This is a genomic window from Leisingera sp. M658 (genome assembly GCF_025144145.1).
Taxonomy (GTDB): Bacteria; Pseudomonadota; Alphaproteobacteria; order Rhodobacterales; family Rhodobacteraceae; genus Leisingera.
Map to the genome: position 1 here is coordinate 1 of NZ_CP083548.1, position 57671 is coordinate 57671.

Annotated in this window: 44 protein-coding genes and 7 pseudogenes (1 of these 51 running past the window's edge); 35 read left to right on the forward strand and 16 right to left on the reverse strand. The window is 59.0% G+C overall.

Going from position 1 to position 57671, the window contains the following annotated elements; genetic code table 11:
- Positions 1–408: 408 nt before the first annotated feature.
- Both K3724_RS21880 and K3724_RS21885 read left to right on the forward strand, forming a co-directional pair.
- Positions 409–1305: pseudogene (locus tag K3724_RS21880) on the forward strand (PhnD/SsuA/transferrin family substrate-binding protein).
- 17 nt (positions 1306–1322) lie between these two features.
- On the forward strand, positions 1323–3605 hold the full coding sequence (locus K3724_RS21885) for a response regulator (protein WP_259992993.1): 2283 nt from the start codon (positions 1323–1325) through the stop codon (positions 3603–3605).
- 124 nt (positions 3606–3729) lie between these two features.
- On the opposite strand, the pseudogene K3724_RS21890 reads toward K3724_RS21885, so the two are convergent.
- From K3724_RS21890 to K3724_RS21900, 3 genes and pseudogenes are all read right to left on the reverse strand, one after another.
- Positions 3730–4537: pseudogene (locus K3724_RS21890) on the reverse strand (metal ABC transporter permease).
- Positions 4534–5287, reverse strand: a pseudogene (locus K3724_RS21895) (ATP-binding cassette domain-containing protein). The pseudogenes K3724_RS21890 and K3724_RS21895 overlap by 4 nt, the downstream one beginning before the upstream one ends.
- A complete protein-coding gene (locus K3724_RS21900) occupies positions 5284–5766 on the reverse strand; it encodes a Fur family transcriptional regulator (protein WP_129373152.1) in 483 nt (160 codons plus the stop codon). The pseudogene K3724_RS21895 and the gene K3724_RS21900 overlap by 4 nt, the downstream one beginning before the upstream one ends.
- 112 nt (positions 5767–5878) lie before the next feature.
- On the opposite strand from K3724_RS21900, the gene K3724_RS21905 reads away from it, so the two are divergent.
- Positions 5879–6946, forward strand: a complete 1068-nt coding sequence (locus K3724_RS21905) for a zinc ABC transporter substrate-binding protein (protein WP_259992994.1) — start codon at positions 5879–5881, stop codon at positions 6944–6946.
- Positions 6947–6976: 30 nt separating this feature from the next.
- Here the strand turns inward: K3724_RS21905 and K3724_RS21910 are convergent, their stop codons facing one another.
- Both K3724_RS21910 and K3724_RS21915 read right to left on the reverse strand, forming a co-directional pair.
- Positions 6977–8248, reverse strand: coding sequence for an FAD-binding oxidoreductase (locus K3724_RS21910; protein ID WP_259992995.1), 1272 nt, complete (start codon positions 8246–8248; stop codon positions 6977–6979).
- Positions 8238–9740, reverse strand: a complete 1503-nt coding sequence (locus K3724_RS21915; protein WP_259992996.1) for an aldehyde dehydrogenase family protein — start codon at positions 9738–9740, stop codon at positions 8238–8240. The genes K3724_RS21910 and K3724_RS21915 overlap by 11 nt, the downstream gene beginning before the upstream one ends.
- 137 nt (positions 9741–9877) lie before the next feature.
- Here K3724_RS21915 and K3724_RS21920 point away from each other — a divergent pair, with 137 nt between their 5' ends.
- From K3724_RS21920 to K3724_RS21930, 3 genes are all read left to right on the forward strand, one after another.
- Positions 9878–10783: a LysR substrate-binding domain-containing protein gene (locus K3724_RS21920; protein ID WP_259992997.1), complete on the forward strand. Its 906-nt coding sequence runs from the start codon at positions 9878–9880 to the stop codon at positions 10781–10783.
- Position 10784: 1 nt separating this feature from the next.
- Complete coding sequence (locus tag K3724_RS21925; protein ID WP_259992998.1) at positions 10785–11672, forward strand: LysR substrate-binding domain-containing protein; 888 nt, start codon at positions 10785–10787, stop codon at positions 11670–11672.
- Positions 11673–11803: 131 nt separating this feature from the next.
- Positions 11804–13012 carry a pyridoxal phosphate-dependent aminotransferase gene (locus K3724_RS21930; RefSeq protein WP_259992999.1) on the forward strand — a complete coding sequence of 403 codons (1209 nt, stop codon included), beginning with the start codon at positions 11804–11806 and terminating at the stop codon, positions 13010–13012.
- Here K3724_RS21930 and K3724_RS21935 read toward each other — a convergent pair.
- Entirely contained in the window at positions 13009–15549 is a 2541-nt protein-coding gene (locus K3724_RS21935) for an AMP-binding protein (protein ID WP_259993001.1), read from the reverse strand. The genes K3724_RS21930 and K3724_RS21935 overlap by 4 nt on opposite strands.
- 486 nt (positions 15550–16035) lie before the next feature.
- Here K3724_RS21935 and K3724_RS21940 point away from each other — a divergent pair, with 486 nt between their 5' ends.
- Positions 16036–20478, forward strand: a complete 4443-nt coding sequence (locus tag K3724_RS21940; protein WP_311200231.1) for a LamG-like jellyroll fold domain-containing protein — start codon at positions 16036–16038, stop codon at positions 20476–20478.
- Between the two features lie 286 nt (positions 20479–20764).
- Here K3724_RS21940 and K3724_RS21945 read toward each other — a convergent pair whose 3' ends face one another.
- Together K3724_RS21945 and K3724_RS21950 are read right to left on the reverse strand one after the other, a co-directional pair.
- The gene (locus tag K3724_RS21945) at positions 20765–21040 is read right to left on the reverse strand and encodes a hypothetical protein (protein ID WP_259993003.1); all 276 of its coding nucleotides are present in this window, start codon (positions 21038–21040) and stop codon (positions 20765–20767) included.
- Between the two features lie 64 nt (positions 21041–21104).
- Positions 21105–22181 (reverse strand): annotated as a pseudogene (locus tag K3724_RS21950) (IS481 family transposase).
- 108 nt (positions 22182–22289) lie between these two features.
- Between K3724_RS21950 and K3724_RS21955 the strand changes: the two are divergent.
- The 4 genes and pseudogenes from K3724_RS21955 to K3724_RS21970 form a co-directional block, all read left to right on the forward strand.
- A complete protein-coding gene (locus K3724_RS21955) occupies positions 22290–22631 on the forward strand; it encodes a recombinase family protein (RefSeq protein WP_259993004.1) in 342 nt (113 codons plus the stop codon).
- A gap of 523 nt (positions 22632–23154) precedes the next feature.
- Positions 23155–23865 (forward strand): hypothetical protein, encoded by a 711-nt coding sequence (locus K3724_RS21960; RefSeq protein WP_259993005.1) that lies wholly within the window; start codon positions 23155–23157, stop codon positions 23863–23865.
- 441 nt (positions 23866–24306) lie between these two features.
- The gene (locus K3724_RS21965; RefSeq protein ID WP_259993006.1) at positions 24307–25200 is read left to right on the forward strand and encodes a serine hydrolase; all 894 of its coding nucleotides are present in this window, start codon (positions 24307–24309) and stop codon (positions 25198–25200) included.
- A 729-nt stretch (positions 25201–25929) separates the two neighbouring features.
- Positions 25930–26112: pseudogene (locus tag K3724_RS21970) on the forward strand (GntR family transcriptional regulator); the annotation flags it as partial.
- A 13-nt stretch (positions 26113–26125) separates the two neighbouring features.
- Here K3724_RS21970 and K3724_RS21975 read toward each other — a convergent pair.
- Entirely contained in the window at positions 26126–27031 is a 906-nt protein-coding gene (locus K3724_RS21975) for a LysR family transcriptional regulator (protein WP_259993007.1), read from the reverse strand.
- Between the two features lie 143 nt (positions 27032–27174).
- Here K3724_RS21975 and K3724_RS21980 point away from each other — a divergent pair, with 143 nt between their 5' ends.
- The gene (locus K3724_RS21980; RefSeq protein ID WP_259993008.1) at positions 27175–27495 is read left to right on the forward strand and encodes a monooxygenase; all 321 of its coding nucleotides are present in this window, start codon (positions 27175–27177) and stop codon (positions 27493–27495) included.
- A gap of 47 nt (positions 27496–27542) precedes the next feature.
- On the opposite strand, the gene K3724_RS21985 is transcribed toward K3724_RS21980, so the two are convergent.
- Complete coding sequence (locus tag K3724_RS21985) at positions 27543–28466, reverse strand: LysR family transcriptional regulator (RefSeq protein WP_259993009.1); 924 nt, start codon at positions 28464–28466, stop codon at positions 27543–27545.
- Positions 28467–28574: 108 nt separating this feature from the next.
- Between K3724_RS21985 and K3724_RS21990 the strand changes: the two genes are divergently transcribed.
- From K3724_RS21990 to K3724_RS22025, 8 genes and pseudogenes are all read left to right on the forward strand, one after another.
- Positions 28575–29573: a TRAP transporter substrate-binding protein gene (locus K3724_RS21990; RefSeq protein ID WP_259993010.1), complete on the forward strand. Its 999-nt coding sequence runs from the start codon at positions 28575–28577 to the stop codon at positions 29571–29573.
- An 81-nt stretch (positions 29574–29654) separates the two neighbouring features.
- Positions 29655–30137 carry a TRAP transporter small permease gene (locus K3724_RS21995; RefSeq protein ID WP_259993011.1) on the forward strand — a complete coding sequence of 161 codons (483 nt, stop codon included), beginning with the start codon at positions 29655–29657 and terminating at the stop codon, positions 30135–30137.
- Positions 30134–31534 (forward strand): TRAP transporter large permease, encoded by a 1401-nt coding sequence (locus tag K3724_RS22000; protein ID WP_259993013.1) that lies wholly within the window; start codon positions 30134–30136, stop codon positions 31532–31534. The genes K3724_RS21995 and K3724_RS22000 overlap by 4 nt, the downstream gene beginning before the upstream one ends.
- 3 nt (positions 31535–31537) lie before the next feature.
- A complete protein-coding gene (locus K3724_RS22005) occupies positions 31538–33655 on the forward strand; it encodes a N,N-dimethylformamidase beta subunit family domain-containing protein (RefSeq protein WP_259993014.1) in 2118 nt (705 codons plus the stop codon).
- Between the two features lie 400 nt (positions 33656–34055).
- Positions 34056–34991: a recombinase family protein gene (locus K3724_RS23875; RefSeq protein ID WP_311200233.1), complete on the forward strand. Its 936-nt coding sequence runs from the start codon at positions 34056–34058 to the stop codon at positions 34989–34991.
- The gene (locus K3724_RS22015; protein ID WP_259993015.1) at positions 34988–35857 is read left to right on the forward strand and encodes a TniB family NTP-binding protein; all 870 of its coding nucleotides are present in this window, start codon (positions 34988–34990) and stop codon (positions 35855–35857) included. Before K3724_RS23875 ends, K3724_RS22015 begins: the two co-directional genes overlap by 4 nt.
- Complete coding sequence (locus K3724_RS22020) at positions 35854–36900, forward strand: TniQ family protein (protein ID WP_259993016.1); 1047 nt, start codon at positions 35854–35856, stop codon at positions 36898–36900. The genes K3724_RS22015 and K3724_RS22020 overlap by 4 nt, the downstream gene beginning before the upstream one ends.
- Before the next feature lie 89 nt (positions 36901–36989).
- Positions 36990–37861 (forward strand): annotated as a pseudogene (locus K3724_RS22025) (transposase); the annotation flags it as partial.
- Positions 37862–38093: 232 nt separating this feature from the next.
- Here K3724_RS22025 and K3724_RS22030 read toward each other — a convergent pair.
- Positions 38094–38723, reverse strand: a complete 630-nt coding sequence (locus K3724_RS22030) for a LysE family translocator (RefSeq protein ID WP_259993017.1) — start codon at positions 38721–38723, stop codon at positions 38094–38096.
- Positions 38724–39277: 554 nt separating this feature from the next.
- Here K3724_RS22030 and K3724_RS22035 point away from each other — a divergent pair.
- Both K3724_RS22035 and K3724_RS22040 read left to right on the forward strand, forming a co-directional pair.
- Positions 39278–39646 (forward strand): annotated as a pseudogene (locus K3724_RS22035) (transposase); the annotation flags it as partial.
- Between the two features lie 114 nt (positions 39647–39760).
- Entirely contained in the window at positions 39761–40060 is a 300-nt protein-coding gene (locus K3724_RS22040; RefSeq protein ID WP_259993064.1) for a pirin-like C-terminal cupin domain-containing protein, read from the forward strand.
- Between the two features lie 45 nt (positions 40061–40105).
- Here the strand turns inward: K3724_RS22040 and K3724_RS22045 are convergent, their stop codons facing one another.
- Complete coding sequence (locus K3724_RS22045) at positions 40106–41626, reverse strand: VOC family protein (protein ID WP_259993018.1); 1521 nt, start codon at positions 41624–41626, stop codon at positions 40106–40108.
- 162 nt (positions 41627–41788) lie between these two features.
- Here K3724_RS22045 and K3724_RS22050 point away from each other — a divergent pair, with 162 nt between their 5' ends.
- Positions 41789–42727: a pirin family protein gene (locus tag K3724_RS22050; RefSeq protein ID WP_259993019.1), complete on the forward strand. Its 939-nt coding sequence runs from the start codon at positions 41789–41791 to the stop codon at positions 42725–42727.
- 111 nt (positions 42728–42838) lie between these two features.
- Here K3724_RS22050 and ycaC read toward each other — a convergent pair whose 3' ends face one another.
- Complete coding sequence (gene ycaC / locus K3724_RS22055) at positions 42839–43465, reverse strand: isochorismate family cysteine hydrolase YcaC (RefSeq protein ID WP_259993020.1); 627 nt, start codon at positions 43463–43465, stop codon at positions 42839–42841.
- A 910-nt stretch (positions 43466–44375) separates the two neighbouring features.
- On the reverse strand, positions 44376–45272 hold the full coding sequence (locus tag K3724_RS22060; RefSeq protein WP_259993021.1) for a LysR family transcriptional regulator: 897 nt from the start codon (positions 45270–45272) through the stop codon (positions 44376–44378).
- Between the two features lie 97 nt (positions 45273–45369).
- On the opposite strand from K3724_RS22060, the gene K3724_RS22065 reads away from it, so the two are divergent.
- The 6 genes from K3724_RS22065 (at position 45370) to K3724_RS22090 (ending at position 49588) form a co-directional block, all read left to right on the forward strand.
- Complete coding sequence (locus tag K3724_RS22065) at positions 45370–46062, forward strand: pirin family protein (RefSeq protein ID WP_259993022.1); 693 nt, start codon at positions 45370–45372, stop codon at positions 46060–46062.
- Positions 46063–46092: 30 nt separating this feature from the next.
- Positions 46093–46731 carry an isochorismatase family protein gene (locus K3724_RS22070; protein WP_259993023.1) on the forward strand — a complete coding sequence of 213 codons (639 nt, stop codon included), beginning with the start codon at positions 46093–46095 and terminating at the stop codon, positions 46729–46731.
- A gap of 56 nt (positions 46732–46787) precedes the next feature.
- A complete protein-coding gene (locus tag K3724_RS22075; protein ID WP_259993065.1) occupies positions 46788–47723 on the forward strand; it encodes a glutathione S-transferase family protein in 936 nt (311 codons plus the stop codon).
- On the forward strand, positions 47720–48262 hold the full coding sequence (locus K3724_RS22080; RefSeq protein ID WP_259993025.1) for an antibiotic biosynthesis monooxygenase: 543 nt from the start codon (positions 47720–47722) through the stop codon (positions 48260–48262). Before K3724_RS22075 ends, K3724_RS22080 begins: the two co-directional genes overlap by 4 nt.
- A gap of 17 nt (positions 48263–48279) precedes the next feature.
- Positions 48280–48849: a hemerythrin domain-containing protein gene (locus tag K3724_RS22085; RefSeq protein ID WP_259993026.1), complete on the forward strand. Its 570-nt coding sequence runs from the start codon at positions 48280–48282 to the stop codon at positions 48847–48849.
- A gap of 193 nt (positions 48850–49042) precedes the next feature.
- Positions 49043–49588 carry a recombinase family protein gene (locus tag K3724_RS22090; protein ID WP_259993027.1) on the forward strand — a complete coding sequence of 182 codons (546 nt, stop codon included), beginning with the start codon at positions 49043–49045 and terminating at the stop codon, positions 49586–49588.
- A 530-nt stretch (positions 49589–50118) separates the two neighbouring features.
- Here the strand turns inward: K3724_RS22090 and K3724_RS22095 are convergent.
- Complete coding sequence (locus K3724_RS22095; protein WP_259993066.1) at positions 50119–50595, reverse strand: MarR family winged helix-turn-helix transcriptional regulator; 477 nt, start codon at positions 50593–50595, stop codon at positions 50119–50121.
- 197 nt (positions 50596–50792) lie between these two features.
- On the opposite strand from K3724_RS22095, the gene ectA reads away from it, so the two are divergent.
- The 5 genes from ectA (at position 50793) to K3724_RS22120 (ending at position 55999) form a co-directional block, all read left to right on the forward strand.
- The gene (gene ectA / locus K3724_RS22100; RefSeq protein ID WP_259993028.1) at positions 50793–51341 is read left to right on the forward strand and encodes a diaminobutyrate acetyltransferase; all 549 of its coding nucleotides are present in this window, start codon (positions 50793–50795) and stop codon (positions 51339–51341) included.
- A gap of 62 nt (positions 51342–51403) precedes the next feature.
- The gene (gene ectB / locus K3724_RS22105) at positions 51404–52693 is read left to right on the forward strand and encodes a diaminobutyrate--2-oxoglutarate transaminase (RefSeq protein WP_259993030.1); all 1290 of its coding nucleotides are present in this window, start codon (positions 51404–51406) and stop codon (positions 52691–52693) included.
- A gap of 3 nt (positions 52694–52696) precedes the next feature.
- Complete coding sequence (locus tag K3724_RS22110) at positions 52697–53089, forward strand: ectoine synthase (RefSeq protein WP_259993032.1); 393 nt, start codon at positions 52697–52699, stop codon at positions 53087–53089.
- A 76-nt stretch (positions 53090–53165) separates the two neighbouring features.
- Complete coding sequence (locus K3724_RS22115) at positions 53166–54557, forward strand: aspartate kinase (RefSeq protein WP_409201430.1); 1392 nt, start codon at positions 53166–53168, stop codon at positions 54555–54557.
- A 62-nt stretch (positions 54558–54619) separates the two neighbouring features.
- Positions 54620–55999, forward strand: coding sequence for a PLP-dependent aminotransferase family protein (locus K3724_RS22120; RefSeq protein WP_259993036.1), 1380 nt, complete (start codon positions 54620–54622; stop codon positions 55997–55999).
- A gap of 65 nt (positions 56000–56064) precedes the next feature.
- Here the strand turns inward: K3724_RS22120 and K3724_RS22125 are convergent, their stop codons facing one another.
- Positions 56065–56523, reverse strand: a complete 459-nt coding sequence (locus K3724_RS22125; RefSeq protein WP_259993038.1) for an Lrp/AsnC family transcriptional regulator — start codon at positions 56521–56523, stop codon at positions 56065–56067.
- A gap of 113 nt (positions 56524–56636) precedes the next feature.
- Between K3724_RS22125 and K3724_RS22130 the strand changes: the two genes are divergently transcribed.
- A protein-coding gene (locus tag K3724_RS22130) for a methionine gamma-lyase (RefSeq protein WP_259993039.1) crosses the window boundary here: on the forward strand, positions 56637–57671 show its 5' portion. It continues 168 nt past the right edge of the window; the window shows 1035 of its 1203 coding nt (coding positions 1–1035); the start codon lies at positions 56637–56639; the stop codon falls past the right edge of the window.

A 57671-nucleotide genomic window follows, 5' to 3' on the forward strand; every position in this document is an offset into this window, starting at 1 on the left:
CAATTCCTACGGCCAGAACCTGCGATAGCGAAGACACCGAGCCGATCACCAGTTCCGGCGATGGAATGGCCAGGGCCGCGACAGGAAGCGCCGAAAAAAGTGAAGTAAGCACAGTTATTTGCGCTGAACGACGGAGAGACCGGGTGGTCTTGGAGGGCAAAGGTGTGTTCTTCACGGTGGTTCCTGTTGAGCCAGCTGAGATTGATATTCTGATTTTATGGCGAATTCGCCTAAAAGATTACGAAAACCTTACTGAAGGGTTAATATAGAAGGCGTAGAATAAAAGAACCGCAAAATTTTTTAAAGAATTGCAAGTGCGTTAACATTGTATTCTTAACCATGTGCCATGTAACGAAGTATGGCGGCCCGCCTGCCGTGCCAGCCGATCGCAGTCAGGAGGCTAGAACCGTGACACTTTTTGAGTGGACCGTTGGTATCATTAAGCTTTTCAGGATACGCCTGCGGGGGGCAGCCCCCGGGGCTGCCTTGGCAGCTGCGCTTGCAGCCTTGCTGCCAAGCGGCGGACAGGCCGGGACCGAATTGGTGTTTGGCACTTATGCAGCGGATAAACCTACCGCAACGGTCAAAAGTACCAAGCCTTTCCTGTCTTTTCTGTCCGGCCGGATGAGCGAGGAACTGGGAGAGCCGGTTTCCATCAGGTTGAAGATCGCCAAGGAGTATGGCGAAGGCATCCGCCAATTGGCCGGCGGCGAGGTGGATTTTGCCCGTTTCGGCCCGGCGTCTTATGTGCATGTGATGAAGGAGAATCCGGAAATCCGGATTGTCGCGATGGAATCCAAAAACGGCGGAAAGCGGTTCAAGGGGTCATCGTGGTGCATAAGGACAGCAGTGTGCAGTCGGTCGAAGATCTGGCCGGTCTCAGCTTTGCTTTCGGCGATGAATTGTCGACGATTGGCCGTTACCTGGCGCAGGAATACCTGCTGGAGGCCGGAATCAGCGGTTGCCGACCTGCATGAATACGCATATCTCGGCCGTCACGATCTGGTCGGTGAAGCAGTGGGCGCCGGAAAATTCTCTGCGGGCGCGCTCAAGGAAAGCACGTTCAAAAAACTGGTCGCCAAAGGCGTGCCGATCCGGGTGCTGGCTTCCTTTGACAATGTGACCAAACCCTGGCTGGCCTCGGAAGCGATGCCGCAGACGGTGCTGGAAGCGATGCGCAAGGTCATGCTGTCCTCGGACAACGAAGAAATTGTGCGCCGGATTTCAAAGAACGGCTTCTTGCTGGGGGTTGATGACGACTATGACATCATCCGCCGGGCGATGGAGCGAAGCCTGGCATTCTGAGGCGCCGCAGTGAAGATATGAAACGTACAGGCATCCTTTTTCAGATCGTGTTGTCGCTGCTGCTAGCCGCTTCGGCGGTTGGCTTTGCAGTCGGCAATCTGGCGCAGCGCCAGGAGGTGCAGCGGCTTGAAGAGCAGCTTGCCGGCCAGGCCGATCTGACGGTTTCCCTGCTCAGCGGGCTGATGCTGGAATCGATTATAGTCGAGGATGTCCCGGTCCTGGAGACCGGGTTGATCGAGGCCGTCACCCGCAACCCCCAGATTGTATCGATCCAAATCCGCAGCCCGGCGGGCAAGCTGCTGGCTGCGGCCAATGCGCCGGGCGCGCCGCAGCCGGATCATCACGTGATCTATGAACGGCCGATCGAACTGGAAGGCGCTTCCTTCGGCACCATGGTGGTGGACTGGTCGACCCAGGACGGAAAAGCGCTGGTGGCGGCCAAAGTGCGCCAGATCATCATTTGGACAGTTGTGCCGGTGCTGGCGCTGTCGCTTCTGGTGCTGTTGCTGGTGCATATTCTGGCGCTGCGGCCATTGCATATGATCCATAACCGGATGTCTGACGCGATTGCAGGGCTGCGCAGCCCGCAGCGGCCGCTGCCCTGGTTTGCCTCCCGGGAATTCCGGGCGTTGGATTTTTCGGTCGGCGTGCTGGAAGACACTTTTTCCGAACGAGACGAGCGGGAATTTGCAATGGAGCAGGCGCGTGAGGCCGCAGATATTGCAAATCGCGCCAAGTCGGAATTCCTCGCCAATATGAGCCATGAGATCCGCACCCCGATGAACGGGGTGATTGGCATGGCAGAGCTGCTGCAGGACACCGGGCTGGACGAGGACCAGCGGATGTATGCAGAGACCATTGCAAAATCCGGCACGGCGCTGCTGACGATTATCAACGACATTCTGAACTTCTCCAAAATTGAGGCCGGCAAGGTCGAACTTAACCTTGCGCCGTTCAATTTGCAGACGGCACTGGAGGATGTGGTCACCCTGCTGTCGCCCAAGGCGGCGGAAAAGGGGGTCGAGATCACTATGCGGTACGACCCCGCGCTGCCGGAAATCTTTGAAGGTGATGCCGGGCGGATCCGCCAGGTGATCACCAATATTGCCGGCAACGCGGTCAAATTCACCCGCGAAGGCTATGTCTTCATCGACTTGACCGGCCGCAAACAGGGTGGCCGCCATTTGCTGACGCTGCAAGTCACCGATACCGGCATAGGCATTGAGCCCGAGCGGACAGGGCAGATCTTCCGCGCCTTTGAGCAGGCTGACAATGCCGCCACCCGCAATTTTGAGGGCACCGGCCTGGGGCTGGCAATCTCGGCACAGCTGCTGGAGCTGATGGGCGGTTCGGTGCAGGTGCAGTCGGAACTGGGCAAGGGCTCTGTATTCACCATCGAGATGCCGCTGCAGGCCGGCGGCCATGTCGCCTCGGCACGGGAGGGCAGCCCGCTCAGCTTTGCCGGACTCAACGGTTTGCTGGTGGATGACTTGGAGCTGAACCGGGTGATCCTGTCTGAACGGCTGAGTGCCTGGGGCGTGACCTGCACGCTGGCAGCCTCGGCGCATGAGGGGCTGGAGATCTTGTCGGATGCGCAGCTGGACGGGCGCCGGTTCGATTTCATCATTCTGGACTACCAGATGCCGGCGATGGACGGGCGGGAATTGGCAGCCCGGATCCGCGCCATGCCGGGTTTTGAAGCGGTGCCGCTGATTGTGCTGTCTTCGGTGGAACACGCGCTAAGCCGTTCGGATTGCGAGGCTATCGGAGTTTGCGAGTTTGCGCTGAAACCTGTGCGGGCGGTGCAGCTGCGGCAGGTGATCACCCGGGTGCTGAGCGTTCAGGACCAAAAACCGGCGATTGCTGACAGCGGCGGCGGCAGCGAGGCGCCGCAGGGGCGGCTGCTGAAAGTTCTGCTGGCCGAGGACAACCGCACCAACCAGCTGGTTGTTACCAAGATGCTGAAAGATGCGCCGCTGAAAATCAGCGTTGCCAAAAACGGTGTGGAGGCTGTTGCGCAGTTCCAGGCAGAGAGGCCCGACCTTGTCCTGATGGATATGATGATGCCGGAGATGGACGGAATTGAGGCCACGGCCGAGATGCGCCGGATCGAGGCAGAGACCGGCGGCAGAAAATGTCCGATCGTGGCGCTGACCGCCAATGCGCTGCAGAGCCACCGGGAAAAATGCCTGGAGGCGGGGATGGATGATTTCCTCAGCAAGCCGATCAACAAGAAGGCGCTGACCGAGGCCGTCAGCAAATGGACCTGCGGGGACAGCCTGCAACGCACTGGCAGCTGAGGCCGCCTGGGCGCTGGCCGGTGAACGGATTTGCAGCCGGCAGCCAGGCCCGGATTACGGTCTGCAGCCCAAACCAGGGCTTGTTGCTTTTAATCGCGGCAAGGATGGATGCAGGCGGCGGCGGTCAGCCACGATGCCGTTGCAGCACCAGGCCGGCAAGGCCGGACGCGGCAAAGAGAGCTGCCGCCAGGCAAACGATGCTGGGACCGGCGGGGGTGTCGAACACAAACGCCAGCTGCAGCCCGCCAGAGGCCGCCAGCATCCCCAAGAGCGCGGCAATCACCGCCATCCGCTCCGGTGTTGCGGCAAAGGGGCGGGCGGCCGCAGCCGGAATCAGCAGCAATGGCGGCAATCAGCAATACTCCGACCACCTTGATGGCAACTGCCACGACCAGGGCCAGGGCAAGTGTCAGCACCATTTGCTCGCGCCGGGGATCAATGCCCGCTGCATGGGCCAGATCCGGGTTCAGCGTGGCGGTCAGCAGCGCGGACCAGCGCCACCAGAGCAGTGCCAGCACCAGGGCTGCGCCGCACCAGATCACCGCCAGATCGCCGCGCCCCACCGCCAGGATATCGCCAAACAGATACGCCATCAGATCGATCCGCACACCTTGCAGGAAAGACACTGCGACCAGGCCGAAAGCCAGCGAAGAATGCGCCAGCACGCCCAAAAGCGTGTCCATCGCATAGCCGCGTCCGGCAAGTGCGGACACGGTGGTGGCCATGGCCAGCGCGGTGGCCAGCACGCCGGCAAAGACCGACACATCAAAGCTCAGCGCCAGCGCCACGCCCAGGATCGACGCGTGCGCAGTGGCATCGCCGAAATAGGCCATCCGCCGCCAGACCACGAAACAGCCCAAAGGTGCCGCGGCCAGCGCCACGCCGATGCCGGCAAGGGCTGCGCGGATCAGGAAATCGTCAAGCAGGGTCATTCCGCAGCCTTGTGATGATGGTGGTCATGATTGCAATCCTGATCATGGCTGTGATTGTGCTCGTGCCGGTAGAGCGCCAGCGCGCCTTGGGTTCCGGTGCCGAACAGGGCGCGGTACTCCGGTGCCGAGGCGACATGTTCCGGCGCGCCCTCGCAACAGACATGGCCGTTGAGGCAGACCACCCGGTCCGAGGCCGCCATCACCACATGCAGTTCGTGACTGACCATCAGCACCGCACAGCCCAAATCCTGCCGGACCTTCTCGATGCGCTGGTAAAAGGCGGCGGAGCCGGGCTGGTCCAGGCCTTGGGTGGCTTCATCCAGAATCAGCAGCTGCGGATCGGTCAGCAGGGCACGCGCCAGCAGAACCCGCTGGAACTGTCCGCCCGACAGGCCGGACATCTGCCGGGCCGCCAGATCGCCGGCGCCGGCTTGCTCCAGCGCCTCGGACGCGCGGGCGTCAGACACCCGCGCGGGCAGGCTGAGGAACCGGCGCACGGTCAGCGGCAGGGTCGGGTCGATATGCAGTTTTCTGCGGCACATAGCCGATGCGCAGGCCGGGCGCGCGGTTGACCGCACCGCACGAGGGTTTCAGCGCGCCGATCACGCTGCGCAACAGGGTGGATTTACCGGACCCGTTGGGGCCGACCACGGTGACGATCTCGCCGGGTTCAATGGCCAGGTTGACGCCGGACAGCACTGTCTTTCCGCCATAAGAGACCGTCAGCTGTTGAAGGGAAATCAGGCTCATGCGGCGCCCGCGTGCTGGCATTTAGGGCACAGGCCCTCGGCTTCGATCACTGCGCGCTCGATAACAAATCCAGCCTCGCGGGCGGCTTGGCCGAGCTGGCCCTGGGTCGGCTCCCGCTGCGATTCAGCCACCGCATCGCAGGCGCGGCAGATCAGGAAGACCGGCGCGTGATGCTCGCCCGGATGGGTGCAGGCGATGAAGGCGTTCAGGCGTTCGATCTTATGGGCAAAGCCGTTTTTCACCAGGAAATCCAAAGCCCGGTAGGCAACCGGCGGTTGCGAGCCGAGGCCCTCTTCGCGCAGCCGGTCAAGGATTTCATAGGCCCCGAGCGCGCGGTGTTCCTGCAGCAGGATCTCCAGCACCCGGCGGCGAACGGGCGTGAATTGCAGCCCGGCCGTCCGGCACTGGGCGTCCACCGCTGCGATGCAATCGTGAATGCAGTTGCTGTGGTCATGCGGTTCGAAACCGATGGAGTCCATTGCGGGGTCCTTTGGGCGACGGGTGATTTGCCTCTTGATATGTTATGTTATGACGTTTATCAACCGCGTGATGTTATAAGATTACATGGGGCGTGATATGCGGAATTCCAGCATGTGGAAAAGTGGATCGGCAATATTGGCCTTGCTGGCGGGAACCGGGACGGCCTGGGCGGAGGTGCCGCGTGTGGCGGCTGATATCACGCCTGTGCACGGGCTGGTGGCGCGGGTGATGCAGGGCCTGGGTGAGCCGGCCCTTGTGGTGCCGCCGGGGGCTTCGCCGCATGGCTATTCGATGCGGCCCTCGGAGGCGCGGGCGCTGGATCAGGCGGATCTGGTGTTCTGGCTGGGTGAGGCGCTGACCCCTTGGCTGCAAGGCCCGCTGGAAGAGCTGGCCGGCGGTGCGCACCGGGTAGAGCTGCTGGAGGCCGCGGGTACCACGGTACTGCCGTTCCGTGAGGGCGCGCGGTTTGAGGCGCATGCGCATGATGATGATGAAGAGGACCATGCGGATCATGACGGTCACGATGCGCATGAAGATCATGACGGTCACGGCCATGAAGAGCATTCTGAGGGCGATGAGGATCACGACGATCATGAGGCCCATGAAGACCATGCGGATAAGGATGGCCACAGCGATCACGGTGATCATGCCCATGGCCATCACCATGACGGCGCCGACCCGCATGCCTGGCTGCTGCCGGCCAATGCCCAGGCCTGGCTTGATGTGATCGCGCAGGAACTGGCAGAGCATGATCCCGCAAATGCCGCCGCGTACAAGGCCAATGCCGAAGCCGGCAAGCAGGAGATTGCGGACACTGTTGCCAGCGTTTCGGCTGCGCTGGAGCCGTTCCGCGCCAAGCAGTTCATCGTGTTTCACGACGCCTATCAGTATTTCGAGCGCGGATTTGGATTGAATGCCGCAGGGGCAATTTCGATCGGTGACGCCTCCAAGCCAGGTCCGGCGCGGATTGCCGAAATACGCGATGTTGTGGCGGATCTCAAGGTGGCCTGCGTCTTCTCGGAGCCGCAATTCAACCCGGGCGTGGTCGCCACCGTGCTGGATGGCACCGGGACGGGCACTGCGGTGCTGGATCCGCTGGGTGCCAAGCTGGAAACGGGGCCGCAGTTTTACCCGGCGCTGCTGCAGGATATCGGTGCAGCGATTGCCGGCTGCAAATGATCGGCGGGCGGGGCGGGGCGGTCCGCCTTTTCACCTGTCGCTGATCAGATGGGTAAGGCTGGCACCGGCCTCGTAGTAGGCGCTGCGCAGCCCTGCAAAGGGGATTGCGTGGCCTTTTGCGGGCGGGACCGGCAGGCAGGATTGGTCGCCTGTCAGCAGGGCCTCGGCCATTGCGGTGCCGAACAGGGTGCCGGGGCCGATACCGCGGCCGGAATACCCGAAACAGGCTAAGCCGCCGTTCAGATCCAGGATCTTGGGCAGGTGTTCGGTGGTCATGGCAATGCGGCCGTGCCAATGGCCATGCAGCCTTGCGTCTTTCAATTCGGGGTAAAGCGCTGCCAGTTTGCGGGGCAGCCAATTGCGGTGCAGGGCGCTGCCGAAATGGTTGAGCGCACCCATGCCGCCGATCACCAGCCGCCCGGCCTGATCCAGCCGCCAGGAGGACATCACCAGGGCGGTGTCCCAGCAGCCTTCTTTGTTTGGCAGGAGTTTGTCGAGCAGAGCGGCAGGCAGCGGATCGGTGGAGGCCTGGAAATAATGAACCGGGATCACTTGCGGCGCGCCGTAACCTGCGATCTGGCTGGCATAGGCGTTTGTGGCCATGATCAGGTGCTTGGCGCGCAGGCTGCCTCTTGGCGTCGTGACCTGCCAGCTGGTGCCGTCGCGGCTGATCGTGACGGCGGGGGCGTTGCTGTGCAGTTGCGCGCCGGCGGCCGCGGCGGCGCGGGCGAGGCCGCGGACATAGGCGAGCGGCTGGATTGTGCCTGCGCGCGGATCGAACAGGGCACCGTGCACGGCCTTGGATCCGGTGCGATGTACGGCCTCGTCGCGCGATAGCAGCTCCACCGGCGCGCCAATGGCGCGAAGCTGGCCGTGGCGGCGCTGCAGGTCTTTCAAGCCGGAGGGCGCATGCGCGCAGTGCAGGGTGCCGTTGCGTTCGGGTTCGCATTGGATGGCGTGTTTTTCGATCAGTGAAAACACCATCTGCGGTGCGCAGCCCAGAAGCTGGGAGAGGCGGCTGCCGGTTTCCATGCCCAGTTCGGCGCTGATGCCCTCGGGCGGCAGCCAGAGGCCTGCATTCACCAGTCCGACATTGCGGCCCGAGCCGCCGCTGCCGATTTCCTCCGCTTCGATCAGGCAGACCGAGGCGCCCATTTCTGCCGCCTTCAATGCGGCAGAGCAGCCGGTGTAGCCGCCGCCGATCACCACGAGGTCGGCCACAGCCTCCCCGATGAGTTCCGGGAAGGCTGGATTTTCCTGGCAGGTTTGGTGCCAGAGGCAGGATGCCAGATCAGATGTCAAACTTGATCCCCTGAGCAAGCGGCAGCTCGCGTGAATAGTTCACCGTGTTGGTCTGCCGGCGCATGTAGCCTTTCCAGGCGTCGGATCCGCTTTCGCGGCCGCCGCCCGTCTCCTTTTCGCCCCCGAATGCGCCGCCGATTTCAGCGCCTGAGGGGCCGATGTTCACATTGGCAATACCGCAGTCCGAGCCCGCTGCCGAGAGGAAATATTCGCATTCGCGCACGTCCGTCGAGAAGATGCAGGAGCTGAGGCCCTGGGGTACTTCGTTCTGCATTTCAATGGCTTGGTCCAGATCGCTGTATTTCACCACATAGAGGATCGGCGCGAAGGTTTCGGTGTGCATGATCGTGGTCTGGGCGGGCATCTCGACGATGGCCGGATGCACATAGGCGGCATCCCCGAAGGTGTCCGTCAAGGTTTGGCTGCCGCCATGCACGGTGCCGCCTTCTGTCTTGGCGCGCTCGAGTGCGCCCGCCATGGCGTCCAGTGCGTTGCGGTCGATCAGCGGGCCGACCAGGGTGCCGTCCGCCAGCGGGTCGCCGATGGGCAGGCCCGCGTAGGCCTTGACCAGGCGCGGGATCAGCGCGTCATAGATGTCCGCGTGCACGATCAGGCGGCGCAGGCTGGTGCAGCGCTGGCCGGCGGTGCCGACGGCGGAAAAAACGATAGCGCGCAGGGCCATTTCCAGATCGGCAGAGGGGGCCACGATCATCGCGTTGTTGCCGCCTAGTTCCAGAATGGTGCGGCCGAGGCGATTGGACATATCCGCCGCAACCGCCTTGCCCATCGGCACCGATCCGGTGGCCGAGATGATGGCGACGTCCTTGGAGGCAGTGAGAGTCTCGCCCAGATCGCGCTCACCGATCAGCACCCGGATCAGACCTGCGGGCGCGTCCTCGCCAAAGGCGGCCATGGCGCGGTCGCAGATTTTCTGCACCGCCAGCGCGGTGAGCGGGGTTTTCTCGGACGGTTTCCAGATCACCGGATCGCCGCAGACCAGAGCAAGTGCTGCATTCCAGCACCAGGGCGCAACGGGGAAGTTGAAGGCAGTGATGATGCCGCAGGTGCCCATCGGGTGCCAGCTTTCGCGCATAGCGTGGCCGGGGCGCTCAGACGCAATGGTCAGGCCGTAAAGCTGGCGCGAGAGGCCGACGGCAAAGTCGCAGATGTCGATCATCTCCTGCACTTCGCCGAGGCCTTCCTGGTAGATTTTGCCGCATTCCAAAGTGACGAGGCGGCCCAGGGTTTCCTTCTCGCGGCGCAATTCATCACCCAGAAGCCGCACCAGTTCGCCGCGGCGCGGGGCGGGCACCAGGCGCCAGGATTTGAAGGCCTCTTTGGCGGCGGAAATCTGCGCTTCGGCCTCTGCCGCGGAGTGGGTTTTCAGGCGGGCGATTTCGCTGCCGTCCACGGGAGTGGTGACGGCGAGGCTGCCGCCTGCCAGTTCGGCCTGGGTCAGGCCGGCCGCGGCGAGGATATCGGAATGGGGCATATCAAGGTCCTTATCGAGCGGGGCAGGGCATGAGGAAAACTTTTGGGTGGATTCCGCGAGCATCCTGCCGGATACGGTTCTGATATAGAAATTGCACCGTGCTCTCAGGATTGCTAATGAAACTAAATCCTGCCCCTATGAGTTTGTATCATATGATTGCGCCGCGCCGCTTCCTGCCCTCAATCCCCTCGCTGCTGGCGTTGGAGGCGGTGGACCGGCTGGGCAGTGCTTCGGCTGCGGCGGAGGATTTGTCGCTGACGCAAAGCGCCATCAGCCGCCAATTGAAACAGCTGGAGGAGCAGATGGGGGTCGATCTGATTGCCCGTGACCAGATGCGGATGCAGCTGACGCCTGCCGGAACCGGTTTTGCCAAAGAGGCGCGCGCGATCCTGACCCGGCTGGCGCAGGCCTCGGTCAAGCTGCGGGCGAACCCGGACGGCGGCAGTTTCACGCTGTCGATCCTGCCGTCCTTTGGCCTGCACTGGCTGGCACCGCGGCTGCGGGAGTTTGCCGCCGCGCATCCCGGCATCACGGTGAACCTGCACACGCATAATCTGCCGTTCAGCTTTGATGCGGGCACGGCGCAGGCGGCGATCCATTACGGCACGCGGGACTGGCCGGGTGTGGCGTATCTGCCCCTGATGCCGAAACATGTGCTGCCGGTCTGCGCGCCGGGGCTGATGGCAGGGCCGGTGTCTTCGCCTGCGGACCTGCTGGATTACCCTCTGTTGCATCTGGAGACCCATCCAGATTGCTGGGAGCAATGGTTTCACTTGCATGATGTGCCGGCGGCCAAGCTGCGGGGGATGCTGTTTGACCAATCCTCGGCCATGACGCAGGGGGCGGTGCATGGGCTGGGGGTGGCGTTGCTGCCGGATTTCCTGGCGGAGAACGAGATCGCACAAGGCCGGCTGGCGCTGGCGATGGAGGGGGCTGCGGTGAGTCTGGGCGAGTATTTCCTGGTCTGGCCTGCGGATCAGCCAGAGGAGTATCCGCTGATCAAGTTCCGCGAATGGCTGCTGTCGCAGCTGGGGGAGGTGTAAGATGCGCCTGCCTGGCCTGACCCATCTGCGCTGCTTCGAAAGCGCTGCGCGGCATCAAAGTTTCACTGCGGCGGGAGAGGAATTGGGGCTGACGCAAAGCGCCGTCAGCAAAAAGGTAAAGGAGCTGGAGGCGGATCTGGGCTTCGACTTGTTCCAGCGTTCAGGCCGGGGTGTGGTGCTGACGCCTGCGGGGCAGGGGCTGGCCGCCGATCTGAAGCTGGATCTTGCAGGTTTGCGGGCGACGCTGCAAAAGGCGGCTGCTGCCGGGGCGGGCCGCTCGGCTTTGCGGATTGCGGTGCTGCCTGCTTTCGCCAACCTGTGGCTGATTCCGCGGCTGCCGGATTTCTTCGCCCGCCACCCGGAGGTGGAGCTGAGTTTCTCCACCCGGCTGGAGCCGTTTGATTTTGCGCGCGAGAACTTTGATTTGTCAGTGCACTACGGGCTGGACAACTGGCCGGGCACCCATATGGCGCCCTTGTTCGGCGAGGAAATGGTGCCGGTCTGCGCGCCCGCGTTTTACGCCGCGCACCAGCTGGAGCTGGCGGGTAACCTGGCACAGGCGCCGCTGCTGCATTTGGACAGCCGGGCGGGGACCTGGGCGGAGTGGTTCGAGCGCGCCGGGCTGGCAGGCGCACCGCGGCAGGACGGGCGTTATTTCGACCAGCACTCGATGGTGATTGCGGCGGCGGCGGCGGGGCTGGGCGCGGCGATTGTGCCCTATGACATGGTGGCGCGGGAGATTGCGTCAGGGGATCTGTTGCGGATTCCGGGGCCCGAGCTGGTGTCGCGCAAGCGCTATTACCTGGTGCGCCCGCACGGGCCGGTGCCGGAAGCGGTGCAAAAGCTTGAACGGTGGCTGAAGAAGCAATTGCGTTCAAAGCCGGGTTGAGGAAATCCGCCTGGGCGGCCCTTGGTATTTGATGCCAATCCGGAATGAATGCTGTCGCAAACTGCCGGTTTTTCCGGTGCATTTGCCGCGCCAACCTTGCAGCGCCATCAAACCAGCAGGGAGCCCCCGCCATGGCCCAGTTCCACCGCGCAAGCCGTCTTGACCCGATCGGGGTCTCGGAGATTTTGACCATCGGCGCGAAGGCGGCAGAGATGAGGCGCCAGGGCGCGCCGGTGATCATCCTTGGCGCCGGGGAGCCGGACTTCGACACGCCGGACCACATCAAGGAGGCAGCCGCCGCCGCGATGCAGGCGGGGGAGACCAAATACACCCCGCTTGGCGGTACGCTGGAACTACGGCTGGCGGTGCAGGCGAAGTTCAGACGCGACAACGGCCTGGAATATGGGCTGGACGAGATCATCGCCGGCACCGGCGCCAAGGAAATCTTGTTTGATGCTTTCATGGCGAGCCTTGATCCCGGCGATGAGGTGATCGTGCCCACGCCCTATTGGACCTCTTATTCCGATATCATCCGGATTGCCGGCGGGGAGCCGGTGCTGGTGCCTTGCGGCAGTGATACAGGGTTCCGGCTGACCGCAGAGAAACTGCAGGCGGCGATCACCCCGCGCACCCGCTGGCTGCTGCTGAATTCGCCGTCCAATCCGGCAGGAGCGGGGTACAGCGCCGCGGATTACCGGCCCTTGCTGGAGGTGTTGCTGCAGCATCCGGATGTCTGGCTGATGGCCGATGACATGTATGAGCACATCACCTATGGCGGGTTTCAGTTCGCCACGCCCGCACAGGTGGAGCGGCGGCTGAAGGAGCGGGTGCTGACGGTCAACGGCGTCTCCAAGGCTTATGCGATGACGGGCTGGCGGCTGGGCTATGCGGGCGGGCCGAAGGATCTGATTGCGGCGATGAAAGTGGTGCAGTCGCAATCGACTTCGCACCCGTCCTCGATTTCGCAGGCGGCAGCGGTGGCAGCATTGAACGGGCCGCAGGAGGCGCTGGCAGAGCGGCAGGCCAGTTTCCAGGCACGGCGCGATCTGGTGGTGGAGGCGCTGAACGGTATCGACGGCATTGAGTGCCCGGTGCCGGAGGGCGCGTTCTACACCTTTGCTAATTGCGCCGGGGTGCTGGGCAAGCACACTCCGCAGGGGGATGTGCTGGAGACGGACGCGGATTTCTGCGCCTATCTGCTGGATCAGCATCATGTGGCCGTGGTGCCGGGCCGGGCCTTTGGCATCTCGCCTTACTTCCGGATTTCCTATGCGACGTCCGAGACGGAGCTTCGGGTAGCCTTGTCCCGGATTGCCGCTGCAGCCGCGGAGCTGGCTTAGGCCTGTGCCACCGCCGGCTGGCGGCGGTTCCTGGCATTGGTCCAAGCCTGTATCAGCTGGCGCTGCAAGGCGGCGGCGGCAAGACCCAGGGCGAGGCCGCCAAAGATTGCCAGCGCATCGTTCAGCGGGCTGCGGGCCTCCAGCCCGATCATCGGCATCAGCAGTTCCGGCATGAAGCGGTGCAGCAGGTAGATCGGGAAGGCGGCCTGGGCCAGCCGCATCAGCGGGCGGGCCGCAAAGCGCGGCATCGGCAGGCGGGTGACGAACAGCAGCCCGGCAATCAGTGCCAATAGCCACATGTATTTGATCCAGCCGCCGTACCAGTTGCCGCCAAGATAGGCCGCCGCGGGCATGATCAGGCAGGCTGCCCCCAGCACCAGAAGCCGTTGCCGCAGCGTGCTGGCGGCGGTGATGCACCATCCCAGGGCAAACAGGTAAAAGACCCACGGCACGGTGAACTGCGCGCGGCCGCCGATTTGCCAGACCTCGGGTGCAATCAGGCGGAGTGCCACGGCAAACGCCAGAAAACACAGGCCGGTGCGGAAAGCACCCTGGCTAGCAAGCCAGCGGCGCAGGGGCGGCACGGCAAAGGGCAGCGCCACCAGCAGGGTCATTTGCAGATAAGCCTCGATGAACCAGTACAAATACGGCAGCATCAGGTGGGTTTCGGGGATTGTCACGGCAAAATTGCCGGCCAGAAAGACCGAGACCCAGGGCACCTGCTCCCACGCCGCGGCATAGCCCGCAAGGATCAGATAATAGGGGATCAGCACCGCGGCTACCGGTTTGAAGAAGCTGCGCATATCGCCGGATTTCAGCGCCTCCCAGCGAAAGCCTGCGACGCTCATCCCCATCAGGATCACCATCGCAGCTGCTCCGCCGAACACCGGCCAAAGGGTCTGGTGCGCCACCACCACCGCGAGGATGGCAGCCACGCGGGCAACCAGATCGAAAGGCAGGCTGGCGCCGGGCGCCGGGGCGGCTTGCTCAAGAGTGCTGATCGGCATGTTTTCCCAGCCCGCCGGGGCGCCGCCAAGGGCTTCGTCCAGAGCCAGGGACAGCTCTACATGACGCAGGGAATCTCCGCCGAGCGCGGCAAAGCTATCGTTCCGGCCCACACTCTGCGGCGCAAAGGCGGCCTGGAAGACCGCCAGCACATTCCTGGCAGGTTTGCGCTGCGCTGATTGCGCCTTCAGCGCCGGATAGTCGATCTTGCCATTGGCGCGCCGCGGCAGGGATTTGCGCGGAAGGACGGTGAAATGCTGCTGGCCGATGCCGGTCAGCTTGGCGGCCATCGCAGCGATGCCGTCCTCCGCCCCGCAGATTGCAATCGAGATGCGGCTGTCATCACCCCAAACCGCGGTCTCATGCCCCTGGGCGGCCAAGGCACGTTCAATAGCGTCATGACCGATACGCAGGCCGGCAATCTTGGACATCCGCGAAAGCCGCCCGGTGATGTGGTAAAGTCCGTTTGCATCGCGACGGGCCAGATCGCCGGTTGCCAGCTCGCTGAGTCCGGCGCCTTTGGCCAGATCGGCGTGGCTTTCGGCATAGCCCATCATCACGTTCGGCCCCTGATAGATCAGCTCGCCTTCGCCCTCAGGCGTGGTGATTTCGGTGCCGGCGGCAGAGCGCAGCAGCAGACGCCCGCCAGGAATGGCGCGGCCTGCAGCGCCGGGAGTGTCCAAAGCCAGCTCTGGCGGCAGGTAGCTGATCCGCGCGGTGGCCTCGGTCTGGCCGTACATGACATAGAACCGGCCGCCGCGGGCTTGCATCCGGGCAGACCACGCGCGGACCTGCTCTGGCTCCATGGCGCCGCCGGCAACGGTCAGGGTCTTGATGTTTTCCGGCAGCGCATGGGCAAGGCCGGCGCTGTCCAGCAGGCGGTAGTGATGCGGCACGCCGGCCAGGCTGGTGGCGCCGGAGGCCTCCAGCGCGGTGGCAAAACCGGGGTCCAAAACTGAGCTGGGCGCAAGCCAGAGGCTGGCACCGGCGGCAAGATGCGAATGCAGCACCGACAAGCCGTAGGAGTAATGCAGCGGCAGGATCAGTGCGGCGCGGTCTTGGGGCTGGATCCCGAGATACTGGGCTATAGCGCTGGCGTTGGTATCCATAGCCGTGCCCGACAGGCGGACCCCGCGGCCGTGGCCGGTGCTGCCGGAGGTCTGCAGCAGCAGTGTCAGCTCCGGGTGGATCTCAGCGGGGTCATGCGCGTGCGCCAGCAGTTGCCAGGTTCCGCCGATGCGCCGGAAGCTGGCAGCCGGACGAAACCGTTCCTCCAGGCGGGCAGCGGTGACGGGGTCCGCGGCCGGCAGCGGCATAACCGCGTGGCCGGCAGCCAGGGCACCTGCATAGGCGGTAATGGCTTCGGGATCGGATGCGGCTTCAACCGCAATCAGCCGCCGCTCTTGCGGCAGCGATTTGCCGAACTCTGCGGCGGCGTCAGCCAGCGCAGCATAAGTCATCTCAACCCCGTCCGCCGCAATCAGGCAAGGATTGGCGGCAAACGCACGCAATTTGGCCAGGTCGTAGAACATCCGCAACTCCTTCGAGCGCGGCGGGTAATTTAATTTACTAATTTTGTCAATTATTAGCCGGCGGCCCGTTGCCGGATCGGTACCGGTTGCGAAGCTGGATTGAACATTGACTGCGGCAGATGAGGAGTGCGCGTCTTTGCCGATGCGGTTTGCTGTCTTCACCAATTCCAGGATTTGTTCACGCCGTGCGCCTAAACCCGGGCCTGCGGCCGGTCATTTTTCCGCCGCAAGAAGGGCGCGCTTGCGGCTTGAAAAGCCACATTCCTGCAAGGTCCGCTAAGCTCATGCCTTATTTTTGCCGCAATTGGTCGGGCATCGGGTCGTTTGGGCCCGGGCATTAACTATGATTTCAATCTCTTACGGGAAACGGGCGAAATCTTGCCCATGCTGGCAAAAGGCTTGGAATGCCTAATTCCGGTCACGATAGACTCAGGCTTGAGCAGTATGTTTCAACCAACAATAGCCATAGCAAGGAGGACCCTAAGCGTGGCAAACACAACGTTTCCGGATCCGGTTTTTACGAAGCTGAAAACCAAAGAGTATACAGGCAGCCGGGACGACATTCTCAGCATCAATCATTCAAACACCCTTGCGCTGGACGCGGCGACGGTCTCGCTGAGCTTTTCGCTGGACCGCCTGCCCGGCGAGATGGCGCTGGTGTCCAAGGATGGCAGCGGCGCCGGGGCGGGGGACTTCACGCTTTGGGTCAAGGATGGCACCTTGGTGGCGACCCAGTCGAACGGCAGCGGGACCGAATACCTGAAAGTCCCGGATCTGGTGTTGTCGGCGCAGAAAACCTACCAGATCTCGGTCAGCTTTGGCGCCGACGGGCTGATGATCTGGCTGGATGGCGCGCTGGTGGCAGCCGAGCCGCAATTCAAACAGGGGCTGGCAGACAATGATAACGCCCTGGTGATCGGCGGCAGCCGGGCCTGGCGCAGCGATCAGGAGGATGACGCGCATTCGCTGTTCAAAGGCACCATCAGCGATGTGCGGATCTTTGACAGCCAGCTGGGCGAAAGCAGCCAGATCGCATTGGCCGAGGCGGCCGGCACCGCCATGGGCGCCAAGATGGACGCGATGATGGAGGATCTGGCCCCGGCCTTTGGCCAGCTGCACGGCGCCAGCGACACCTTTCTGGAGATCCTGTCGGATTACGGCGTCACCCATCACGGCCATCTGGACCGCAGTCTCAACATGATCAGCCGCAACGGCGGCGACAACACGGTGCGCGGCACCAGCGGCGCCGATGGCATTGACGCGGGCCGCGGCGACGACAAGATCATCGGCAAGGGCGGCTCCGATGTGCTGCAGGGCAACTACGGCAACGACACGCTGTATGGCGGCGGCGGCAACGATGTGCTGGACGGCGGCCACGGCAAGGACACGCTGAAGGGCGGCGCTGGCAACGATCTGCTGATCAGCCGCGCGGACGGGCGCGAGGGGGCCATCGCCTATGATCCCAACCGCGATGAGGGCGACCCGGAAAACGAGCTGACGGACGGCAAGCTGTACCCCGATCAACCGGTGCCGGGCGATGATCTTCTGATCGGCGGCAAGGGCGCGGATATTTTTTATTTCCAGACGCTTATCAATGCCAAGGAACGCTATATCGAGAAGCACACCCGCGACGACGGCACCATCAACTGGCATGGGGTTGCGGGTGAGAACGACAAGCTGCACGACCATTGGGTCGACATCATGGGCCATGATGTGGTGCAGGATTTCAGCCGCGCCGAGGGTGACCGCATTGTCATTGAGGGCCACACCACCGAGATCGCCTCGATCACCTATGGCGACAAGAACGGCGACGGGGTGATGGATCACTCGGTGATTGCGCTCTACTCCGACCAGGGCAACAACGGCGGCGCCCATAACGACGATCTGCTGGGCAAGATCACCGTCTACGGCGACCTGGTGAAACTGTCGGACATCGAACACACCGCGGCGCCGGCCTATGGCATCGTCAAGAGCATCGACGACCTGGAGGAGGCGCTGTCGCCAACCGCGGTTTCCGAAAACACCGGCAAAATCAAGGTCCCGGGGTCGGCGCTGGGAACTGCTGCGCAGGCCGCCATACCAGGTGCCGGCGCGCCGGTTGTTGCGATGCCAGGCCAGCATGTGCTGAGCGGTGAAGACGGCGATTATCTGAATGCGGGTCATCTGGATGCCCTTGCGCTGAACGCGGCGACGGTCTCGCTGAGCTTTTCGCTGGAGCGGCTGCCCGGCGAGATGGCGCTGGTGTCCAAGGACGGCAGCGGCGCCGGGGCGGGCGACTTCACGCTTTGGGTCAAGGACGGCACTTTGGTGGCGACCCAGTCGGACGGCAGCGGGACCGAATACCTGAAAGTCCCGGATCTGGTGTTGTCGGCGCAGCAAACCTACCAGATCTCGGTCAGCTTTGGCGCGGACGGGCTGATGATCTGGCTGGATGGCGCGCTGGTGGCAGCCGAGCCGCAATTCAAACAGGGGCTGGCAGACAATGATAACGCCCTGGTGATCGGCGGCAGCCGGGCCTGGCGCAGCGATCAGGAGGATGACGCGCATTCGCTGTTCAAGGGCACCATCAGCGATGTGCGGATCTTTGACAGCCAGCTGGGCGAAAGCAGCCAGATTGCACTGGCCGAGGCGGCCGGCACCGCCATGGGCGCCAAGATGGGCGCGATGATGGAGGATCTGGCCCCGGCCTTTGGCCAGCTGCACGGCGCCAGCGACACCTTTCTGGAGATCCTGTCGGATTACGGCGTCACCCATCACGGCCATCTGGACCGCAGTCTCAACATGATCAGCCGCAACGGCGGCGACAACACGGTGCGCGGCACCAGCGGCGCCGATGGCATTGACGCGGGCCGCGGCGACGACAAGATCATCGGCAAGGGCGGCTCCGATGTGCTGCAGGGCAACTACGGCAACGACACGCTGTATGGCGGCGGCGGCAACGATGTGCTGGACGGCGGCCACGGCAAGGACACGCTGAAGGGCGGCGCTGGCAACGATCTGCTGATCAGCCGCGCGGACGGGCGCGAGGGGGCCATCGCCTATGATCCCAACCGCGATGAGGGCGACCCGGAAAACGAGCTGACGGACGGCAAGCTGTACCCCGATCAACCGGTGCCGGGCGATGATCTTCTGATCGGCGGCAAGGGCGCGGATATTTTTTATTTCCAGACGCTTATCAATGCCAAGGAACGCTATATCGAGAAGCACACCCGCGACGACGGCACCATCAACTGGCATGGGGTTGCGGGTGAGAACGACAAGCTGCACGACCATTGGGTCGACATCATGGGCCATGATGTGGTGCAGGATTTCAGCCGCGCCGAGGGTGACCGCATTGTCATTGAGGGCCACACCACCGAGATCGCCTCGATCACCTATGGCGACAAGAACGGCGACGGGGTGATGGATCACTCGGTGATTGCGCTCTACTCCGACCAGGGCAACAACGGCGGCGCCCATAACGACGATCTGCTGGGCAAGATCACCGTCTACGGCGACCTGGTGAAACTGTCGGACATCGAACACACCGCGGCGCCGGCCTATGGCATCGTCAAGAGCATCGACGACCTGGAGGAGGCGCTGTCGCCAACCGCGGTTTCCGAAAACACCGGCAAAATCAAGGTCCCGGGGTCGGCGCTGGCGGACGCTGGCGATCTGACCCTTGCGGCGGCGGAAAGCCCGGTCTTTGCCATGGCCGGCAGCCACCGGTTCGATGCCGAAGACCGCTCTGCCTATGTCTTTGACCATAACAAGGCGCTGGAGCTGTCCAGCGGCACCATTGCCTTTCGCTTCACCGTCAGCAGCCTGGCCGGATACCAGACCCTGTTGTCCAAGGATGCTGTTGAATACGGCAGCGGCGGGCATCTGGCGGTTTATCTGGATGAAACCGGCAAGCTGATCGTGCGCCTGCAGGACAGCGAGGAGACCCACTATTTCACTGCGGCAAATGCGATTGAGGCAGGCACAGACTATGACTTCAGCTTGAACTTTGGCAGCGAGGGCGTGGAAGTCTACCTGAATGGCGCGCGGATTGCCTATGAAGCCGGGCTGAATTTTGACTGGAGCAGCAACAGCGAGGCATTGATTGCCGGGGCTGCAGGGTGGAGCAATGCGGCTGGCAAAACCGACAAGATCCACAGCTACTTCGATGGCAGTATCAGTGATCTGGCGGTTTATGATGCGGTGCTAACCGGCGAAGAGGTTTTCGGCAGTGATGAGCGCAGCGATTACGCCTACTTCGGCGGCCGGATCGACAGCTTTCAGTTCGACCGCAGCGGCGGCGAAATCCAGATCAGCAAGGGCGGCTCTGAGACGGCCCTGGAGCCGAATGATACCTTTGCCGCATTCAAGGACGTCACCGTGCGAGCAGCGGATATTCAGTTCGGTTCCAATAGCAACGACGAATTGCGCGGTGCCGATGGTGCCGATGTGCTGATCGGAAAAGGCGGTGATGACCGGCTGCTGGGGTATGGCAACGATGACTTGCTGCGGGGCGGAAGCGGCAACGACACCCTTTATGGCGGTGAAGGAGCCGATACGCTGTCCGGTCAGGGAGGTAACGACAATCTGGCGGGCGGCAGCGGCCGGGACTATCTGTTTGGCGGCGATGGCAATGACACGCTGTATGGCGAAGACGGCCGGGATTGGCTCTATGGCGGCCTTGGCGATGACCGGCTGCAGGGCCACAGCTGGAATGCGTCGGACCCCTCAGACCGGGACCGCGCGGTGTTTGACGGCAACTTTGAGGACTACAGTTTTGAAAGTTACACCTACTATGACACCAACCGGGGTTCCGACATCACCCGTCTGACGGTAACTGATGCGGCCAGCGGCGGGGCTGATGGCTATTATGAAGGCCGCGACCAGCTGCTGGATATTGGCTTGTTAGTCTTTGCCGATCAGACGGTTGCCTTTGATGACCTGATCTGACGCCAGGTCCGGGCGTAGAACAGCACGGGTTTGGCGGAGCAAACATCTGCCAAACCTTCAGGTGGCTTTCACCGGGGGCATTTGGGTGCCTCCGGTGAAAATCGGTTCCGGGTGCATATGATTTAGACACCATTCAGAAATGCCGCCGGCTGCGCAAAGCAGAAACGTCACTGGATAGGGCAACAGGAACAAAGCTTGGCAGCCCGTAGACTTCAAATACCGAAGGGCTGATAAGCCTTGTGAGAACATGAGACTGAAACCGCTGGATAGCGGTTTGAGCCCAGACCTACATAACTGTGATAATGTCGCCGACAGCGATGATCTCGTTCAAGCAAAATTGGCGGTCTGCTCTCATATGCAGATGCGGTGAATCAAGATGGTCGTTCGGCCGCGGTTGATAAACCTCGTATGGGAATGATTTTCCAGCGTTTGAGATGAATATTTTTGGCTTCCAGTACAGTGCAAAGGCCAGATCAATCTGGTCTTTTGTGTGCAGAACACAACGACTTCGACCATCCTTGTCGTCGGTCAGAAGATCATAGTCGTTTATCTCAATGTTCATATGTAGTAGTTCAGATGTGATCTGACAGTCAGCCGTTTTTCCGGCGGCGTCTGTCAGGGCAAGTTCAGTTCAGGAACTTTTCCTTCCAGATTTCCTTTCCCTCAATCATGGTCTGGAACGGCGTTCTGCCGCAACACATTTTGCCCTGATGAGTGCGTTGGTGGTTGTAGTGGTGCAGCCATTCATCCAGATCGGCCTGCAGCGCATCAATTCTGTCATAGAGCTTCTTTCGGAACGCGACCTGATAGAACTCCTGCAAAACTGTCTTGTGGAACCGCTCGCAGATCCCATTTGTCTGCGGTGATTTCACCTTGGTTTTCGTGTGGTCAATATCATTGATCGCCAGGAAGAGCTGGAAATCGTGCTTATCGGCCCGGCCGCAGTATTCCGTGCCCCCGGTCCGTCATAATCCGCAGCACTGGCAGCTCATGCTCGTCATGAAACGGCAGCACCCGGTCATTGAGCAGATCCGCGGCGGTGATCGGCGTTTTCGTGGTGTAGAGCTTGGCGTGAGCCACCTTGCTAAAGGTATCGACATAGGTCTGCTGATAGACCCGCCCCACGCCCTTGAGGGTGCCAACATAGAAGGTGTCCTGGCTGCCCAGATAGCCAGGGTGGGCCGTTTCAATCTCACCGCAGGCCTCATCGTCGAGCTTTTTCTTCTCCAGCGCCTGCACCTATGCCTCGGTCAGGATACCACCCTCTTGAGCGACGATGGCTTCCAGGGCCTTCAGGCGAGCCTTGACCCCTCTCGGGACATTGCTGCGCAATGCCCTGCCGGGCAGTGGTTCGCCAGATCATGCCGCAGCCAGATAGACCGGACGCCGGATGGCGAAACAAATACGCCCAGCTTGCGCAGCTCGTTAGATGTGCGGGCCTGGCCATTGGCCGGGAAATCGGTGGCGGATTTGATGACGGCCTGCTCGGTGGCGTCATCAACCCGATTGGCCAGGTTGGGCTTGCGCCGGGTACGCTCGAACAGCGCCTCCACGCCGCCTTCGTCGACCGCTGATTTGTACCGGTAGAATGTATCCCGGCTGTAGCCCATGACTTGGCAAGCTTTGCTCACATTGCCCAGTTCTTCGGCCAGGTTCAGCAGCCCGGTTTTGTGTTTTATGATCTTGTCGGTAGAGTTCAACATCGTGGTTTCCTCGTTTTGCGGTTGAGTTTGCACCACCATCAAAACGGGCAACCATCATCTCGATCAAGAGATGCGCCGTCCTCTTCCCGGTTCGCTGGGAAGGGGGCGGTGTCAGATCACATCGGGACTAAATCAATTCAACGGATCGCAGATCGTGGGGCCTATGTGAAGGTGCTTGATAAACCCTGGCTCGATCTGACCACTCCGATGGGCAAAGGCATCCTCGCTTTCCTTTCCGCTTTGGCCGAAGACGAACGGGAGCGTATCACTCGGCGCGCGAACGAGGGCCGAGCCATCGCTGCGCGACAGGGCGTCAAATTTGGCCGGAAACCCAAGTTAACTGAACATCAGCAGAAACTTGCCCGCGAGCGCATGGTCAACGGTGATACCTGCCGGGCCATCGCATTGGATCTCGGTGTAGCGCACACGACGATCTCAAGGCTGCGCTGATCTGTAGGGCTCAAGCGTTGCAAAGCAATCGGTTGTCTTCGAGCTCTGTAGGTACGCAAAAAATCTAAGTGATTGAGAACTATGGACGTTGAGTCTCAATAACTCGGTCTCATTATTTACGTACTCCGACAATCCATGTCGGATCACCCTAATGGTGAGACTGCGGTTCCAACAAAATCAGCCACTTAGGTCTTTGAATTTCTGAGACTCGTAAACTCTCCAGTTTTCAACCCATGAGTCGAGAACCTGCCGTTCGTCCAACGTGCGGCGAAGGTGTCAAAAGAGCTCACTGCCGCCATGCGGTGCCGCGGCGACAGCGCAGCCCTTGAATTCTTCTGCATATTCCAGATACACCGGTTGACCGTCGGGCCAATGTCCAACATCACTCAAATGGAGTTCTACTTGGGAAATGTGAGATTATTCTATGAAACCCTTTGGAATTGTCGCACTTGTTCTCTTGGCAGCAGCAGGAGGCTGGTACGTCTTCTTGCGAGACAAAATCCCTTCTGCGGAACAGGTCTTGATGGAAATCCGCAAGACGCTTCCTGATCAGACAGGCGTCAATCTGTCTCTGGAGCACTGCCAGTTTTCTATTAACAGCACAAAGAATAACGAGACCTCAGAGCAGCTTGCATTGAGTCGCCTGGAAGCGGACCTGACCTCTTTCAAGTTCGACAGCGTGGGCATCAGAACGGTTTCTGATGGCCGCGCCATTCTTACGATAAAAGCCAAACCGGTTTCAGACCGCCAGCTTGACCAGGCCGAGGCTTTGGTTGCGCTGGTTCCCGAAGAGATGCGCAGCAAGCGGGGCAGCACGCTCACGATGATCCCGAATGATGGGCCAGTCACAATCACCAAACCTCTGGCAGCTGATGAGTCTGGCGTCCTGGAGCGCAGCACCCTGAAAGACCTGCTGGAACAGCCAAACGGGCGGCTGTCTTTCCATTTGAGCAGCGTTGTTCGGATCACCGAAGAAGTAGAGGCCCCGGCACCCCCGCAGCCTCATAAGGACGCCCCGGGCTTTCACAAGTTTGCCCAAGAGATCCAGGCTGACGATAGGCTGAACAACTATTCGCTCTCGCTGGTTTATGTTGGTGCCGAGCCTGATCCTGATTCCCTGTTTGTTGCGGGCCTAAGCTTCCCGCCGCAGCTTCAGTTCATAACCCCATCGGTCGATAAGGCTAAGGAATTGGCACGGACAATCATGCACTACGGGCAAACGAATTGCCGTTGATTGGACCTTTGCTGCGCCTGTATGCATCAGCAGAAGGAGGCACGAGTTCTACTGTCTGGCGGTCAATCAGCTCTTGTCAGCCCTGTTGTCTACAGGCGCTCCTCCGGCCTGCACGGCAGTTCAAACAGCCACATCGACATTCGAGTACCTGATCAGGAAGCCTGGAACAAACAAGGGCAACGCTGCTGCCGCAGCGCAGCAGAGATCGCCGGAACCGCGTCAGAGCACCGTAGCCAGACGGTTACGTTTTGTCTGTACACCGCTATCGTTCGTTGGACGTGTTTTGAATGGCCGCAAAGCGCCGTTTTCGACGCGCTGCACAAGCGAAGGCTTGCCTGGTGGCCAGTGACAGCAATGGGCTCCCACCAGCCTAAGCCTACTTCAGCGGGCGGCAGGATCGAGCCCATTGTGGCGATTGCACCAAAAAGGTTACTAGGACCGATGAATAAGAACCAAGAAATCTTCTCCCATCGTGAAACCGGCCCCAATTTGAGTGTTCAACGAAGCTCGGGCGCAGAGGTTTTTCCTTATTGGAGTTTTACCAAAACCGTAGTCGCAATCTGTGCCTTAAAGATCGTGGAACTGGGCAAGCTCGATCTGGACGAACATCTCGCAGACCATGACTTCTCGCTTCGCCAATTACTGAATCACACCGCTGGCTTGCCGGACTACTATTCCCTGCCGGGCTACAGGAAAGCGGTTGCGAATGATGAAGAACCTTGGCCTGCTGAGCACCTGTTCAATGCCACGATGGCGCAAGGCAGTTTGTTTACACCGGGTGAAGGCTGGGCCTATTCAAACCTTGGTTACATGCTGGCCCGCGATTTAATTGAAGACGTCGCTGGTTCGTCATTCTCCAACCTTGTCAGTGAGATGATCTGCGACCCTCTCGGGCTGGACAGCATTGAGCTTGCGACGGCTAGAAAACACCTCTCACGCGTTCACTGGGATGGAGCAAAGAGGTATCATCCAGGATGGGTATATCATGGATGTCTTACTGGAACTGCTGCAGACGCTGCACGGCTATTACATGCTCTGTTTACGGGAAGGTTGCTCAATGCGGTTACGCTTGAACAGATGCTGATCCGTCATCCTCTTGGCGGCGCTATTGAAGGTCGGCCTTGGACGAAATGTGGCTATGCATCTGGCCTTATGAGCGGCCGGTGCGGGAGGGTCGGCCGCACTGTCGGGCATTCCGGCGGGGGTCCCTTCAGCGTCAACGCAGTCTATCATTTTCCCGATTTGAAGGAGCCGGTCACGGTTGCGAGCTTCTCTGATGGGCGAAATGAGGGCGTTGCTGAGTTCGCTGCGGTTGAATGCGCTGGTCAGAACTGACCGCGTAGCGGTCTTGCTGTAGTTGAGCGTTGAAGGTCCGCAAGGCTCCGTTAGCTACTTGCCGCACCTGCGAGAGGCTACCACAAGGCCGACGGCAGCTGTGGGCTCACTGCCGCCGAATGCTTGAGCAGCAAGATCCTTGTTGTGCGTGGACAGGAACCGGCCATCGAAAGCTCTGGCCAAGAGATTGATCCTGCGGCGTTTCCGATGATGTGCTGCCATCCGTGTCCCAAAAGCCAAGGTTCGGCCTGGTGGCGGCGAAATCTTGGTGAGAGCCCAACCTGCTCCTTGGAGTTTAGCGCTGCGTGAGCGTGCAGTACGAAAATCGCTGCAAGCGCTCAGGTTCCACTGCCGCAGGGCAGCGACACAAACTGCCATTCGTCGATTGCGCCGAAAATCTAAGACGGCAGTTTCACAGCTTGCGGAAAAAGCCGCAGCATCCGTCGCTGGAGATAATGACAACAGACAGCCCAACGCCGTCCCATACCGGGTGACAAACCTGCCAAGCCAGCACATGCAGTTCGGGCGGAATGCCTTCATTCGCGGCATCTGCGAGAGCAACTGGTCAGATCTCTGAAGGCAGTCATTCAAAGTTTATAGGCAAGTTCTGTCGGGCAGCAGAAACGCCAGAAATGCAGCAGCATCCGGATTTTGCTTCGCCGTGCCGATTGCCGGTTCGAGAGATCATTTTTGCATCTTAGGCGACAGTAGATTGCCAAGACTTATAGGTCGCGCACGCCACTTCGCGACGCCTTTCAACAGCTTGCCCTGTCTGACCTGGCCGAACTGATCCCGCGCCATGGTGCCTTTATTCGTAGGCCCGGACCGGCGGAACTAATGGAGATGTTCGAGATGATGGCAGAGCTGGAGGCCGTTTGCGGTCGGCCGGCTACGCTGCGGATTTCGGAAGAGACGCCAACCTCAATCAGGAACGGCCCATTTTTCGGGCCTTAACGAAATTTTTAAATGCCTGAAGGCGCGCCGGTACATTCCGTTTAGATAAGTAGTTGAGTGAAAAGCAGGGAAGCCTTTCAAGGCTCTTTGGAAGAACCTCTATCAGCCTGCCACTTCGAATTGCAGGTTCTGCGGAAGCCGAAAACAGATAGGCTAGACCAAGGCCTGCTTCCGCGTATCTCAAGATCGAGTTCACGTTGTTGGAGATTACTCGCGGCTTTGGCATAACCGTGATTGGGCCATCGCGGGTCTTGAACACCCACGGAGCCAATTTTTCTGAATCCCCGAAAGCAAAACATATCCCCTCGTGGCGCACGATATCATGAGGGAAGTGTAAGGGCCCGGCCTCCACTAGGTAGGACGGCTGAGCGACCACCTTCATCTCATGGGGCGGACCAATCGAAATAGCGTAGGTATCCGGGTCCAACAATGTTTCGACACGTATGGCCGCATCAATGCCGCTGGTCAACAGATCGACTTTTCTTTCGTCATAGATCACCTCTATGGCCAGTGTCGGGTACAAAGCCGCAAAATCAGAAATCGCTGTGTCTAGAAACAACTGACCAGTGCCAACTGGCGCGCTGAGACGGAGCGTACCGGTCAGCCCTTCCCTGAATTCGTTGATTTCCTCAAGCGCGGTATCCAACTCGTCAATTGCGGGCAGGCTACGGCGATAAAGAGCTTCACCCGCACGCGTTAAGGAGATTTCGCGCGTAGTCCGCTCGAAAAGACGTACACCGAGCCGGTCTTCGAAACGTTGAACCGCCTCGCTGACAGAACCGGCCCCCAGCTTCAGGTTCTTTGCCGCCGCACGAAATCCATTTGCGCGCGCAACCTCGACAAAGATTGCCAGGTCATTGAGTCTGCCACGGCTCATCGTTCTATTTTTCTAACAAGGTGATCGGATAGTCAGTATTTTTCAAACGAATACCTTTCCCTAAGTTACTTGGCAATGACCTAGCGCAGAGCCTCCGGCAAGAGCTGTTAAAGCTAGGCCTGAACGGTAGAAAGGATAAGCTCATGAGCACAAAGAAAATCTGGGATCTTCATATGCGGGTCTCTGGACCGTTGAACGAGGAAGCTGCCGAAGGCATGCGTCAGCTCGCGCAGAGTATTGCAGAAGAGCCAGGGGTGATCTGGAAGATCTGGACGCGCGAAGGCGAGAGCGACCGATTTGGCTCAACCTATCTCTTCCAGGATCTTGAAGCCTTGGAAACCTATAAGGCGATGCACTTGAAGCGGCTTGAGGCCTTTGGAGTGACCGATGTAACAGACTATGTATTCGATATCATGGAAGAGCTGAGCACTATCAACAATGCTCCGGTAAATGATCCGGATTGACCTGCTCCCCTCGAAGACAACTGGCCCCGCGCATTTCGGTTGCGGGGTCACGCATTACCGCTGGACGCTTGAACTCCGGCGGCAGAACCTTGCTGAAGGCAAAGGAATTCAACAAACCGGTTCATGGCGCCGTTGCAGCTGGATTTCTTCCAAATCGCAATAGTTTCAAGTCTTTCCGTAATATCCTCAAAGGGAATGGAGACCAATCCTGGCGGTGGGGTACGGCAGGTGCTTTCGGCGAGAACCGTGATCCCCATACGGCTGGCAACAAGCCCTAGGATGGCGGCAGAATTATAGGCTTCCTGGACGATATCAGGCATGAAGCCTGCCCGGCGGCAAAGCGGCAGAAAATGGTAGTAGAAATACTCCCAATCCTTAGCTGGACCATGCACAAACTGCTCCTTTGCCAATTCTTCCAGCCGGATGCTGCCACGGTGAGCCAAGGGGTGCCCTTCGTAGACGATACAGAGCAGGTGTTCCTGCTGGACGCTGACTGAGGCGATATCGGGCAAGTTCACTGGACCAGTGACGAAGCCGACATCCAGCGTCCCTTCTTCCAAACGGTGCAGCTGTTCCGTGGTTACCCCATGAAGCGGTTTAAGTGTGATGCCCGAAAATTCCTGCTGAAATGTCTTGAGTAAATCGGGGAGGCATCCGCCTATTGCAAAATCCGTATACCCAATGCGCAGTGACCCGATCTTTCCCTGGTCTGCTTGCCGCGCATTTTCAACAGCGCGTTCCGTCGCCGTCAGGACACCTCGGCAGCCCTCTAGGAACACCCGGCCCGCTTCAGTCAGCACAGTGACCCGGTTGCTGCGCTCAAACAGACTTACCTTCAATTCGCGTTCAAGATGCTGAATTGCCCGGCTCAGCGCCGGTTGTGCGATGTTCAGCCGGGCTGCAGCCCGGCGAAAATGCTGTTCTTCAGCGACGGCAATGAAATAGCGGATGTGCCGCAGGCCAATATGCATGATGCCGTCCAGTTATCAATTATGACTTAATTGATATTATACCTGCATGTATTCCTGTGCCAAGCTTTCTGCAGATCCAAAGACACAACACTTCTGGGAGGAAACCACATGTTTGAGGGAAAGCTACTGCCAATCCTGGCTTCGGCAGCCATCGTAGCAGCATCGGCGCAAAGCGTCTGGGCCGGTAATGTAACCATCAACCTTGGCTATGCTGCTGCCGAAGGCAGCTCCTACAGCGTATTGGCCGACAAATTCGAGGAGCTGGCCGAGGAGTATTCCGGCGGCACGGTAGATGTGCGCGTCCGGTGCTGCGGCCAGCTGATGGGCGAGGATGAAGCGTTTAAGGCGATGCAGCTGGGCACCGTCGACATGCACATTATCACCGGCAACAACATCTCACCGCATTTCCCTCTAATGGACGCCTTTGTGCTTCCCTATGTCTTCGAGGACAAAATCCATGCTTACAAGGTGCTGGAAGGGGAAGTCGGCACTGGATTATCCAATCAGCTGCATACCGCAACCAATGTGCATTTGCTGACATTCGGCTTTGTTGGCGACAGGGATTTTTATAACGCCCGCAATCCGATCACCAAAATGGAGGACATGGCCGGACTGAAGGTGCGTGTGCCAAAAAACCAGGTGATGATCGACACATTTGCGGAATTCGGTGCCGCCCCAATTCCGCTGCCCTGGGCCGATACGCCAACCGCGTTGCAGACCGGCACGGTAGAAGGGGCGGACAATGGCACCTCATTCATTAAGTCCCAGAAGTTCTACGAAATTATGCCGCATTTCACGGTGCTTGAGCATTTTTCGTACTTCTCGCCGCTGTTTGCTAGCGACCGGATCATGAACAAGCTGGACGACGCGCAGCGCGATGCCGTGATGCGTGCGGCGCGGGATGCCGGGCTGTATCAGAAAGAGGAAATGGGCAGCCGGGTTGCAGGCATCCGTGCCTTCCTGACTGGTGAGGGCGGCATGCAAACCGCCGAGTTTGAGCGCTCCGGCTTCCTTGCCGCGGGCCAGCGGGTGCAGGATCGTTATGCCGCCGAAAAAGGTGATGATTTCAAAGCACTTCTGGCGGCTATCCGCGCAGCAGCCGACTGACAGGCTTCTCCCTGACTGCGGGTACGTGCGCCACCCTTCATGTGCCCGCCTTTTTAACTTCTGATGTCAACGGAGGTAACGATGCTGTCACGTCTCGACCGGTATTTTGAGGAGATCCTTTGCACATTCTTTCTGTGCATGGTGGTCGGCTCGGTTCTCATGCAGGTGGTGCTGCGATTTTTCTTTCATTCCGCGGCTGCCTGGGCCGAAGAAACCGCCGTCTATGGCATGATCTTTGCGGTTTATCTCGGGGCGGTGATGGCTGTCCGGGACCGGGCGCACATCCGCATCACCCTGCTGATCAGCCGACTGCCGCGCAGCCTGCAAGTCTGTTCCGTAGTTCTGGCCGATGCGCTGTGGCTGGGGTTTGTGATCTTCATGATCGTGCAGACCACAATCTATACGCAGCTTCTGTTCCAAGTGACCTATCAGACCCCCGGCCTGGGGATCGAACAGCGCTGGGTGCAAATGTTCATTCCCATCGCCTTCTGCCTGATGCTGTTCCGCATGCTGCAGGTCTACTGGCGCTGGCGTGCCGAAAATTGGAAAGGACTGCCGCTATGAACGAAGCATCCATGGAAAAAGCTGTTCCCCGCACATCTTTGACTGCTGTTTCGGTGCTGGTGGTTCTGATCTTGGCACTGGTCCTGGCCATGGTTGCAGGTGCGAACGGCCCGGTCATGATGGCCATAGTTTTTGTAGTCACCATGGCCATCGGGGTTCCCATTCCCTTTGCTGCAGGTATTGCCACAGTGGCAGGGCTGCTGATTGCCGACATCCCGCTGACACTGATGGCGCAAGCGGCCTGGACGGCGTTTGAGCCTTTCCCGCTGGTCACTATCCCGCTGTTCATCCTTGCGGGCCAGCTGATGGAGCAAGGCGGCATGTCCGATAAGCTGGTCGCCATCGCCCAGCGCCTTGTTGGGGCCTACAAAGGCGGCATGGGACTGGTCACGGTTGTTGCCTGCATGTTCTTTGCCGCCTTGTCTGGATCTGGACCGGCAACCACCGCGGCGATCGGTTCGATCACCATTCCAGCCATGCAAGAAGAGGGTTACCGCTCCCGTTTCGCAGGTGCCATCGCCGCCGCTGCTGGGGCACTTGGCAGCATGATTCCTCCGTCCAACCTGCTGATCATTTTTGCCTTGGTCACCGATGTGTCGATCCCTCGCCTGTTTCTCGCAGGCATCATTCCGGGCGTCGTGCTGGGACTAATGCTGATGGTCGTGGTGTTCGTGATCTCACTGCGCAACGGGTATGGCGGCACCGGTGAAAGATTCCGCTGGGGACCGCTGCTCGAAGCTCTTTGGGAAGGCAAATGGGCCGTGATGGCGCCTGTGATTATCCTGGGCGGTATTTATGCCGGCATCTTTACCCCGTCCGAGGCAGCCGGTGTTGCCGTGGCCTATGGTTTCTTTGTCGGGCTGTTCATCTACAAGGGGCTGACCTGGAGCAAACTGTTTCAGGCCTTCAAATTCACCGCCATCGTTATCGGCACAGTCTTGTTCATTCTTGGCTCGACCAAGGCCTTTGGCCAGCTGGTCACGATCTTTGACATCCCGTCGTCGGTCCTGGACCTGTTCCAGAATCTGGCAGCCTATCCCTGGCTGGTGATGCTGCTGATCGGCGTGTTCTACATCCTCGTCGGCATGTGGCTGGAGAGCATTCCGCAGATCATCATTTTTACCGCCGTGTTTTTCCCGCTGGTAACCAGCCTGGGCATAGATCCGGTGGTCTTTGGTATCTTTACTGTCATGACCTGCGAAATCGGCTTTCTGACTCCGCCCATCGGGGTCAACCTCTTTGTCGCGGCCCGTATCAGCAGGATCTCCATTGAGGAAATCTCTGTTGGGGTGCTGCCGCTGCTGATCCCCTACATCGCAATGATCCTGCTGCTGGTCTTCTTCTCCAGCTGGGTCACTTTCCTTCCTGATCTCGTCTATGGCGAACGCTTGAGGTAACCCATGAATACCATTCCCCTTATTGGCTACAGCGACCGGCTGTCCGCGCGCCCTGGCGAGAGTATCGCATTCAAAATATCTTCCGAAGCCAAAGGCAAAGTCACGGCCCGTCTTTTCCGGTCCATAAGCGCCGACCCCAACCCAGCAGGACAGGGGATCGTAGAGGAGGATGCCTCAGCCTATTTCGACCCGATCCAATTCCTGTCCCGCAAGCAGAACTTCCGCAGTGGCTCGTACGGGCTGGCGAAAGAGGCGGTATCTGCACCGGCTACAACGGATCTTACCTTCAGCGCTATTGTACTTGCGACTAAGCAGACAGGTAAGCAGCAGGTGGCGCTGGCCTGCGGCGGCTATGAACTCGCGTTGACAAATGACGGCAGCGCTAGTTTCTTGGCTCCGGATGGCGCAGTGGCAACCGGCCAGCCGCTGACCCTTCGGCATTGGTACCGGATCACTGGCCGGATCAGTGCAGCTGGAGACATCAGCATTACCCAGACGCCGCTTGGACGCAGTTTTGAAAATGAGATCATGTCGAATGGCCATGCTGTCCCGCCAACGATGCTGGCGGGGCGGCCTTCAATTGCAGCCCGCCTTCGCAATGGCCAGGCTTCAGATCATTTCAACGGCAAGATCGAAGATCCATCAATTCTGGCCAACGGTGCACCACTGGCTGCCTGGGACTTCTCGCAAGGGATATCTTCAACGCAGGGGCACGCGACAACGGGGCCGGACCTGGATCTGATCAATTTTCCAGCGAGAGCCATGACAGGATCCCGCTGGGACGGCTCTGAGATGAACTGGCGGCACCGCCCGGATCACTATGGCGCCATCCATTTTCACGAAGACGATATCTATGACTTTGAATGGGAAACCGATTTCAGCTTCAATGTGCCGGCAGACATGCCATCCGGTGCTTATGTGATGCGGATCGAGGCAGACGGGCTGGAAGACGCCATACCCTTTTTCATTTGCCCGCCGCTTGGCCAGCCGCGCGCCAAACTCTGCGTGCTGGTGTCAACCTTCACCTACACGATTTATGGCAACCATGCGCGGCCGGACTATAAACCGGAGTGGCAGAAACGAAATACAGAGTGGAATGCCTACCCGCACAATCCGGCCGAATACCCGCAGTACGGGCTGTCCACCTACAATTACCATTCTGATGGGTCCGGCATCTGTCACGCCTCGCATCTGCGGCCCTTGTTCAACCTGCGGCCAGGCTTTCTGACCTTCGGGAGCACCTCCTGCTCTGGGCTGCGGCACCTGCAGGCCGATAGCCATCTGCTCAGCTGGCTGCATGCCAAGGGGATTGACTATGACATTGTGACAGATGCTGAGCTGCACAACGACGGCGTTGCCGCGATTGCCAGTTATGCAGCCGTCACCACCGGCAGCCACCCCGAGTATCACACAACGGAAACCTTGAATGCTCTACGCGATTACCGCGATGCGGGAGGTTCGCTCAACTACCTGGGCGGCAACGGATTCTATTGGCGTATAGCTGTGCATCAGGAAAACCCCGGCCTATTGGAAATCCGCCGGGCCGAAGATGGAATCCGGGCCTGGGCTGCAGAACCGGGCGAGTATTACAACGCCTTTGATGGCGGTTACGGCGGCTTGTGGCGCCGCAACGACCGCCCGCCGCAAGAGCTGGTCGGCATTGGTTTTGCCGCGCAGGGGGAATTCCATGGCGCCCCCTACCAGCGCACCTGTACTGATCCGGCATATGACTGGATTTTTGACGGAATCGAGAGTGATGTCCTCGGAGACTTTGGCTTCAGCGGCAATGGCGCCGCTGGGTTCGAACTGGACCACTGCGACATACGCTTGGGCACCCCCCCGGAAACAGTGATCCTCGCGCAGTCATTCTCCCGCGAGGGTGAGTTCATGCTTGTGCCCGAGGAGCAGCTCACGCACCTTACGAACCTGAGCGGCGGCCCGGAAGCTGACATGCTGCGCGCAGACATGGTTTACTTGGAGCTGCCCGGCGGCGGCTCGGTCTTTTCGACCGGTTCGATCACCTTCTGCGGCAGCTTGCCGTGGAATGGCTTCAACAATGATGTTTCCCGCCTCCTTGAAAACATCCTGTGTCATGCTTTAGCAAAAGGATGCCCCCAGTAGGAGTTGCATTTTAGAGGCTGGCGCGCGCCAACAGGCTTTGTTCCGGGCGCCCGCACAAGACCCGCAACTTAATAGTTGAAATCAACCGCGGCGAACGGACGGATTAGAAATCCACTCACTGACGTGATTATGAAAGATCGGTTTGGAGGAAAGCACTCTGCACACCAGGCAGCGGACGCGGGCGCAAACCAGTGTGAGTGTCTTCTGCAAGTGCATTCGGCGCAGCGGCGTTAGTTCGCATTGTCCCGCAACTTTCGAGTTCGTGTGCGGCGCAGCGAAGGGCTGTTCTCGTTCAGGGTGATGCGAAAAGGACCCTTTTTGCAGCAGTGAAGGCCGCTCCCATAATGCATTGATTTTCCTAGCACTGGACTGACGCAAAAACCCTAGGCAAAATATGCACATGAAAATCGGCTATGCGCGGGTATCAACGGAGGAACAAAACCTCGATCTACAAATCGAGGCTCTGACCGAAGCTGGATGCGACCGTATTGTCACCGATCAGGCAAAGAGCGGCGCAACCGCGGCCGAGACGCGTTCCGGTTTCTCAGAAGCAATGGAGCTGTTGGATGAGGGTGACTTATTGGTGGTCTGGAAGCTGGACAGGGTAGGGCGGTCCATCGCTGACCTCGTTCACCTTCTGAAACTCTTTGGAGATCGCGGTATCGAGTTTCGCAGTCTGACGGACGGAATAGACACGACGACTGCAGGGGGGCGCTTAGTATTTCACATTATGGGAGCATTAGCTGAATTCGAGCGGGACCTGATCCAGGAACGGACGAAGGCCGGTCTTCGCGCTGCGAAGAAGCGCGGCAAGCAGCTAGGCCGACCGCCTGTTCTTTCCGCCGCTCAAATCGCGCACGCCAGGACTGCGATCGCAACCAAGCGGGAAACTGTTTCAGGCATGGCGGAGATTCTTGGCGTAAACCGAAGCACGCTGCAGCGTGCAATGTCGCGTGATGAACGGGTGGGCGCCAGGCCGCCAAGCTGCGGCGTGAAAGATGTCATGCTCAAGTACGACCCTACTGACATTCGGATGGTGCACATCAGTGCAGATGAAGAAATCTTTCATGAGGCCAGAAGCGAGCATTTTCCGCGCAATCCTCTGTCTTTAGATGACTGGCACGAACAACGAAAACGTAGAGAAGAACGGCTGCAAGCAGCGATGAACGTGCCCAACCCCGTCGCTGCACACGACTATCGCAAGCAAATCTTGTCGGAAGCAAATCGACGAAAGAAGGCAGTTAGCCACTTCGAAGCACTTCCTCAATCACAAGGTTGCGATATTCGCGATCTTAGTGGGCCACGAGGCTTTTCTGTGCCGAGGAAGTTGTCATGAGAAAAACGCCATCTCAACACTTCGCGGACATGTCGCAGGCGCCGGTACCCGAGCGAATTCATTACGTTCGCACCGGGGCGTTTTTTGAAACATCAGCTATTCGCGCGCTTAGAGATCGATTGGATGAACTGATCCGTGAGCCGGTAGACTGCGAGAACAAGCTTGTATTCATAACCGCCCCGGCTGGGATGGGATTGACCCGAATTATCAAGCAATTTGCAGCACAGCACCCCCCAAAGACGAGTAGGCGACGCGGCAGGCACACGGTTCCGCTCGTGAACCAGCTCATCCATCCGAGCGGTGACTTCATTGACTATTGCGATGCACTCCGCACGAACCTCGACATTCCAGGATACGGCGCAATGACACGCCGATCCTCTTACCCAAAGACCCTCGAGTTATTAGGGCATTTGAAAACGCGGCTCGTAATCTTGGAGGATTTTCACCGCGCCTACAGTTTTCAAAAACATCAATTGATATCGTATCAGAATTACGTCCACTACCTGATTTCCGAATACGATATCAGGGTCATCCTTACAGGAGCTCCGCGCATATGGCGATGGGCATTGGAAGACGAACAGACTTTAGGGCGATCAGTTCACCTTCAGTATCGGGCCTGGACACCAAGCGAGGATGACTTCATCGAGTTTCTTGAAGGGTTTGAACGATGGTGTCCGGTTAGAGAAGAGGGGGCTCTGTCGCGCGATCCCAAACTTCGCAAGGCAATTATCAGCCGGACCCATGGTATCTGCAAAAGCGTGATGCAAGTGCTCACCGGCCTTGCAATTTATGCGATTGTGTCTGGCAGTGAGCGCCTGGATTTCGACACGTGGATAAGCTTTCGGGACCAAGGGCTATCGATATGAGCGTCACACCCTATGCGATGGAAAGCCTGACTTCATTCGTAAGCCGCGCGGCTGCAATGCATTCGACTGATCCCCGGTCCTACCTTCGCAGGCTCTTTCCGTCAGATAGCTACCAGGACATCGCAAGATTTCCTGAAGATCTGGACGCACTAGATCAAGGTGCCATTCTAGCTGGTCTGAACAATGCGCTGGACTCTGCGAAGCGCAGGCTGGAATTGCTCACCTTCCCCGGCGCAAAACCTGGCGTTCATACCAAGTGGTTGAGGCGGGCAGGTGGGATTCATTTGGGTTTTGACCAATTCAGCACGACACCCTCTTTCGCGTGGTGTCCACGTTGCCTTCTCCGCGACCAACTCGATGGCCACGATCAATTCATGCGATTGTCTTGGAGGTTGATCACACAGACGTTTTGCCTAGTTCATAGGAGACCGCTTACCACTCATTGCCTGGCCTGCTATGATTGCGAGGCAGAGACGGCATTCGTTTTCGACGGCGCCAACGTTGTGCTCGCGTGTAGCGCATGCGGCTCACTCTATTCGACGCAGCTTGGCCTGCCTGATATGTCTGCCTCGACCACTCTGCGACTGCATAACAACCGGCGTGTACAGATTGCTTGGAATGGGGCAATCCAACTGGAAATGGCACTCGAAAGGAGCCTGTCGGAGCGGTCTAAAACCAAGAACAAAAGTGAATTCCTTGACTTTGTTATGGCTTTTGCAAACGTGCTGTTGAAATCCGGTCGGGGCGGGAGGGCGCCGATTGATCTCTTTTCCAGTGTTGCGTTCCCATCGCGGCCAAACCCGCATAACATCACGTCAATGGATCGGCCTTACCGAGCATCTTCGATCGCAGTTACCCGCAAAACACACGGTTTCATCGCAACCATTTTGAAGCGCCGCGTGAACCTGTTCTCAATAAAGGGCGTGCATGAGAAACGTTGGGGTAGGGAGCCCTCAATGCAAGAGCTACGATCCGAACTCGAGCCGGATCAGAACGATGAGCTCGATCAGTTACTATTGAGATTTCCTGCAAAATGGTTCTGAGGGCTTCGGGCGTATTCCGTTGAAAAACTCCTTCTTGATTGAGATGCCCGCGGCTGGTTCAATTCCCTCATTAGGTGGGAGGATCGGCGATGATGGGACCGCGGCAAGAGGCGCAACCGGCGCTATTTTACGAGTTCTCGCTCGAGGATCATGTCCCGCAAAACCATTTCCTGCGCTCCATCGACCGGTTTGTGGATCTGTCCGGGATCCGCAGCTACCTTGCCGGTTTCTACAGCCATACAGGTCGGCCTTCGATTGATCCCGAGCTGCTGATCCGCATGTTGCTGGTCGGCTATTGCTTCGGCATCCGGTCGGAACGGCGGCTGTGTGAAGAGGTCCACCTGAACCTCGCCTATCGCTGGTTCTGCCGCCTTGATCTGAGCGACCGGGTCCCGGATCACTCGACCTTCTCCAAGAACCGCCCCTTTCGGCAGATTGCTTCGCAATCGCCTGCCGGGCAATGCATGGTCGGTTCCGGGACAGCGAACTGTTGCGGCATCTCTTCGAGACAACCGTCGCGCGGTGTATCGAAGAGGGTCTGGTCAGCGGGCAGCGCATGGCCATCGATGCCAGCCTGATCGAAGCCGATGCCAACAAGCAAAATTCTACGCCTAAGGAAGAATGGGACGTCAGGCAGATCGATCCCGCCGATGCGCCTCGGGCGGTCCGTGAGTATCTCGACACCCTGGACGAGGCTGCCTTCGGCGCGGCCAGCGAGGTTCAGCCAAAGTTTACGTCCCATTCCGACCCTGCCAGTCAATGGACCGCAGCCCGCAAGGGTCCGGCCTTCTTCAGCTATTCCGACAATTACCTGATCGACACGGACCACGGCGTCATCGTGGACGTGGAGGCGACGAGATCAATCCGCCAAGCCGAAGTTGGGTCGACCAAGACCATGCTCGAGCGCGTGAAGGCGAGGTTCGACCTCCACCCTGAGCGCCTGATCGCAGACACCGCCTATCTTGAGATCATCCGGGTTTGGGCGCGAGATCATCGGCGTATCCAGCTCAGATTTTTTGAGACTCAAAATCGCCGCTGGCTCACAATGCTTGCGACTGAGCGCAGATTACCTGAGACGGGCTCACGTCGCTGAGACTGAGCATATCACACCGGGTTGGTGGTCCGAGAACAGCCGTTCACGGTATCGGACCCGAACAGGTAAGACGCCGGACTTTGCTGCCGTTCAGCCCCGTCTACTGCGCACGTTTGAACGCTGCCGTCGCCACACCCATTGCAACCAAGGAGCAGCCGCCCGAACGTGAGAACCAAGCCAAAACCGAAGGGCGGGCAATCCTTGCTCGCAAGTTGTCGGCCAAGAGCGCGTAGGCGAGCGCGTTGATGGCGGCCAGTCCGACAAACGTTACTACGAGAATTGCAAACTGAGGCAGCAGCGGTGTGTCCAAGACAACAAATTGAGGAACGAACGCGATAAAAAACACGATAGATTTCGGATTGAGAGCCGTTACAGCGGCAGCATGGCCGAACACGCTCGACGCGCTGGTTTGCGATACTTTTTCCAAATCGCCCAACGAAGCTGTTGATGCACTTCGGAAAAGTTTGATCCCAAGAAAAACGAGATACGCTGCACCAATCCACTTCAGGGCAGTAAATAGAGTCGCTGACGCAAGGACCAAAGCCCCCAACCCAGCGAGCGACGCGGACATGGCGATGAAGTCACCCAGAGCAACGCCGCCCACGGTCGCAAGGGCGACTCTTTTGCCTTGGCTGATTGCGTAGCTGAGAACGAGTAGGACTGTTGGTCCAGGAATGAGCAAGAGTGCTGTGGAAGCCGCGACGAAAGCCAGCCAAATTTGAAAATCCATGAAATTACCTTTCCAACTTTAAGCTGAGCCAGCCACAGGAGCAGAAGGCTGTAAAGGGGGATTTCATGATCCGACTATTGCGATGCAGCATTAGCCACATTGGGCTCTCTGCCCGAATTCGCTGCGCGCCGCTTGAATAGCCGTTGCTGGCAACGGGCACCATTCAGTCGAACAGCTCACAAGGAAAACGCCCGTTATTCTGGCGGTGACGATGTGCTGAGGATTTCTGGCCTCGCTGCACCAGAAAACCCGATCCGGAAACCTATGACCGCATTGCCCCCAACAGTTCACCTTTCCTGCCATCGGTCTCCCGACCCTGATCTGAGTCTCAGCAATGTGAGCCCGTCTCAGATAATCTGCGCTCAGTCGCAAGCATTGTGAGCCAGAGTATAATTATGGTCTCAGACAATCTGAGCCGAAAACGGCGATGATCTCGCGCCCGACGATTTATGATCTCAAGATACCGTAATGGGCTGCTCAAGCCGCGTGTTTGGTTACAAGCTCCTCGTGAAGGGAAGTGGATTGTCCACCTTCCGTGTCAGCAGGAGGATATCATGGAAGTCTATATCGGGGTCGATGTGTCACTGGAATTGTCGAGTGTCTGCGTGGTCGACCGCGCCGGCCAGGTGATACGTGAGACAAAGGTTGCAAGTGAACCCGATGCGTTAGTCGATTTCTGTTGTTCATTGAGCCAACAGATCGTGTTGATTGGCATGGAAGCGGGGCCTTTATCGCAATGGTTGTTCGCTGGGTTGACTGAAGCAGGACAAAAGCCGGTTTTGATGGAGACCCGCCAAGTCAAATCTGCGCTACAGGCGATGCCAGTCAAAACCGACCGGCGCGATGCACACGGGATTGCCCAACTCTTGCGCACTGGTTGGTTTCGGCCAGTGCATTGCAAATCAATCTCGGCGCAGGAGATCCCCAGTGTCGGCCTGGCTGATGACGCAGGGCGGCTGCGGGTCATCGCAGGCGGCTACAGCGGCCGAACGGGGCCCGCTCGTACCTTCACACCGATTGAGGTCTGGGATCTGCGATTGAACGCGGAAAAAGGCATCTCCCTGGCACCGCCGGAGGGCCAGAACGTGACGGTAGTTGTCCCGGACGGCGAGGTGTCGATCAACGGTAGCGCCCCTCTGGCGGGCCCGGCAACAGCGCGTCTCGGGAACGAGGGGGACATCAGGCTGGAGGCTGCGACCAGCGCCAAGCTTCTGATCCTGTCAGGTGAGCCGATTGACGAGCCGGTTGCCGCCTATGGGCCCTTTGTGATGAACACCCAGGATGAAATCCATCAGGCGATTTCCGAATTTCAGTCCGGAAAGTTCGGCACTCTGTAAGGGGCTTCCGGACAGCATTCGGGCGGCGGGGCAGTACCCGCCGCCCTACCGGTTCAGCCAGGCGCGCGCGCTGCTCAGATCGGTAGGCGAAATATCATGGCCGGCCTCAATTACCTCAGTTTCAATATCCGCACCGCTGTCCCGGAACCATTGGGCCAATCGCGGTGCCTCGGAGCTGAAGGGGTCATCGCGGCCGGCCAGCAGCAATACCTGGGCCGAGGACAGATCCACCTGTGGCAGCTCTTCGAGCACAGGGATCGCCCGCAGCAGAATGGCGCGGCGGATCAGGCCGGGGTGCAGCGCCATCACTGCGGCCGCAAAATTCGCGCCATTGGAATAGCCCAGCACCGTCACCGCCCCGGCGTCCAGCTCATATCCCCGCACCACCGCGTGCAGAAAGGCCTCAAAGGCCCGGGCCTCGGCGCGGATGTCCTTCTGGTCGAAGGCTTCAACGCCAAACCGCCGGAAGAACCGGGCGACGCCTTCTTCGGTGGCACGGCCGCGCACGCCAAGCAGGGTTGCCCTCGGATTGAGGCGCGCAGCCAGAGGCATCAGGTCAGCCTCGTTGCCGCCGGTTCCGTGCAGCAGAAGGATAATGGAGCCGTCGGGGTTTTCGGGATGGTGAAACCGATACACGAAGGGCAGAGAGCGCTTGGGCATCCGCGGTTCGCCTGGGCGCGCAAATTGCGGCAGCATCACGCGCAGGTCTGCGGCACGGGCGGTGTCATGGTCCGGTATCAGCAGCTGTTCTCCCAGATGGTCTGACGGTTCATCCACCGCAAATCCGGGCGCGTCGGTTGCGTATTCAACAAGCAGACCGGCCGGATCCCGGACGTACAGCGACAGGAAGTATTTCCGGTCATGGACATTGGTCGGCTCATGACGCCGCGCCAAAGACAGGCGCATCTCCCGCACTGCCGCAGCATCCGGAGCGCGGAAGGCCACGTGGTCAAAAACGCCGGTGCCGGGAATGCCGCTGAAGAACCCGCGCGTATCACGGATATCGATCGCATCCGTATCCGACACCATGCGCTGTATCCGGCCTTCCACCGCGTCCATACGGTATCCGAACTGCCGGGCAAAATCAGCTGTTGCTGCAGGATCCCCGGAAAACAGCGTGACGGCCCGCAGGCGGGTGGGCGCAATCGGGTCAGGTAAAGGGTGCCGGGGTTCCAGATCCGTACCTACAAGCTTCACGATGATACCGTCGGGGTCTTTCAGCCGCAGAACGGTCTCCCCGAACTCGCGCACAGGGTGTTCAAGCGGCACCCTGGCTTCCATGGCGCGTGTCAGCCATTCACCAATGCTGCCGGGCGGCACGGCAAAGGCAATCTCGCCGGTCTGGCCGTCCCCGGTGCGCCCTGGTGCTCCGTCCTCCCATACCAGGAAAGTCACCACCGACCCCGGAGCGCCTTGCGCGTCGCCATAAAACAGGTGCAGTTGCTCGGCGTCCTCATAGCCGCCTGTTTGTTTGACAAGGCGCAGGCCGAGAAACCCCGTGTAGAAATCCACGTTGGCCTGAACATTTCTCGTGATGCCCGTCACATGATGAAGTCCCGAAGGCATTTGCACCTCTCACCCAGCAGTCGGCTCAGCATAACCCAGCTTAGATCCAAGTGAATACAGGGCGGGCGAACACCGCTTTCGCCCTGAACGAACAGGTGGCGGCTTCTGCATCTCCTGCGATGAGCTATCCTTTTACTGAACTCAGTCCCAAGGGAGGTTGATATGAGCTGGAATCCTGCACTAGATCCCGGATGCCCTGATGACATTGGCAACGACTCCATTGAAACCCTGATCATTCCCCGGGCGCATGACCTGGGCGGGTTTGAAGTCCGCCGCGCACTGCCCGCGCCGAAGCGCCAGATGGTCGGGCCGTTCATTTTCTTTGACCAAGCCGGGCCAGCAGAATTCCTCACCGGCGAGGGTATCGACGTGCGCCCCCACCCGCATATCGGATTGGGCACGGTGACCTATCTTTATCAAGGGGACTTCCACCACCGCGACAGCCTGAGCACCGATCAGGTCATACGCCCCGGCGCCTTGAACTGGATGGTGGCCGGAAAAGGGGTCACCCATTCCGAGCGCACCTCGGCGGAAGGCCGCAACGGGCCGCATTCACTGTTCGGCATTCAGACCTGGATGGCGCTGCCGGAAGACAAGGAGGACGTCGATCCCCTGTTTGAGCATCACGGCAAGGAAAGCCTGCCTGAAATCGAAGCGGAAGGCGTCCGTGCCAAACTGATCCTTGGATCGGCATATGGGGAGGCCGCACCGGCAACCCTTTTTTCCGAAACCTTCTATCTGGACGTCATTCTCGAGCCCGGCGCGCGCTTCCCGCTTCCGGATGATCACGAAGACCGCGGAATCTACGTATCCCAGGGCAGCGTGAAGATTGCAGGCCAGGAGTTCGAAGCCGGCCGGATGATGGTGTTCCGGCCAGGTGATCAGATCACGGTGGCCGCTGACCCTGCCGGCGCCCGGCTGATGGCACTGGGCGGCGCGACACTCAATGGCCCCAGATATGTCTGGTGGAACTTCGTTGCCTCAAGCCGGGAGAAGATTCAGCACGCCAAGGAAGAGTGGCGTGCTGAAAGATGGGGGATGGGGCAGTTTGATCTGCCGCCCAATGACCGGAGCGAACACATTCCCCTGCCGCGCCGCTAAGCGGAGCCCCCGCGCTGAATGCCGCCCGGAGCTGCTGGCGCCAGACTGCCCTTGGCGGGTGCAAAATCCCCGCCAAAGGCTTGCCTGGCAAACTCAGAGGTCTCGGCGCGCCTATGAAGTGACGGGCGTCGCGTTGTAGCTGCTGATAAGGTTCCGGTAATCCGGGATGTGGTTGGAGAACAAGGCTCCCAGCCCTTCGATGTCATTCCGCCAGTCACGGTGCAATTCGCAGGCCAGGCCGAACCATGACGTCAGCTGGGCTCCTGCCGCAGACATACGGTCCCATGCAGCGTCCCGGGTCACCTGATTGAATGTGCCGGAGGCATCCGTCACGACAAAGACGTCGTAACCCTCCTCAATCGCCGACAAGACTGGAAATGACACGCAAACTTCCGTCACCACGCCGGCAACAATCAGTTGCTTCTTGCCAGTGGCCTTAACGGCCGCGACAAAATCCTCGTTGTCCCAGGCGTTGATTTGTCCGGGGCGGGCGATGTAGGGGGCGTCGGGGAAAAGCTCCTTCAGTTCAGGAACCAGCGGCCCGTTGGGGCCATCCTCGAAGCTGGTGGTCAGAATCGTCGGCAGGCCGAAGTATTTGGCGGAATCAGCCAGAGCCAGAACATTGTTCTTGAACTTATCGGGATCAATATCCCGCACCAGAGACAGAAGCCCGGCCTGATGATCGACCATCAGAACGGCGGAATCATTTTTGTCGAGGCGTTTGTAAGGAGTTGTCATCTGCGTTTCCTTTCTTATAGCACCGCAATATGAGGGGGACCGAAGGTGCTTTGGAGGCTTGGGTCAGCTTCAGTGAGGTGCGAAATAACGCACATCCCGTCATAGCGGCTGGTCATATCTTACCAGCTCTAGTATTGGCTTTCGCCGCCGGAATACCGAAAGGCGGTGTTCGGAAAAAACGAACGGCTTCTGTTCCGGAGCCAGGTGCAAGCAGCCTTCTGCTTCGGTCAGGATCGTTGCCACAACCTCATCTCTGGTAGCCTTCAGTCAAATTCTGCCAAGACGCCGAACCGTTGCGGCCGTCGGTTCTGGCGTTCGATTAGCGCGACGGTTCGGAGCCGCCGCCTGGAGGTCGAGGCCCTGGGTAGTGGGAATGCCCGCATAGCGGGCTGCGACTGCAGCATCACGAGCAACTGTTAGATGTCGCCTTTGGGCCGTGAGTGACCAGGTAGACAAGTGGCTGATTGACCTAGCTCCACCGGCTGAGTGTACGGAGCCGAACATGGCTGCACGGAAACCGTTGCTACTCGCTGGATTACCTACGTGAGAAGTACCTGGCACTGAAATTGCTCGGGCGCGCAAACAGCGGTACTCGTTACGACAGGCAAACCTGCTGAAATCCACAGATCCTTAAGCTTTTGAAACCATGGGCAGGTGAGTCTCATTAATTTAGTCTCATTATTTACGTACTCCGACAATCCATGTCGGATCACCCTAATGGTGAGACTGCGGTTCCAACAAAATCAGCCACTTAGGTCTTTGAATTTCTGAGACTCGTAAACTCTCCAGTTTTCAACCCATGAGTCGAGAACCTGCCGTTCGTCCAACGTGCGGCGAAGGTGTCAAAAGAGCCCATAATTACCGCTGCTGCGTTCTGCATCAATGTCGGTTTTGCCGCCACAATCCTTAATCAAGCCAAGTTCTCCGCAGCTTGTCTTACATGGTCGATAAAAGCCCTTTGTTTGAGCGTCGCGCCGCGACGGCTCGGATAGATTGCCGACAGAGGCACACTTGAAGCACTCCAATTTGGTAGGACAGCAGAAAGAAGGCTGGAGGCGCACTCTGCGTGTACAGCATAGGCCGGAAGCATCGCGATACCGCCGCCTGCGATAGCCAGGTTTCGAAGGGCTAGAAAGTCGTTAACGACGACATCCCCATTGGCCGCGAAATCTATGACTTCTCCGTCTCGCTGTAGTTTCCACCGGGAGGTTTTGAACCCGCTGCGCATTATCAAGCACCGATGGTGCTGCAAATCCCTGGGCAGCTGAGGGTTGCCCGAACTGCGCAAGTAGCCGGGGCTGGCATAGAGACCAAAAGGAAACGTCCCTATGGCTTGTGACATCATCGAGGAATCCGGTGTTTCACCAATGCGGAATGCAAGATCAAAGCCATCCTCAATCAGGTTTGCCCTCATGTTCGTCAATTCCAGGATGACTTGAACTTTGGGGAACTGCTGACCATAGGCCGCTATCGCTGGCGCAATGATTTGCTGTCCGACCAGTACTGAGGCTGACACCCTCAGTTCCCCTGCCGGTTCTCCCAGACTTGTCTCAACAACAGCGTCGGCAGCATTGGCTTCTTCTACCATCAAACGACAGTAATCGGCGTAACGTATACCAATCGACGTCAGCCGACTGCTGCGGGTGTTGCGCTCGATCAATTGAACACCGAGGCGGTCTTCCAACCGAGAAAGCCTGCGGCTGACGTTCGACTTCGGAAGCTTCATCTTTTTGGCAGCACCCGTAATGCTACCAGCCTGCGCAATGGCTGCAAAAACGGCCAAATCGTTTAAGTCTCTATGTTCCATTTTTAGAACTTTCTTTTGCCTTTTTGCTCAATTGATCCACAAACGGAATAGTCTCATATTCTGACCAAGCAATGCAACACGCTTGATTGGACACGCTATGACATCGCAAAGTTTGGAAATTCTGCACCGCGATACGCTAACGGAAGGCGGCTTCGCGGGCTTGAAGGAACACCGTCTTGTAACCGGCAAAAAGCTCTGGGGTGACCGCGCCAATCCGGATGCCTGGGATGGCATCGGTAACTTTGTTTATCTGGCCGATGCGCGGTTTAATCCCAAAGGTGAAACAACCATGCATCCACACAAAGAGATCGATGTGATCTCTGTCATGGTGGAAGGTCGCGTCGCGCATCGGGGGTCTTTGGAACACGGCGGATCGCTCGACACCAACGACGCACAGGTCCAACGGGCTGGCGGCGAAGGGTTCAAACATAACGAAGTGAATCCCGATGATACCAAGAACCGGATGCTTCAACTTTGGGTCATGCCCGAAGTGAAAGGCGAGCCAGCCGGGTACAAAAAATTCAGCCCAGCTTGGGGTGAGACAGTTCGTATTTATGGCGGTTTGCCTGACCACACGCAGTCCTTCTCGGCCAAAACCACCATCGACGTGGCCATGCTTACCGCAGGGCAGAGCATCGAACTGACAGCTCCTTACTTGGCCTATGTCGCCAAAGGCGATGGACAATTTGAAACAACGGATCTGACCGGTGGCGATCTGATCCGTGGTACCAATGGCACCTTCACAGCCACGACCGACGTTCAATTCATTCTGGTCGGCACGCTGGCCTAACCTTCCCAACCCAACCGAAAGGACACTCCCATGTCTGATAAGTTTTCAGAATTCCTGACACCAGATAACGCTGTATTGGCGATGATCGATCACCAAACTGGTTTGCTCGCCAGTGTGCGTGACATTCAGCCTGAAACCCTTCGCAAAAACATCAACGGTCTGACCAACATGGCCAAAACCGCAGGTATTCCATCGGTGGTCACAGCATCCCTGTCGGAAGGTCCCAATGGTCCGATCCTGTCGGACATCACCAACGTGCTTGGCGATACCGTGATCAACCGCGCTGGCGAAATCAACGCGTGGAAGTCGCCAGAATTCAAGGCCGCAATCGAGGCGACTGGTCGCAAGAAGGTCATCATGGCGGGCATTGTCACGGATGTTTGCCTGCTGTTCCCTGCGCTGTCGGCGGTTGCCGAAGGTTACGACGTCTATGCCGTCGTTGACGCCTCAGGAACATGGGATGAAGTGACCCGTGATGCCGCCATGCTGCGGATGAGCCAGGCCGGTGTGAAAGTCACAACATGGGCCTCTGTCCTGGCCGAAGTCATGGACGACTGGCGCTCCAACCAAGGTTATCCGCTTGGTGGCGTTCTGGGCGGCCACACGGCTTATGGTCTCGTTTATGAGAGCTACCTTGCGCAGCAAGCCCAGCAAGACTCTGCTGAGTAAAAGAAACAAAGGCCCCAGTGGTTCATGCTGCTGGGGCACCCAACCGGGAGGTCATGATGGCTGGTAGATTGATTGATGGCGTATGGACCCGCGAGAGCGACATTCTGGCCTCAGAGGATGGGCATTATCGCCGTCAGGAAACCGACTTCCGAAACTGGATATCGACTGACCCCGGCGCAAAGTTTGCACCTGAAGTGGGCCGATATCACCTCTATGTTTGTTATGCCTGTCCTTGGGCGCACCGCACATTGATCATGCGCAGCCTGAAAGGACTGGAAGACGCGATTTCTGTCTCGCCCGTTGCCCCCATCGTCAACCAAGACGGCTGGGAGTTCACCGATGCTGATGGTGGCTTCCCCGACCACCTTTCCGGCATGAGGTATCTGCATGAAATCTATACACTCGCCGATCCCACATACACCGGCCGCGTAAGTGTTCCGGTCTTGTGGGACAAAAAGCTAAACACCATTGTCAGCAATGAATCCGCTGAGATTGCGCGAATGCTGAACTCGGCTTTCGTAGGCGTTGCAGGAAATGACACCGACTTTGCACCTGAGGCGCTTCTGGCGGAAATCGACGAGGTGAATGACCTCGTTTACAGCAAGATCAACAATGGCGTTTACCGTTGCGGCTTTGCCGGAACGCAGAATGCATATGAAGAAGCAGTCACCGATCTGTTCTCGGCGCTGGACACGGTTGAGGCGCGGTTAGAAGGCAGCGGCTATCTGGTGGGTGGTCAGTTGACCGAAGCCGACTGGCGGTTGTTCACAACGCTGATCCGCTTCGATCAGGTCTATGTCGCGCTTTTCAAATGCAACATTCGACGGATTGCGGATTACCCAAATCTCTCGGCTCTGCGCAAGAAACTCTATGAGCATGGCGATGTCGCCGACACGGTGAAGTTCGATCAGATCAAGACCCATTATTGGGCGAGCCTGCGCGGTGTAAATCCAAGCGGCATTGTGCCTGCTGGACCGGAGCTGGTGCTATGAGCGATTCAGTAACATTGGCGGTAACGGACCATGTCCCAATGGAGGCCAAGGCTCGCTACGAGGCGCTTGTCGAAGAACTGCACCGATTGTTCGAAGCCCAGAACGGCTTCTTGTCAGTCAATACCGTGCGGCACAGCCGCCCGCATCAGGTCGAGTACACAGTGTTGTCGCGGTGGTCTGATGAAGCCGCTGTGACGCAGTGGCGGGAAAACCCAGCCATTCGCGAGAAGTTGACCCAGATCGAAGCCATTACAGGTGGCCCCGCGCAGCATGTGCAGGCCATTGGTTTAGGGATGTGGGTGGATCATGCGGAGGGATCGGCCCCACATTTGCCACCAGCATGGAAGCGCACGGCCATGAGCGCCGCTGCCGTCTACCCGATGTTGATGCTTTTGATGGCGCTGAGTTCACCCATCATTGGTGGCTTGCCGCAGTTTCTTCAGGTCTTGATCATCGTGATTGTTCTGTCTGCGCTCTTAACGTGGCCTATTATGCCGTGGCTCAGTAAAGTGCTGCGCCCTTGGCTGATGGCAAGATAATTCAGAAAGCTGCGAAAATGCTCCTCGATTATGATCTGCCTGAGTATCATGTCAGCAAGCGCAAAGCGCTTCCGTCCTCGGTAAAAGAGACTTTGTTGGAAAGCACACGATCCGAGTGGGAAGATCACCCGCGTTTTGGTGGCAAAGCAAGCTTCTTTATGTCGATCCATCGCAACCTGCTGGATGGCGCTGCACAGCTGTCGCGTGGGATTGAGCGGCTTCTGGACGTGCCTGCCAGTGATGTCGGTGAGGCAGTCGCACAAATGAATTTGCTGCCGTTTGCCAAGAACCTGATCGGATTTGCACATCATCACCATGAGATCGAAGACCATGGTTACTTCCCTCAATTTGGATTGATGTACCCCGAACTAAACCGTGGGTTTTCTTTGTTGGATGGCGATCACAAGGTATTGGATGCGGCACTGGATGGCACGCAAGCAGCACTGACCCAGCTAAACGATCCCGTGGTCACACGCGACCAACTGGCAGGCTTGCATAAGGGTGGCCAAGCATTGGAAAATATCCTCAATCGCCATATCTGGGATGAAGAAGAAGTCATTATCCCAATTTTTTTGCGGCATGGATAAGTGGTCATTGAGCTCGCTTACGTGAAGGTCGGCACCGTCCGCATCTTTTCACTTCATGCACGCTGCAGCGAAAGATGGCTGTGTTGCGTAATTCATGATATTTGCACCATCCTCAGGAACCCCATGACATAAGCCTCTTGGTGTGGTGCATAAATCAGGTGCGTATTGAAAGGCGTTCATATACGATGAAGTCATGCTTATTGGTTACGCCCGAGTGTCCAGTCACGGACAATCCCTTGATCGACAGATCGGTGCACTAAACGCCGCCATCGTTGATAAGATTTTCCGAGAGAAAGTTTCCGGGAAAACCGTGAAGGGACGGCCTCAGCTCGAACGTGCGATAGACGCACTCGGGGCAGGGGATGTGTTTGTGATCGCAGAGTGGGACAGAGCCACACGATCCATGATCGACGGCATCAATATTATTCAACGGATCGCAGATCGTGGGGCCTATGTGAAGGTGCTTGATAAACCCTGGCTCGATCTGACCACTCCGATGGGCAAAGGCATCCTCGCTTTCCTTTCCGCTTTGGCCGAAGACGAACGGGAGCGTATCACTCGGCGCGCGAACGAGGGCCGAGCCATCGCTGCGCAACAGGGCGTCAAATTCGGCCGGAAACCCAAGTTAACTGAACATCAGCAGAAACTTGCCCGCGCACGCATGGCCAACGGTGATAGCTGCCGGGCCATCGCATTGGATCTCGGTGTTGCGCACACGACGATCTCAAGGCTGCGCTGATCTGTAGGGCTCAAGCGTTGCAAAGCAACCGGTTGTCTTCGAGCTCTGTAGGTACGCAAAAAACCTAAGTGATTGAGAACTATGGACGTTGAGTCTCAATAACTCGGTCTCATTATTTACGTACTCCGACAATCCACCCCGGCTAAAAAGATGCGGCTTGTAATGCAGATTATGTTGAATGTTAAACAAGAAGAGCGAAGAGTGTGAGATCGCTGGGTCTGCGTGCGCAACCCCTCCAAACTATGAAGGCTGTCGTTCACAGTCGAGCGGGGGAGGTCTTTGGTGCTGCTGGCAGCGACAGGACCGGCAATGCACAAGAAGCGCCCCTTTGCATAGTCCAGCCTGCTGTCCGGTAGCGGAAATTGCTTCATCATGGCGCGAAGGAGCAGCTTGTGTCCTCATCTGCAGCCATTGAGCAAGCGAACGGCGGGTGTACATTACGCACTTAGCCTCCGCACTTCGGCGGCACGGGGCTGTCAGCATAACTTGCGCATTCTGTCTGCTCTTTCAGCAGTTGCGGCAAAGCCGGCTCATGAAGTCGTCAGGCTTTCCCCGGTATCCAAAACGGGTGCAGCATCAATGTCCTCCGCGTCCAGCATGGCGGCGACACGTTCCAGTGCCGCAATCAATCCGGCCTGCTCCCAATCTTCCATCGCTTCAAACTTGCGAACAAACCGTTGCTGCAGGGGGTCAGGGGCTTCCGCAATTGCCTGACGGCCTTTTGCAGTGACAGATATATCGGTTTGACGCCGGTCGGTCTGCGACTTTTCACGTACGGCCATCTCTTTGCGCACCAGCTTGTCGACAAGCGAAGTCACGGTTGCTTGGGAAATCCGCATCTGCTGCGAGATTGCCTTGGCCGTGCAATGCTCGCTGCCAGCGATAATTTGCAGCACCCGAAACTGCGGCGCAGTCAGTCCAACCGACCGGGCAAGCTCACGTCCGAACATGTCGGTCGCGCGCAGAATCCGGCGCAGGGCTATCAAGCTGGCATCAATACGGTCCATCTTCAGTTTCTGGCAGAGCTTGGGGGGATAATCAAGAAGTGCGATTTTATGGGTTTTTACTTTGATAGCTGAAGCATAAGTGATCCACTTGATAGGCGTATTTTTGTGATTGACGGGCAAAAACGACACATTGACGCAATCTGCGACACTGACTTGAAGCCGTTGCGAGAGGCTGTTACTTAGTCAGTCAAATTAAAATGGAGGCGCCGGGACAGATGCGGCATGCGTTAGAGTTTTTCCGGAAAGCAACACCTGTGCTTCGTGAGCCCGCAGCGGAAGATGGGGCCGGGATCTGGGAGCTGGTGCGCGCATGCAAGCCGCTCGACGAAAACTCCATGTACTGCAATCTGATCCAGTGCGACCACTTCAGCGAGACCTGCGTGGTTGCCGAGATCGAGCAAGAAATAGCTGGCTGGACTTCTGCCTATGTTCTGCCTGACGATCCGGAAACGCTGTTTGTCTGGCAGGTGGCGGTGTCGGAACACGCCCGCGGAACCGGGCTTGGCTCGCGGATGCTGAACGGCCTGCTGCTCCGCGAGGCCTGCAAAAACATCAAGCGGCTGCAAACGACAATCACGCAAGAAAACAGAGCGTCCTGGGCATTGTTCCACAACTTCGCAGCCAACCGGAGCGCGCCGCTGAAGAGCCGACCCCATTTTACGCAGACCGGGCATTTCCGTGACCGCCAAAGTACCGAGCACATGGTCACGATCGATTTCTCCGAGACGCCCGGCTGCACAGTTTGAGGGCGCTTTGATCCATGTGGCGCTTGCCCGTTTTGACCTGTCTAGTTCCAAGAGGACACAATATGCCGACTGATACGTCAGCCGAGATTTCCATTTTCAAGCGCCGCGAATCCGAAGCGCGCAGCTATTGCCGCGGCTTCGATACGGTGTTCACCCATGCCAGCGGCTCTGAGCTGACTGATGACAAGGGGCGCCGGTACATCGACTTTCTTGCCGGCTGTTCGTCGCTCAACTACGGGCACAACGATCCGGACATGAAGGCGGCGCTGCTCGACCACATCTCGACCGACGGGCTGGCGCATGGGCTGGATTTCCACACCAGCGCCAAGGCGGGTTTCCTTGACGCCTTCGACCGGCACATCCTGCGGCCGCGCAACATGGACCACAAGGTCATGTTCACCGGCCCGACCGGCGCCAATGCAGTTGAGGCAGCGCTGAAACTGGCCCGCAAGGCGACCGGCCGCAGCAATGTCATCGCCTTTACCAACGGTTTTCACGGCGTCACCCTGGGCGCCCTGGCGGCCACCGGCAACAGCTATCACCGCGGCGGCGCTGGCACCCCGCTGAACGGCGTCACCCGGATGCCTTATGACGGCTACTTTCCGGGCGGCGCTGATACCGCTGAATACCTTGAGACGATGCTGAACGACCGCTCCAGCGGCATCGACGCCCCTGCGGCTATCCTGCTGGAGACCGTGCAGGGCGAAGGCGGCCTGAACGCCGCGCGCCCCGAATGGGTGCAGCGCATCGCCGCGCTGGCCAAGGCGCACGGCGCGCTGCTGATCATCGACGACATCCAGGCCGGCTGCGGCCGTACCGGCGGCTTCTTTTCGTTTGAGGACATGGGGATCACACCGGACATTGTGACGCTGGCGAAATCGATCTCGGGCTTTGGCCTGCCGATGGCGCTGATGCTGGTGCGCCCCGCGCATGACATATTCGGCCCGGCCGAACATAACGGCACCTTCCGCGGCAACACTCATGCCTTTGTCACGGCCCGGGTTGCGATCCGGAAATTCTGGGCCGATGGCCGGTTCCAAAAGGATGCTGCCGCCAAAGCCAGGCTGTTGACTGCTGCCTTGGAAGAAATGGCCGAATTGCTGCCTGGCGCCTGCCTCAAGGGGCGCGGCATGATGCAGGGGCTGGATGTCGGCTCAGGCGGGCTGGCCGCCAGCATCTGCGCCCATGCCTTTGAGAACGGGCTGATTATCGAAACCTCCGGCAACAAAGACCAGGTGGTCAAGGTGCTGGCCCCCCTGACCACATCTGAGGATACGCTGATGAAAGGTCTGAACATCCTGCGCGGTGCGATCCGCGGCGTAACGGACTCAAGCAAATTTGCAGCGGAGTAAGACATGATAGTTCGCGACTACAACGACATTGTCAAAAGTGACCGCAGCCGCGTTGTATCAGACGCAAAGTGGTCTTCGGTCCGGATGCTGCTGGAGCAGGACGGGATGGGGTTTTCGTTCCACATCACCTTTCTTGAGGCCGGTTCGGAACACACGTTCGAATACAAGAACCACTTCGAGAGCGTTTATTGCATGCAAGGCACAGGTTCGATCACCGATCTGGCCGCCGGCGAAACCCACCTGATCCGGCCCGGCGTGATGTATGCACTGGACAAGCATGACCGCCACACCCTGCGCGCCGAGGAAGAGCTTGTCATGGCCTGCGTGTTCAACCCGCCGGTGACCGGCAGTGAAACCCACCGCGAAGATGGCTCTTACGCGCTGGAAACCACCTGAAGAGGCCCCGGCGCCAGCCGGGGGATAGACAGTGAATTTTCCCGAACACACCGTCGAGAAAATCGGCGGCACGTCGATGTCCCGCATCCGGGAGTTGCGCGACACTTTGATCATTGCTGACCGTTGCAGTGGCGCGCTCTATCACCGGATTTTTGTTGTCTCCGCTTTTGGCGGGATCACCAACCTGTTGCTGGAGCATAAGAAATCCGGTGAGCCTGGCGTCTATGCCCTGTTTGCCAACGACGACAACGATCATGGCTGGCTTGATGCGCTGAGCCGCGTGGGTGAAGCGATGGCCAGGGTCCACAATGGCGTCCTGGACAATCCGGCTGACCGGGCGCTGGCGGAGGATTTCGTGCGCGACCGCATCGAAGGAGCCCGCAGCTGCTTGTTTGACCTGCAGCGCCTGTGCTCCTACGGCCATTTCCGCCTGTCAAGCCAGATGATGCTGGTGCGTGAGCTGCTGTCCGGGCTGGGCGAGGCGCATTCCGCCTTTGTGACAACCCTGATGCTGCAACGCGCCGGTCTGAATGCCCGGTTTATTGACCTCAGCGGCTGGCGCGATGACAGCGAATGCTCGCTTGAGGAACGGATCAGCGGCGGCCTTGGCACTCTTGACCTGGCATCGGAACTGCCTGTGGTCACCGGCTACGCGCAGTGCCGCGAGGGGCTTATGCGCGAATATGACCGCGGGTATTCCGAAGTCACATTTTCCACCATCGCGGCATACACCCAGGCGAAAGAGGCGATCATCCACAAGGAGTTCCACCTGTCATCCGCAGATCCGGTGCTGGTGGGCGCGAAAGCTGTGCGCAAACTGGGGCACACGAATTATGATGTCGCCGACCAGCTGTCGAATATGGGGATGGAGGCCATTCACCCGAATGCTGCCAAGATCCTGCGCCAGTCAAAAGTGGCTCTGCGCATCACCAATGCCTTTGAGCCTTCCGATCCCGGCACCCTCATCGACGGCCAGCCTTCCAAAACCGCAGCCGTTGAAATCGTGACCAGCCTTGATGTGGTTGCGCTGGAACTGTTCGAGCAGGATATGGTCGGCGTCAAAGGCTATGATGCCACGGTACTGGAGGCCCTGCGCCGCCACAACGTCCGGATCGTTTCTAAAAGCTCGAACGCCAATACCATCACCCACTATGTCGAGGCTTCGCTGAAGACAGTGCGCCGTGTGGTGAATGATCTGGAACGCGCTTATCCGTCCGCCCAAGTCAGCACGCGGGCGTTGTCCATCGTTTCGGCCATTGGACGCGACCTGTCCGGGGTGCAGGTGCTTCGCCGCGGGCTTGCAGCCTTTGACCAAGCGGGTGTCGGGGTGATCGCTGCGCATCAAACACCGCGCAATGTCGATGTTCAATTTGCGGTGCCACGGACATCAGCGGAAACTGCGGTCACGGTTTTGCACAGGGCTCTCATTGCGGGAACCGGCCAGGCTGCAAAAGTAAAAGCGGCGTGAACAGGCAGCCGGGCCTGTGGCGCCCTTTGCTTTTACCCTGCGGCCAGGATTGAGGAACGGCAATGTGGTATCCTGATCCCGAAACGCTTTATTCGCCTTTGCATGCCAGCCTGGCGGTTGCGATTGAGCAGGCCATACTGACGGAGAAACTCCCCGCCGGATCCCGGCTGCCGCCGCATCGCAAAATGGCAGACCGGCTTGGTTTGAGCGTTCACACCGTAAGCAAAGCCTACGATAGCCTGCGCAAGCAGAACCTGATTGACGGGCAGGTTGGCCGGGGCAGCTATGTCAGCGGTCCCGGGCCACACGCGGCTCCGCAAAGAACTCCACTTGAAGAAGGGTTTGATTTCTCCACCTCCCGCCCCATCCGCAACCAAGAGCACAGCAGGCGGTTTCAGCTGTCATTGCAGAAGCTTACAGCAGAACTGACCCCCTCGGCCTTGCAGGATTGCGGTTTCAGTTCCGGGCACGGTGCCCGTCGCGCGGCAGGGGCAAAGTGGCTGGCGGCCTGCGGTCTTGCTGCCGCCCCGGAACAGATTCTAGTGACAAACGGCGGCAGCCACGGAATGTCTGTTGCTCTGTCTGCGCTGACCCGTCCTGGCGACACCGTTTTGTCAGACAGTATCACGCATAATCTGCTCGTTTCCGGTTGCTCCTATTTGGGTTTGAAACTTTCGGGACTGAAAACGGACTCATCTGGTATTTTGCCGGATGCATTGGAGAAAGCCTGCCGGACGTCCGGCGCTAAAGTCCTGTGTTTGCTGCCATCATTGGCAAATCCAGTGCCGGTTATGATGCCCGAAGACCGGCGCAGGGAGCTGTCCCGGATTGCGGATGACCATGGTCTCTACATCATTGAAGATGATCCGCTTGGCCCTGTGGCAGAGGATCGCCCGCCGCCGGTGTCAGCGCTGGTTCCAGAGCGTTCCGTCTATATGTCTGCCCTCAGCACCTGCCTGATGCCCGGGCTGCAGGCAGGATACATGGCTGCGCCCAGCCATTTGCTGCCTTCCCTGACGGGCCGCTTGTTAAGCTTCGGTGGGGCGGGCACGCCCTTAATGCAGGAACTGGCCGGCTGCTGGGTATCGGACGGCACAGCGCTGGAGATTGCAGACTGGCAGAGGAAAGCATTGAAAAGCCGCTATCGCATTGTTTGCGGAGTATTGAATGGAATACCCTGGACAGGGCACCCTGCAGCACTGCATCTGTGGTTACCGCTGCCTGACGGATGGGGTTCCGGCGATTTTTTGCAATATGCGCGCCAGATGCACATAGCCGTTACGCCTGACGTGCCTTTTCTGCCCCCGGGTACAGGCTCACCGGGCGCAGTGCGGATTTCGCTGGGCGCGGTTCAGGATGAGACCCGTTTCCGCAAGGGCCTGGAGCTGATTGCAGCCCTTTTGAAGCTGAACCCGCACAGCTTGCCGCAGCTTGCGTTTTAGCGGTTGCCCTTAGGGCCAGGGTCCATTGCTTTGCGCTTGGCGGCGGGAACAAAAAAGGTCCGGTCTCATTCAGGCAGGGGGAAGACAGCGGTGCGTTTCACGGTGCCGTAGACAAAACTGGTGTCGATCGATGCAATGCCGCCAATCGGGTGAATGCGGTGGCGGATGAAACTTTCATAGGCTTCCAGGTCAGGCACCAGTACGCGCAGCTGATAGTCCATTGCGCCGGTCAGCACGTGGCATTCCAGCACCTCCTCGATCATTTGCATCCGCCGTTCGAAATTCTGGACGTCGGTTTCGTTATGCCGTTCCAGCCGGATGCGGACAAAAACGGTGATCGCCAGCCCGCAGGCCGCAGCATCCGCATCGGCGCTGTAGCCGCGGATAACCCCCTTGGCCTCCAGGTTCCGGACCCGCCGCAGGCACGGCGACGGGGACAGGCTGACCGCGTCGGCAAGTTCCTGGTTGGTCATCCGCCCGTCCTGCTGCAGGGCGCGGATGATTTGTCTGTCTTTGTTGTCCATGCCGCCCCGCATTGGCAGTATCTGCCAATATTCACACCTATTGAAGCATAGTTCGCAATCAGTTGCCACATGATATGGCGTATTATGGCTGAAATCAGATTGAGGAGACAGCCATGACCCGCCCCAACGGCTTTGCCACCCGCGCCATTCATCACGCTTATGACCCGCAGGACCACGAAGGCGCATTGACGCCGCCGTTGCACCTGACATCGACCTTTGCATTTGAGACTGCCGAGGCGGGCGGCGAAATGTTTGCAGGAGAACGCGCAGGCCATATTTACAGCCGCATCTCGAACCCGACCTGCGATTTGCTGGAACAGCGCATCGCCACGCTGGAAGGAGCCGAGGCAGGGCTGGCGCTGGCCAGCGGCATGGGGGCGGTGACCGCGGTTCTGTGGACGCTGCTGTCGCCAGGGGACGAGATCATCGTCGACAAGACGCTTTATGGCTGCACCTTTGCCTTCATGCGCCACGGGCTGTCGAAATGGGGCGTGACCATCACCCATGTGGATATGACCGACATGGACAATCTGCGCAAGGCGGTCTCCGGCAAGACCCGGGTGGTCTACTTTGAAACGCCGGCCAACCCCAACATGCGGCTGGTGGATATCGCCGCGGCGGCGGAAATCACCCATGCCGCGGGCGCCCGGCTGGTGGTCGACAACACCTATTCCACCCCGTATCTGACCCGCCCGATTGAGCTGGGCGCCGACATTGTGCTGCATTCCGCCACCAAGTACCTTGGCGGCCATGGTGATGTGGTTGCCGGGCTGGTTGCGGGCCGCGCCGAGCAGATCGCCGAAATCCGCCTGGTTGGCATGAAGGACATGACCGGTGCGGTGATGGCGCCGTTCAATGCGATGCTGGTCCTGCGCGGGCTGAAGACGCTGAACCTGCGGATGGACCGCCACTGCGCTTCGGCCAGGGTGGTGGCAGACTTCCTTGCCGCCCATCCGGCCGTCCGCACGATGCATTTTCCGGGCCTTAAAAGCTTCCCGCAGCATGACATTGCGGAACGCCAGATGGACCAGCCCGGCGCGATGATCGCCTTTGAGGTCGAAGGCGGGCTGGCCGGCGGCATCGCCTTGATGAACGGTCTGCAGATGATCCAGCGCGCGGTGTCGCTGGGCGATGCCGAGACCCTGATC

Excerpts from the sequence above, each read along its gene's own strand:
- K3724_RS22115 (WP_409201430.1), top strand. The coding sequence starts at position 53,166 with ATGTCCCGCATCCGGGAGTTGCGCGACACTTTGATCATTGCTGACCGT.
- K3724_RS21945 (WP_259993003.1), bottom strand. The coding sequence starts at position 21,040 with ATGAACATTGAGATAAACGACTATGATCTTCTGACCGACGACAAGGAT.
- K3724_RS22005 (WP_259993014.1), top strand. The coding sequence starts at position 31,538 with ATGAATACCATTCCCCTTATTGGCTACAGCGACCGGCTGTCCGCGCGC.
- ycaC (WP_259993020.1), bottom strand. The coding sequence starts at position 43,465 with ATGACAACTCCTTACAAACGCCTCGACAAAAATGATTCCGCCGTTCTG.
- K3724_RS23875 (WP_311200233.1), top strand. The coding sequence starts at position 34,056 with ATGAAAATCGGCTATGCGCGGGTATCAACGGAGGAACAAAACCTCGAT.
- K3724_RS22125 (WP_259993038.1), bottom strand. The coding sequence starts at position 56,523 with ATGGACAACAAAGACAGACAAATCATCCGCGCCCTGCAGCAGGACGGG.
- K3724_RS22095 (WP_259993066.1), bottom strand. The coding sequence starts at position 50,595 with ATGGACCGTATTGATGCCAGCTTGATAGCCCTGCGCCGGATTCTGCGC.
- K3724_RS22020 (WP_259993016.1), top strand. The coding sequence starts at position 35,854 with ATGAGCGTCACACCCTATGCGATGGAAAGCCTGACTTCATTCGTAAGC.
- K3724_RS21915 (WP_259992996.1), bottom strand. The coding sequence starts at position 9,740 with ATGCCCCATTCCGATATCCTCGCCGCGGCCGGCCTGACCCAGGCCGAA.
- K3724_RS22065 (WP_259993022.1), top strand. The coding sequence starts at position 45,370 with ATGACATCGCAAAGTTTGGAAATTCTGCACCGCGATACGCTAACGGAA.
- ectA (WP_259993028.1), top strand. The coding sequence starts at position 50,793 with ATGGAGGCGCCGGGACAGATGCGGCATGCGTTAGAGTTTTTCCGGAAA.
- K3724_RS22120 (WP_259993036.1), top strand. The coding sequence starts at position 54,620 with ATGTGGTATCCTGATCCCGAAACGCTTTATTCGCCTTTGCATGCCAGC.
- K3724_RS21935 (WP_259993001.1), bottom strand. The coding sequence starts at position 15,549 with ATGTTCTACGACCTGGCCAAATTGCGTGCGTTTGCCGCCAATCCTTGC.
- K3724_RS21980 (WP_259993008.1), top strand. The coding sequence starts at position 27,175 with ATGAGCACAAAGAAAATCTGGGATCTTCATATGCGGGTCTCTGGACCG.
- K3724_RS21900 (WP_129373152.1), bottom strand. The coding sequence starts at position 5,766 with ATGGACTCCATCGGTTTCGAACCGCATGACCACAGCAACTGCATTCAC.
- K3724_RS21985 (WP_259993009.1), bottom strand. The coding sequence starts at position 28,466 with ATGCATATTGGCCTGCGGCACATCCGCTATTTCATTGCCGTCGCTGAA.
- K3724_RS21925 (WP_259992998.1), top strand. The coding sequence starts at position 10,785 with ATGCGCCTGCCTGGCCTGACCCATCTGCGCTGCTTCGAAAGCGCTGCG.
- K3724_RS21960 (WP_259993005.1), top strand. The coding sequence starts at position 23,155 with ATGGAAATCCGCAAGACGCTTCCTGATCAGACAGGCGTCAATCTGTCT.
- K3724_RS21965 (WP_259993006.1), top strand. The coding sequence starts at position 24,307 with ATGAATAAGAACCAAGAAATCTTCTCCCATCGTGAAACCGGCCCCAAT.
- K3724_RS22050 (WP_259993019.1), top strand. The coding sequence starts at position 41,789 with ATGAGCTGGAATCCTGCACTAGATCCCGGATGCCCTGATGACATTGGC.
- K3724_RS22045 (WP_259993018.1), bottom strand. The coding sequence starts at position 41,626 with ATGCCTTCGGGACTTCATCATGTGACGGGCATCACGAGAAATGTTCAG.
- K3724_RS22060 (WP_259993021.1), bottom strand. The coding sequence starts at position 45,272 with ATGGAACATAGAGACTTAAACGATTTGGCCGTTTTTGCAGCCATTGCG.
- K3724_RS21930 (WP_259992999.1), top strand. The coding sequence starts at position 11,804 with ATGGCCCAGTTCCACCGCGCAAGCCGTCTTGACCCGATCGGGGTCTCG.
- K3724_RS22070 (WP_259993023.1), top strand. The coding sequence starts at position 46,093 with ATGTCTGATAAGTTTTCAGAATTCCTGACACCAGATAACGCTGTATTG.
- K3724_RS21975 (WP_259993007.1), bottom strand. The coding sequence starts at position 27,031 with ATGAGCCGTGGCAGACTCAATGACCTGGCAATCTTTGTCGAGGTTGCG.
- K3724_RS22110 (WP_259993032.1), top strand. The coding sequence starts at position 52,697 with ATGATAGTTCGCGACTACAACGACATTGTCAAAAGTGACCGCAGCCGC.
- K3724_RS21885 (WP_259992993.1), top strand. The coding sequence starts at position 1,323 with ATGAAACGTACAGGCATCCTTTTTCAGATCGTGTTGTCGCTGCTGCTA.
- K3724_RS22090 (WP_259993027.1), top strand. The coding sequence starts at position 49,043 with ATGCTTATTGGTTACGCCCGAGTGTCCAGTCACGGACAATCCCTTGAT.
- ectB (WP_259993030.1), top strand. The coding sequence starts at position 51,404 with ATGCCGACTGATACGTCAGCCGAGATTTCCATTTTCAAGCGCCGCGAA.
- K3724_RS22075 (WP_259993065.1), top strand. The coding sequence starts at position 46,788 with ATGGCTGGTAGATTGATTGATGGCGTATGGACCCGCGAGAGCGACATT.
- K3724_RS22080 (WP_259993025.1), top strand. The coding sequence starts at position 47,720 with ATGAGCGATTCAGTAACATTGGCGGTAACGGACCATGTCCCAATGGAG.
- K3724_RS21905 (WP_259992994.1), top strand. The coding sequence starts at position 5,879 with ATGTGGAAAAGTGGATCGGCAATATTGGCCTTGCTGGCGGGAACCGGG.
- K3724_RS21920 (WP_259992997.1), top strand. The coding sequence starts at position 9,878 with ATGAGTTTGTATCATATGATTGCGCCGCGCCGCTTCCTGCCCTCAATC.
- K3724_RS22015 (WP_259993015.1), top strand. The coding sequence starts at position 34,988 with ATGAGAAAAACGCCATCTCAACACTTCGCGGACATGTCGCAGGCGCCG.
- K3724_RS21995 (WP_259993011.1), top strand. The coding sequence starts at position 29,655 with ATGCTGTCACGTCTCGACCGGTATTTTGAGGAGATCCTTTGCACATTC.
- K3724_RS22030 (WP_259993017.1), bottom strand. The coding sequence starts at position 38,723 with ATGGATTTTCAAATTTGGCTGGCTTTCGTCGCGGCTTCCACAGCACTC.
- K3724_RS22085 (WP_259993026.1), top strand. The coding sequence starts at position 48,280 with ATGCTCCTCGATTATGATCTGCCTGAGTATCATGTCAGCAAGCGCAAA.
- K3724_RS22000 (WP_259993013.1), top strand. The coding sequence starts at position 30,134 with ATGAACGAAGCATCCATGGAAAAAGCTGTTCCCCGCACATCTTTGACT.
- K3724_RS21990 (WP_259993010.1), top strand. The coding sequence starts at position 28,575 with ATGTTTGAGGGAAAGCTACTGCCAATCCTGGCTTCGGCAGCCATCGTA.